General features: G+C 38.2%; 50 protein-coding genes (1 of these 50 running past the window's edge). 15 read left to right on the forward strand and 35 right to left on the reverse strand.

What is annotated here, in order from left to right:
- The first annotated feature begins 67 nt into the window (after positions 1-67).
- Both D7V20_RS10080 and D7V20_RS10085 read left to right on the forward strand, forming a co-directional pair.
- Complete coding sequence (locus D7V20_RS10080) at positions 68-1336, forward strand: MFS transporter (RefSeq protein WP_120384163.1); 1269 nt, start codon at positions 68-70, stop codon at positions 1334-1336.
- Positions 1337-1474: 138 nt separating this feature from the next.
- Positions 1475-2230 (forward strand): TonB family protein, encoded by a 756-nt coding sequence (locus tag D7V20_RS10085; protein WP_120384209.1) that lies wholly within the window; start codon positions 1475-1477, stop codon positions 2228-2230.
- Between the two features lie 52 nt (positions 2231-2282).
- Here D7V20_RS10085 and D7V20_RS10090 read toward each other — a convergent pair whose 3' ends face one another.
- The 3 genes from D7V20_RS10090 to D7V20_RS10100 all read right to left on the reverse strand — a co-directional run bounded on the left by D7V20_RS10090 (position 2283) and on the right by D7V20_RS10100 (position 3710).
- The gene (locus D7V20_RS10090; protein WP_120384164.1) at positions 2283-2708 is read right to left on the reverse strand and encodes a YqaA family protein; all 426 of its coding nucleotides are present in this window, start codon (positions 2706-2708) and stop codon (positions 2283-2285) included.
- 26 nt (positions 2709-2734) lie between these two features.
- Positions 2735-3022 (reverse strand): hypothetical protein, encoded by a 288-nt coding sequence (locus D7V20_RS10095; RefSeq protein WP_120384210.1) that lies wholly within the window; start codon positions 3020-3022, stop codon positions 2735-2737.
- Between the two features lie 70 nt (positions 3023-3092).
- Positions 3093-3710, reverse strand: a complete 618-nt coding sequence (locus D7V20_RS10100) for a glutathione S-transferase N-terminal domain-containing protein (protein WP_120384165.1) — start codon at positions 3708-3710, stop codon at positions 3093-3095.
- Between the two features lie 397 nt (positions 3711-4107).
- Between D7V20_RS10100 and D7V20_RS10105 the strand changes: the two genes are divergently transcribed.
- On the forward strand, positions 4108-4497 hold the full coding sequence (locus D7V20_RS10105) for a hypothetical protein (protein WP_407923942.1): 390 nt from the start codon (positions 4108-4110) through the stop codon (positions 4495-4497).
- An 86-nt stretch (positions 4498-4583) separates the two neighbouring features.
- On the opposite strand, the gene infC is transcribed toward D7V20_RS10105, so the two are convergent.
- From infC to D7V20_RS10135, 6 genes are all read right to left on the reverse strand, one after another.
- The gene (gene infC, locus D7V20_RS10110; protein ID WP_120384167.1) at positions 4584-5135 is read right to left on the reverse strand and encodes a translation initiation factor IF-3; all 552 of its coding nucleotides are present in this window, start codon (positions 5133-5135) and stop codon (positions 4584-4586) included.
- Positions 5136-5140: 5 nt separating this feature from the next.
- A complete protein-coding gene (gene thrS, locus D7V20_RS10115) occupies positions 5141-7063 on the reverse strand; it encodes a threonine--tRNA ligase (protein ID WP_120384168.1) in 1923 nt (640 codons plus the stop codon).
- A 170-nt stretch (positions 7064-7233) separates the two neighbouring features.
- The gene (locus D7V20_RS19995; protein WP_213072507.1) at positions 7234-8040 is read right to left on the reverse strand and encodes a YecA/YgfB family protein; all 807 of its coding nucleotides are present in this window, start codon (positions 8038-8040) and stop codon (positions 7234-7236) included.
- Between the two features lie 84 nt (positions 8041-8124).
- The gene (locus D7V20_RS10125) at positions 8125-9285 is read right to left on the reverse strand and encodes an alanine racemase (protein WP_120384169.1); all 1161 of its coding nucleotides are present in this window, start codon (positions 9283-9285) and stop codon (positions 8125-8127) included.
- 68 nt (positions 9286-9353) lie between these two features.
- Complete coding sequence (locus D7V20_RS10130) at positions 9354-10631, reverse strand: D-arabinono-1,4-lactone oxidase (protein ID WP_235831624.1); 1278 nt, start codon at positions 10629-10631, stop codon at positions 9354-9356.
- Positions 10632-10643: 12 nt separating this feature from the next.
- Positions 10644-12368 (reverse strand): neutral/alkaline non-lysosomal ceramidase N-terminal domain-containing protein, encoded by a 1725-nt coding sequence (locus tag D7V20_RS10135; RefSeq protein WP_120384170.1) that lies wholly within the window; start codon positions 12366-12368, stop codon positions 10644-10646.
- A 124-nt stretch (positions 12369-12492) separates the two neighbouring features.
- Between D7V20_RS10135 and D7V20_RS10140 the strand changes: the two genes are divergently transcribed.
- On the forward strand, positions 12493-13539 hold the full coding sequence (locus D7V20_RS10140) for an AraC family transcriptional regulator (protein WP_120384171.1): 1047 nt from the start codon (positions 12493-12495) through the stop codon (positions 13537-13539).
- A 191-nt stretch (positions 13540-13730) separates the two neighbouring features.
- A complete protein-coding gene (locus D7V20_RS10145) occupies positions 13731-15377 on the forward strand; it encodes an acyl-CoA synthetase (RefSeq protein ID WP_120384172.1) in 1647 nt (548 codons plus the stop codon).
- A 187-nt stretch (positions 15378-15564) separates the two neighbouring features.
- Here the strand turns inward: D7V20_RS10145 and yjgA are convergent, their stop codons facing one another.
- The 9 genes from yjgA to mazG all read right to left on the reverse strand — a co-directional run bounded on the left by yjgA (position 15565) and on the right by mazG (position 22299).
- The gene (gene yjgA / locus D7V20_RS10150) at positions 15565-16104 is read right to left on the reverse strand and encodes a ribosome biogenesis factor YjgA (RefSeq protein ID WP_120384173.1); all 540 of its coding nucleotides are present in this window, start codon (positions 16102-16104) and stop codon (positions 15565-15567) included.
- Between the two features lie 2 nt (positions 16105-16106).
- Positions 16107-16376, reverse strand: a complete 270-nt coding sequence (locus D7V20_RS10155) for an HPr family phosphocarrier protein (protein WP_120384174.1) — start codon at positions 16374-16376, stop codon at positions 16107-16109.
- On the reverse strand, positions 16373-17224 hold the full coding sequence (gene rapZ / locus D7V20_RS10160; protein WP_120384175.1) for an RNase adapter RapZ: 852 nt from the start codon (positions 17222-17224) through the stop codon (positions 16373-16375). The genes D7V20_RS10155 and rapZ overlap by 4 nt, the downstream gene beginning before the upstream one ends.
- A 27-nt stretch (positions 17225-17251) precedes the next feature.
- Positions 17252-18097, reverse strand: a complete 846-nt coding sequence (gene panC / locus D7V20_RS10165) for a pantoate--beta-alanine ligase (RefSeq protein WP_120384176.1) — start codon at positions 18095-18097, stop codon at positions 17252-17254.
- Positions 18098-18099: 2 nt separating this feature from the next.
- Positions 18100-18909 carry a 3-methyl-2-oxobutanoate hydroxymethyltransferase gene (gene panB / locus D7V20_RS10170; protein WP_120384177.1) on the reverse strand — a complete coding sequence of 270 codons (810 nt, stop codon included), beginning with the start codon at positions 18907-18909 and terminating at the stop codon, positions 18100-18102.
- Between the two features lie 44 nt (positions 18910-18953).
- Positions 18954-19439 carry a 2-amino-4-hydroxy-6-hydroxymethyldihydropteridine diphosphokinase gene (gene folK / locus D7V20_RS10175; RefSeq protein ID WP_120384178.1) on the reverse strand — a complete coding sequence of 162 codons (486 nt, stop codon included), beginning with the start codon at positions 19437-19439 and terminating at the stop codon, positions 18954-18956.
- Entirely contained in the window at positions 19436-20911 is a 1476-nt protein-coding gene (gene pcnB, locus D7V20_RS10180; RefSeq protein WP_120384179.1) for a polynucleotide adenylyltransferase PcnB, read from the reverse strand. Before pcnB ends, folK begins: the two co-directional genes overlap by 4 nt.
- A gap of 148 nt (positions 20912-21059) precedes the next feature.
- Complete coding sequence (locus D7V20_RS10185; protein WP_235831625.1) at positions 21060-21506, reverse strand: ComEA family DNA-binding protein; 447 nt, start codon at positions 21504-21506, stop codon at positions 21060-21062.
- A 28-nt stretch (positions 21507-21534) separates the two neighbouring features.
- Positions 21535-22299 carry a nucleoside triphosphate pyrophosphohydrolase gene (gene mazG, locus D7V20_RS10190; RefSeq protein ID WP_120384181.1) on the reverse strand — a complete coding sequence of 255 codons (765 nt, stop codon included), beginning with the start codon at positions 22297-22299 and terminating at the stop codon, positions 21535-21537.
- Between the two features lie 104 nt (positions 22300-22403).
- Between mazG and D7V20_RS10195 the strand changes: the two genes are divergently transcribed.
- Positions 22404-23180 carry an SDR family oxidoreductase gene (locus tag D7V20_RS10195; protein ID WP_120384182.1) on the forward strand — a complete coding sequence of 259 codons (777 nt, stop codon included), beginning with the start codon at positions 22404-22406 and terminating at the stop codon, positions 23178-23180.
- A gap of 120 nt (positions 23181-23300) precedes the next feature.
- Here the strand turns inward: D7V20_RS10195 and D7V20_RS10200 are convergent, their stop codons facing one another.
- The 4 genes from D7V20_RS10200 to cysM all read right to left on the reverse strand — a co-directional run bounded on the left by D7V20_RS10200 (position 23301) and on the right by cysM (position 28857).
- Entirely contained in the window at positions 23301-25607 is a 2307-nt protein-coding gene (locus tag D7V20_RS10200) for a RelA/SpoT family protein (protein ID WP_120384183.1), read from the reverse strand.
- A 27-nt stretch (positions 25608-25634) separates the two neighbouring features.
- Positions 25635-27029: a 23S rRNA (uracil(1939)-C(5))-methyltransferase RlmD gene (gene rlmD, locus D7V20_RS10205; RefSeq protein WP_120384184.1), complete on the reverse strand. Its 1395-nt coding sequence runs from the start codon at positions 27027-27029 to the stop codon at positions 25635-25637.
- Between the two features lie 8 nt (positions 27030-27037).
- Positions 27038-27859 carry a 3'-5' exonuclease gene (locus D7V20_RS10210; protein ID WP_120384185.1) on the reverse strand — a complete coding sequence of 274 codons (822 nt, stop codon included), beginning with the start codon at positions 27857-27859 and terminating at the stop codon, positions 27038-27040.
- A gap of 74 nt (positions 27860-27933) precedes the next feature.
- Entirely contained in the window at positions 27934-28857 is a 924-nt protein-coding gene (gene cysM / locus D7V20_RS10215) for a cysteine synthase CysM (RefSeq protein ID WP_120384186.1), read from the reverse strand.
- Between the two features lie 312 nt (positions 28858-29169).
- Here cysM and D7V20_RS10220 point away from each other — a divergent pair, with 312 nt between their 5' ends.
- From D7V20_RS10220 to rsfS, 5 genes are all read left to right on the forward strand, one after another.
- Positions 29170-31977: a GacS-like sensor histidine kinase gene (locus D7V20_RS10220; protein WP_120384187.1), complete on the forward strand. Its 2808-nt coding sequence runs from the start codon at positions 29170-29172 to the stop codon at positions 31975-31977.
- Between the two features lie 147 nt (positions 31978-32124).
- A complete protein-coding gene (locus D7V20_RS10225) occupies positions 32125-32913 on the forward strand; it encodes a crotonase/enoyl-CoA hydratase family protein (RefSeq protein WP_120384188.1) in 789 nt (262 codons plus the stop codon).
- Between the two features lie 47 nt (positions 32914-32960).
- Entirely contained in the window at positions 32961-33842 is an 882-nt protein-coding gene (locus D7V20_RS10230) for an NAD(P)-dependent oxidoreductase (RefSeq protein ID WP_120384189.1), read from the forward strand.
- Positions 33843-33895: 53 nt separating this feature from the next.
- Positions 33896-34690, forward strand: a complete 795-nt coding sequence (locus D7V20_RS10235; protein ID WP_120384190.1) for a hydroxypyruvate isomerase family protein — start codon at positions 33896-33898, stop codon at positions 34688-34690.
- A 101-nt stretch (positions 34691-34791) separates the two neighbouring features.
- The gene (gene rsfS / locus D7V20_RS10240; RefSeq protein WP_120384191.1) at positions 34792-35193 is read left to right on the forward strand and encodes a ribosome silencing factor; all 402 of its coding nucleotides are present in this window, start codon (positions 34792-34794) and stop codon (positions 35191-35193) included.
- A 96-nt stretch (positions 35194-35289) separates the two neighbouring features.
- On the opposite strand, the gene D7V20_RS10245 is transcribed toward rsfS, so the two are convergent.
- The 4 genes from D7V20_RS10245 to D7V20_RS10260 form a co-directional block, all read right to left on the reverse strand.
- Positions 35290-36534, reverse strand: a complete 1245-nt coding sequence (locus tag D7V20_RS10245; protein WP_235831626.1) for an ammonium transporter — start codon at positions 36532-36534, stop codon at positions 35290-35292.
- A gap of 599 nt (positions 36535-37133) precedes the next feature.
- The gene (locus D7V20_RS10250) at positions 37134-38588 is read right to left on the reverse strand and encodes an NAD(P)(+) transhydrogenase (Re/Si-specific) subunit beta (protein WP_120384192.1); all 1455 of its coding nucleotides are present in this window, start codon (positions 38586-38588) and stop codon (positions 37134-37136) included.
- Between the two features lie 3 nt (positions 38589-38591).
- The gene (locus D7V20_RS10255; RefSeq protein WP_004692331.1) at positions 38592-38915 is read right to left on the reverse strand and encodes a proton-translocating transhydrogenase family protein; all 324 of its coding nucleotides are present in this window, start codon (positions 38913-38915) and stop codon (positions 38592-38594) included.
- Between the two features lie 11 nt (positions 38916-38926).
- A complete protein-coding gene (locus tag D7V20_RS10260; protein WP_120384193.1) occupies positions 38927-40054 on the reverse strand; it encodes a Re/Si-specific NAD(P)(+) transhydrogenase subunit alpha in 1128 nt (375 codons plus the stop codon).
- Positions 40055-40964: 910 nt separating this feature from the next.
- Between D7V20_RS10260 and D7V20_RS10265 the strand changes: the two genes are divergently transcribed.
- Together D7V20_RS10265 and D7V20_RS10270 are read left to right on the forward strand one after the other, a co-directional pair.
- Complete coding sequence (locus D7V20_RS10265) at positions 40965-41891, forward strand: DMT family transporter (protein WP_120384194.1); 927 nt, start codon at positions 40965-40967, stop codon at positions 41889-41891.
- Positions 41892-41925: 34 nt separating this feature from the next.
- Positions 41926-42798 carry an LD-carboxypeptidase gene (locus D7V20_RS10270; RefSeq protein ID WP_120384195.1) on the forward strand — a complete coding sequence of 291 codons (873 nt, stop codon included), beginning with the start codon at positions 41926-41928 and terminating at the stop codon, positions 42796-42798.
- Positions 42799-42857: 59 nt separating this feature from the next.
- Here the strand turns inward: D7V20_RS10270 and D7V20_RS10275 are convergent, their stop codons facing one another.
- A complete protein-coding gene (locus D7V20_RS10275) occupies positions 42858-43442 on the reverse strand; it encodes a hypothetical protein (RefSeq protein ID WP_120384196.1) in 585 nt (194 codons plus the stop codon).
- Positions 43443-43557: 115 nt separating this feature from the next.
- Positions 43558-44076: a redox-sensitive transcriptional activator SoxR gene (gene soxR / locus D7V20_RS10280; protein ID WP_120384197.1), complete on the reverse strand. Its 519-nt coding sequence runs from the start codon at positions 44074-44076 to the stop codon at positions 43558-43560.
- A gap of 71 nt (positions 44077-44147) precedes the next feature.
- Here soxR and D7V20_RS10285 point away from each other — a divergent pair, with 71 nt between their 5' ends.
- Together D7V20_RS10285 and D7V20_RS10290 are read left to right on the forward strand one after the other, a co-directional pair.
- Positions 44148-44579: a RidA family protein gene (locus D7V20_RS10285; protein ID WP_120384198.1), complete on the forward strand. Its 432-nt coding sequence runs from the start codon at positions 44148-44150 to the stop codon at positions 44577-44579.
- 22 nt (positions 44580-44601) lie between these two features.
- Positions 44602-45792: an MFS transporter gene (locus tag D7V20_RS10290; protein ID WP_120384199.1), complete on the forward strand. Its 1191-nt coding sequence runs from the start codon at positions 44602-44604 to the stop codon at positions 45790-45792.
- Between the two features lie 87 nt (positions 45793-45879).
- Here the strand turns inward: D7V20_RS10290 and D7V20_RS10295 are convergent, their stop codons facing one another.
- The 7 genes from D7V20_RS10295 to D7V20_RS10325 form a co-directional block, all read right to left on the reverse strand.
- Positions 45880-46524 carry a HEPN domain-containing protein gene (locus D7V20_RS10295; RefSeq protein WP_120384200.1) on the reverse strand — a complete coding sequence of 215 codons (645 nt, stop codon included), beginning with the start codon at positions 46522-46524 and terminating at the stop codon, positions 45880-45882.
- Positions 46525-46970: 446 nt separating this feature from the next.
- Positions 46971-48809 (reverse strand): monovalent cation:proton antiporter-2 (CPA2) family protein, encoded by a 1839-nt coding sequence (locus D7V20_RS10300; RefSeq protein WP_120384201.1) that lies wholly within the window; start codon positions 48807-48809, stop codon positions 46971-46973.
- An 837-nt stretch (positions 48810-49646) separates the two neighbouring features.
- Complete coding sequence (locus D7V20_RS10305; RefSeq protein WP_120384202.1) at positions 49647-50654, reverse strand: Fic family protein; 1008 nt, start codon at positions 50652-50654, stop codon at positions 49647-49649.
- A gap of 50 nt (positions 50655-50704) precedes the next feature.
- A complete protein-coding gene (locus tag D7V20_RS10310; RefSeq protein WP_120384203.1) occupies positions 50705-52108 on the reverse strand; it encodes an AlbA family DNA-binding domain-containing protein in 1404 nt (467 codons plus the stop codon).
- A gap of 169 nt (positions 52109-52277) precedes the next feature.
- Complete coding sequence (gene radA, locus D7V20_RS10315) at positions 52278-53678, reverse strand: DNA repair protein RadA (RefSeq protein ID WP_120384204.1); 1401 nt, start codon at positions 53676-53678, stop codon at positions 52278-52280.
- A 487-nt stretch (positions 53679-54165) separates the two neighbouring features.
- The gene (locus D7V20_RS10320) at positions 54166-56874 is read right to left on the reverse strand and encodes a TnsA endonuclease N-terminal domain-containing protein (protein WP_120384205.1); all 2709 of its coding nucleotides are present in this window, start codon (positions 56872-56874) and stop codon (positions 54166-54168) included.
- Positions 56867-57671, reverse strand: partial view of a site-specific DNA-methyltransferase gene (locus D7V20_RS10325; RefSeq protein ID WP_120384206.1) — the 3' portion only. It continues 1022 nt past the right edge of the window; 805 of the gene's 1827 nt are visible here — the last part of the coding sequence; its start codon lies beyond the right edge, outside the window — the gene reads right to left on this strand; its stop codon occupies positions 56867-56869. Before D7V20_RS10325 ends, D7V20_RS10320 begins: the two co-directional genes overlap by 8 nt.

A 57671-nucleotide genomic window follows, 5' to 3' on the forward strand; every position in this document is an offset into this window, starting at 1 on the left:
ATAAAAATGATTCATGATGTTTATTATTCACACTATAATAATCACATTATGATAAAGCTGGATAATTATGAACCCTGCTCAGGATGCCTTTGCCGCCCTTCGATATCGCGATTTCTCAATCGTCACAATCAACCAATTCTGCTTAACACTGGCAATCCTTATTCAAGAAATTATTGTTGCCTATTCACTTTATCAAATTACCAAAGATCCACTGACTTTAGGATTAATCGGTTTAGCAGAAGCGATCCCTTTTATTGCACTCTCTCTTTGGGGTGGCTATTTTGCAGATAAGTTGAATAAACAAAGCATTATGAAAGTATGTTTATTTTTTTCTTTTCCTCTACCCTTAGTGTTGTGGTGGTTATTTCACAATTATGATCAAGGGCACATCAGTGTAAACCTACTGTCTTGGGGGATTTATGCTGTTATTTTTGCACTGGGTACCATTCGAGGATTTTACAATCCATCAGCGACATCATTAAAACCCTTTTTAATCCCACGTGAATTGTATGCCAACGGTGCGACATGGACGACGATCGGCTGGCAAAGTGGCGTCATCATTGGCCCGATGCTCGGTGGTTTTATGTTGGCTGGATTAGGGCGAGAAACCAGTTTACTCTCTGTTGCCGTACTTCTATTTATCTGCTTCTGTCTTATTTCTTTACTCAAGAAACGTAGCTTCCCTGCCATGGAGCACGATAATCTTTGGGACAGTTTAAGTGAAGGTTTCCGTTTTATTTGGAAAACCAAGATTGTCTTGTGGGCGATTTCATTGGATTTGGTTTCTGTGTTATTTGGTGGCGTGATTGCTCTACTCCCCATCTTTGCCGAAGATATATTGAAAGTCGGGCCTGAAGGTTTAGGCTATTTACGTGCTGCGCCTTCAATAGGCGCACTCATCACCATGATTGCATTAACAAAGTTCCCACCAACTCAACATGCATGGCGAAATATGTTATTGGCTGTTGCTGGTTTTGGTCTATTTACTTTGCTGTTTGCGTTTTCAAATCATCTTTGGCTTTCATTATTTGCGCTCGCAATGACAGGGGCTTGCGATAGTATTTCTGTGGTCGTGCGTCAAACCATTTTACAAGTCTATCCACCTGAAAATATGCGTGGTCGAGTTGCCGCAGTGAATGGCATGTTCGTGTCTTCCAGTAATGAATTAGGTGCTTTTGAATCAGGCTTAGCTGCAAAATATATGGGTACGATTGCTGCCACAGTTTTTGGCGGTTGTATGACCATGGCCGTTGTGGCGATCAGTTGGGTCAAAACAGCCGATTTATTTAATGTCGATATTACCCGTGGTCACTCAGAACCTTCTGATAAATCATAAATAGCTGATTCCATAATTTAGAAATGATAAAAAAATGCACCTTTGGGTGCATTTTCTATTGCTTGAACATCAAATTCGATAAATACTTCGTTCAATTTAACAACTCTCATGCAATATCAATGCATGATCGCCAATTCTATGAACAAAGTTCTTGTATTAAGTTGCCTTTTATATCTGCCAGTTTACTCACATGGCACAGAAAAACTTCCAACGATTAAAGTCGAAGGCACAACCACTGAGCAATCAGGTGCTCAGCATCTCACCACACGTATTCAATGGCTAAAATTTCCTCAAGTTAGCTACCAAACAGCTGATTTAAAGGATGAAGATCGTTCTGCAATTATTCGAGTGCAGACCGATAAGTCTGGGAAAGTAGTTGAAGCTGATGTACAAGAAAGTACAGGACTTCGTGCATTAGACCAAAAACTGATTCGTGCTGTTGAAGCGGCAAAAGTCAAATCTGTACAGAAGAATGGTAAAGCCATTCCTATCGTTGGCTATCAGACATTTACCTTAAGTTTAAACAATGCTGAAGATCGAGTATCTCAAACGAAACAATGTACTTATTCATTTAATTCTCAAAATTGGATTAAACAAGAAAAAGATAAATCAGTTGCATTCCGTTATCTGCAACAACCTTCACTCGCACTCGATCAATCACTACTGAAAAATAAGGATCGTGTGGTCAAATTCAAATTTAAGTTGAATAAACAAGGTGAAATTGCTCAGGTGAAACTCACTAAACTGTCTGGTGTAAATGCAATTGATCAACAGGTTATTGAAGCCGTTGAACATGCTCAAGTCAGTGTGAAGCGCTCATATCGCACCTTATGGATCTATAAAAAATCCAGTTTTACGGATCAAATTCAATTTAAGCAAAATGATTGTAAATAAGCTTTTACCGCAACATTAAAGACGCAAATAGCGTCTTTAATTTTAGAGCCTTTTAGAATAGGCCTAGATAAACCCAATAAATAAAAAGATAACGACTGGCTTTTGCAAAAGTCACGATTAAAAGAAAGCGCCAAAAATTTTCCCTCATCAAACCTGCAACCAAAGTGATCGGGTCACCAATGATCGGTGTCCAACTGAATAATAATGACCAAAAACCGTATTTTTGATAAATTTTCTCAGCTTTCAGCATGTTTCTCTCAGACACTGGAAACCATTTTTTATGTTTAAATTGTTCTATTTTTAAACCCAAATACCAATTGACACATGAGCCTAAAACATTTCCAATCGTCGCAACCAAAAGTAATAAATATGCGGAAAACTGAGCTTGTGTCAACACCCCCAACAATACAGCCTCAGACTGTAAAGGCAATAGCGTTGCTGCACCAAATGCCGAAATAAAGAGTAAGAAATAAGCCATCAAGTACTTAATCTTTGCTTAAAATCTTACTGCAAATTCAAACGCTTTTTTGCTTTGAAATATTCAAACACTGACCACAATATGGCAATACCGAATAAGACATAACGTGCGGTTCGGTAACGTTGAGCAATCGGATCAATCATTGCTCTGACAACAGAAGTATCTTGAGAATTGATTTGAGAAAATAGATTTTGAATATGAACAATTTCAGCAATGTATAAAATTAAACATCCCGCAATTCCAACAATCACACTCCAATAAATTTTTGAATTTGATTCGAGAATACCCGTTAAGTTTAAAAAGAATGCTTTCATGATTATGCCCAAATACAAAAACTCAAAAACCACCAAAATGGTGGTTTTTGAGTTTAGCATAAAAACATATTTATACTTTAATCGATAATGCTCTTTGCACTGCTGGACGAGCAGTCATACGCTCAACGTATTCTTTAACATAAGGATAATCTTCGAGCTGAATCTGTTGCCATTCATAGCGTAAAATCCATGGCAGAATCGCCATATCCGCGATTGAATACTCACCTGCTACAAATTTTTGACCGATTAGTTGTTGATTTAAAACACCGTATAAGCGTTTTGTTTCAGTCACATAGCGATCAATTGCATAAGGAATTTTTTCTTTGGCAAATTGACTAAAATGATGATTTTGCCCAAGCATTGGACCAAAACCACCCATTTGCCACATGAGCCACTGTTCTACCTCAACACGATCTTGTTCATTATTTGGATAATAGAGTCCCGTTTTCCGCCCTAAATACTGCAAAATAGCACCAGACTCAAATACGGAAATTGCCTCTCCATTCGGTCCATCTTGATCAACAATTGCTGGAATTTTATTGTTTGGTGAGATGCTTAGAAAATCAGGCTGAAATTGATCATTCTCTAAAATATTGATGGGGAAAATTTGATAATCCAAACCCATTTCTTCTAAAGCAATGGTAATTTTATGACCATTGGGTGTGCCCCAATAATATAAATCAATCATGTTTCATCCTTCTGCATTTTCATGTATTTCTAAATTTTATAGCTGGGGGAAATATTCATTGTATAACACGATTCAACACCCAACCAACATAAGTTTTTTGCAATTATTATCAGATAAATTGTGATCTCTACCTTTAGAATTTAGATAAATATCACCTTTTGATATTGTTTAACTTTTTTACATTTCAAATAAAGTTTATATTCAATACCTCAACTGATTTCAGATAAATATCAAGTAGATTTTCAAAGAGCATTTTTATTATATCTATAAGATGTTAAATTCTTTGAAGAAACATTATAAAGATTGAAGCAAAAAATTGAACGATCTGATTAAAGCATACATATATTGAAACCCAGTATGCTTATTTCAATTCAAACGTAGGTGAAAAATGAACTATATGCGACAAAAAAATTTAGACCTGTTTGTCGTACTGATTGGTGCGATCTTTCTTGTTGTACTCATTATTTTATTTTTATTTGGCTGGCCACATTACAAAGTTTGGAAACAAGGGATGGATGGCCAAGCCGCCTTAGCAGAGGCTGAACAATCAAAAATGATTCAAGTACAAGTCGCTAAAGCAGAATTAGAAAGTGCCAAATTACGTGCCGAAGCAATCAAACTGGTTGGACAGGCTGCAAAAGAATACCCTGAATATCGTAAACAAGAATTTATTGGTGCTTTTGGTGAAGCACTGCGTGATGGAAAAATCCAACAAATCATTTATGTTCCCACTGAAGCAAATATTCCTATTGTTGAAGCAGGAACTAAACCTCAACTTAATGAATAATCTAAGCATTCAAAACTGATTGAATCGCTGTCATAGCCAATAAAAAAGCACTGCTGATGCAGTGCTTTTTTAAACAAATGAACGGATTACTTTTTCTTTTTCGGTCCAAGTAACATACCCATTTGACGACCTTCCATTTTTGGTGCTTGTTCGATCACACCATGATCAACCACATCTGCTTCAATTTTTTGTAATTGAGCTAGACCAATCTGTTGGTGAGCCATTTCACGACCACGGAAACGCAAAGTAATTTTAACTTTGTTGCCTTCTTCAAGAAACTTCAGAATAGCACGCAGCTTGATGTTGTAATCACCAACGTCTGTAGCTGGACGCAATTTAATTTCTTTAACCTGAACTTGATGCTGTTTCTTTTTAGCATCTTTTTGCTTTTGCTTCAGATCAAATAAATGTTTGTTGAAGTCCATGATTTTACAAACAGGCGGCTCTGCATTTGCCACAATCTCAACAAGGTCAAGATCTGCATCTTCAGCAGCACGCAACGCTTCTGCAAGCGTTACGATACCTTTTTGCTCACCATCTGCAGCGACGAGACGGACTTCTTTTGCCTTAATCTCATCATTTAATGCAGGACGATTGCTTTTAGCACCTTGTTGTTGGTTACGGTCAGGCTGTTTAATCTTTCTTACTCCACAATATACCGGCCGCGTTCGGCAACGGCTGCTTTCACTAGGTCAACAAATGCATCAATTGACATAGTACCTAAATTTTTTCCAGAACGAGTACGCACATTGACAGTACCCTCTTCCACTTCACGATCACCAAGAACCAATAAATATGGAATACGTTCTAAAGTACGTTCACGAATCTTAAATCCGATTTTCTCATTTCTCAAGTCTGAAATTGCTCGAATTCCATTTTCTTTGAGTTTTGCGACGACTTGCTCACACGCAACCGCCTGAGAATCGGTAATATTCATTACACATGCTTGGATTGGAGCCAACCATGGTGGCATAAAGCCCGCGTAGTGTTCAATTAGTATACCAATAAATCGCTCAAAACTGCCAAGAATTGCACGATGTAACATCACTGGATGGTCACGATCGTTATCTTCAGTGACATAAGAAGCTTCTAAACGTAATGGTAAGTTAAAATCACACTGAATTGTACCGCACTGCCAGATACGTCCCAAACAGTCTTTCAATGAGAATTCAATCTTAGGACCATAGAACGCACCTTCACCTGGTTGTTCTTCCCATTCAAGACCTGCTTCATCCAAAGCATCTGCTAAAGATTTTTCAGCAACATCCCAAAGTTCATCTGCACCTACACGCTTTTCAGGACGAGTAGAAAGTTTCATTTGTACTTCTTCAAAGCCAAAGTCTTTATACACATCTAAAGTCAGCTTAATAAAGTCTGCAACTTCTTTACCAATTTGCTCAGTCGTACAGAAAATATGTGCATCATCTTGAGTAAAGCCACGTACACGCATGATCCCGTGTAAAGAACCCGACGGTTCATTACGGTGACACGAACCGAACTCTGCCAAACGGATTGGAAGATCACGGTATGACTTCAAACCTTGGTTAAACACTTGAACGTGACATGGGCAGTTCATCGGTTTAACCGCATAGTTACGGTTTTCAGAATGTGTGGTAAACATGTTATCTGCATAGTTTGCAGCATGCCCAGATTTTTCCCAAAGCGTAAAATCTACGATTTGCGGGGTTTTAATCTCTTGGTAACCATTGTCTTGCTGAATTTTACGCATGTACTGTTCAAGTACTTGGTAAATTGTCCAACCATTGGCATGCCAAAACACCATACCTGGTGCTTCTTCTTGCATATGGAACAAGTCTAAAGCTTTACCAATTTTACGATGGTCACGCTTTTCAGCTTCTTCAATACGTTTAATATATGCAGCTAATTCTTTTTTATCCGCCCAAGCTGTACCGTAAATACGTTGTAATTGTTCATTTTTCGCATCACCACGCCAGTAAGCACCCGAGATTTTAGTGAGCTTGAACGATTTTAAGAATTTAGTATTCGGAACGTGTGGCCCACGACACATATCTAAATAATCTTGATGATAATACAAGCCCATTTGAGTTTCTTCAGGCATGTCTGCAATCAAACGTAATTTATAATCTTCACCACGTGCAGTAAATTCTGCGATGACTTCATCACGAGGCGTCATTTTTTTAATAACGTCATAATCCTGATCGATGAGCTTTTTCATACGCTCTTCAATCGCAGCCATATCATCAAGTGTGAATGGACGAGGCATCCAGATGTCATAGTAGAAACCTTCTTCAATGACAGGCCCAATCACCATTTTTGCTTCTGGGAATAATTGTTTTACCGCATGCCCCACCAAATGTGCACATGAGTGACGAATAATTTCTACACCTTCTTGATTTTTAGGTGTAATAATTTCTAAGGTAGCGTCTTCGGTAATCAAATCACTTGCATCAACTAAACGACCGTTTACTTTTCCTGCAACTGTATTTTTAGCAAGTCCTGGCCCAATACTTTGAGCAACTTCCATAACAGACACAGCTTGATCAAAACTTTTTTGATCGCCATTTGGCAATGTGATAATCGGCATATTTAAAAATCCTTAAGGAGTGATGCCCCGTACAATGGAGCATATCACCGCGAGATTATGATCGAGGAAAATCCTCAAGATAAAATCGGTGGAACAAAATAAAAGTGTGTCGAATTTTACACCTTTGCTGAATATTTATAAACCTTTGTCTTCAATAAATCGCTATAAACTCATTTCAGGCAACATTTTTTATATTTTTTACTACTACCACATGGACAAGGATCATTTCGTCCAATTTTTTCTTCAGTTCTTTGAAAGGGTTGATTCATTCCATACATGTTTAGCAATGCCGAATGAGGTCTTGGTGGTGGGGTATCTCGTAATCCGAATTCATACTCAATCTCTTCTATTGAACCTGCATATTGTGGGTCAAAGCGTCCTTTTTGATTAAGCTCACGAATTAAGTCTATACGCTCAACAGCCTTCATATCCATCCATGCCATTAGAACAGCAGTTTCACCATAAAAAAGCGCATTGGGATTAAACATTGTCTTTTCAAAGCGTTCATGTAATTGATCTAAAGCACCTAAAATTTCTTGACGATATTGTGGAAATCGAAGAGCTAAGTCACCTAAACACTCTGTAAACACATAAACAATATCTAATTTAATTGTCTGTAAACCTTGAAGCAAATAAGGAATAACGGCTTCCCCCATGATTAAGAAAACATCTGAAAAGCTACATGTCCACTCATCATCAAGATCATCAAGTCGGTAAAATTGAGTAAAAATTTTAGGACATGCTTCTACATACTTTAAGCCACCAAGTGCAAATAATGCATAATGAACAGCAAAAAATTCAGAAGCTGTACCTGCTAATAAACTTTTATTGGTTGCAATTTCTGCAAGCTCTTCAGCATCTGCAAGTGTAATCCCAAGTTGCTCTAATTGTGTTGGAAACTTCTTGAGTCGTGGATAGTTCTCTTCAAGCGATGGTAATTGAAGCAACTTCTGCAATAGTGGTGAATCTTTTTTCATCATTAAAGTCGAATAACAAATATCTTTATTTCTGTGATTCTAGCAACAAACTCATCATTCACCTAAACACCTGTATGATTGTCTCTACTCCCTAAATGTTTTCCATGTTTCAAATGTTTGATCTTTATAACAATACAGTGTAGAAAATTGAGAAATAATCGCCTCACTCTGGGTTGGTCTTAAGAATACATAATCATCCACATCAATCTTTGTATTTTTAGGAACATTCACCATCTCTTGATTTGAACTACGTCCATACAACAGATGCGGACGAATGCCTTTAGGATAAATATAATCCGCCATCCAATAGCCTCCATAGATAAATAAAGCCTGATATCGATGGGGTAACTTATTCAATACCGATAATCCGGGAAGTTGTGTATAAGGCAAAACTTTGAGTACTGGTGTTGCAATCCATAATGCCGCTGTTAATTCAGTTAAATATTCACTGTCAAAATCACTCGGTTTAAGCAACATTGAACCAAATGACAGATCATTACAGACACTATGTTTCACGTGAAAATTAAAACTCAGACTCCCCCCACCATTCAAACAAAGATCATTTGACCAAAGGTCAGGAAAATGCTGCTGAATCAATGTAATGCACTGTTGATAAACCGCTTGAGATTCCTGATATGCATTTTTTGCATTTTTAATGATCGATGGCAATTTGGTGACATGCGCGTCATAACCCATCAAACCTGAGAACTGTAAATATTCAGGGTGAAGGCGTATTGTTTTGAGTATATCTGACAATGTTTGCAGTGAATTAATCCCGCCCCGATGTAAACCAACATCAATCTCAAGATTAATTTTCAGCTTTAAAGACCTTTGTTTAGCAACCTCAAGATATTGATGTAAGCGTTGAGGTGTATCGACTAACCATTGAATATTTGAATCTTGCCAATGCTGATGATGGCTATAAAAATATTCAAGTGAACCTACTGGCATGGGTTTTCCCAACAACACATCTGCCTCTGAGAAGTTTTCCAGTATCGGAAGCAATTGTGGTAAATGAAATACCATAAAGCGTTGTGTCGCCAACTTTTGACTGATCCGTTTTAATAGCTCAAGACTGGCTAAAGATTTCACTACAATTCGGGCTTGCACATGTGGCGCAGATTGGAATTGAGACACCACATATTGCAGATTTTGCTCAAACGCCTGATCATCAATAACCAAACGAGGGAAGGCACAGTCTTGCTGTTTTAAATCACGATTCAATTGTTCAAAGAAGTCATCCATACTGGTCTCATTTATTCACAATCTTATATTTCAGCATTTATATTTACGATGAGTTCTGCCAACATTTTTCATAAAAATAAGCTTTCTAAATAAGGATTTAAAAACTTATATGATGGATCAAGTCGATCTCGAATATCCATAAAATCATGCCACTTTGGATACAACAGTTTCAGTTGTGCACTACTCATACTATGCATTTTGCCCCAATGTGGGCGACCTTGATAATGTTGTAAAATCGGTTCAATCACATCAAAAAGTAATCGAGGATCTTGTTTGTAATATTGATGAATTGAAATAGAAACGGAATCTCGTTGATAGAAAGGACTCAACCAAATATCATCCCCTTTAACAAAGCGAAATTCGACTGGAAAAAAAGTCGAAAATGCTGCTGTTTTGAGTGTAGCTAAAACCTCTTTAAGACAATCTACACCCAGCTCAGCAGGAATTTGATATTCCATTTCATTAAATTTGGTTTCACGTACCGCTGGGAAAATTTGACTTGACCAATCAACACAACTTGTCGGTTTCACAAACACGGCCAACAGCTTTTGTAGTTGTGGATTCAAAGCAGGAAATTTCCGTACTAATTCACAACATACCGTCAATAAAGTATCTTCCGATGGCCACTGTGCTTTGTGTGGCTGAATCTCGCCCTCAGTAATATCCAATGTTTTCAACATCAATTGTTTGGCATGTGAAAATGCAAAACATTCAATATGTCGATGCTGTGTTTTCCAGTGTTCAATATTGTCCATAAAATCTTCGACAGGACACAACTCCAGCTGTTCTTTTAATTTATAACGTGGTCTATTTTGCATGGTGATTTTGGTCAGAACCCCTAAACTTCCCAAAGACACTCGCCCCGCATCAAAAATATCTTTATTTTCTTGCGCATTGCAACGTAGGATTTCTCCTGAAGCCGTTAACAATTCAAATTCTTTCACATAAGCGGAAATAGATTGCAAATCGATTCCCGTACCATGTGTCCCTGTCGATACTGCACCTGCCAAGCTTTGCTGATCAATATCACCTTGCTGCATTAAAGCTTGATGAATCGGTTGTAAATATTGATCCAGCTCGAATAAGCGTGTACCTGCGCCGATACGGGCTTGTGATAATTCAGCATTAACCCAATCCACACCTGTAATATGATCCAATGAAACCATTGCAGCATCTGTACACACCAACGGTGTAAAAGAATGCCCTGCGCCGACGACGCGAATCTTCTGTTGCACTTGAACCAATTGTTGTAATTGTTCAATGCTTTGTGGCTTAAGCAGTTGTTCAGGTTGCGCCGTTTGATAACCAGACCAATTCTTCCACTGATTCATTCTTTGTGAACTCATCTCACGATTCCCTTAACGTACTGCTGTTTTTGTATTGCCAAAATTGGTTCTTCGATCAATTTCATACTGAGGAATAACAGCTGGTCGTGTGGTTTGATCATATTTCCGTAAGGCTTTTGCTATATTGATTTGTACTGCTAAGCCTTGAAACTTATATTGCACAGCCGCCAAAGTCCATTGACCATATAAAGTATGCCCACCCTCATAAGCCTGTTGTTGATACTCCTCATTGGTGGTGATATAGCCCATATAATCATTACAATAAGAGGCCAACCACACATTGTGCATTGAGCTAGACATAGGTGAAGATTGGTATACTGTCTGAATCAATCGTTTTGCTGAGATCGTGGTAATTTCACCCGGACAACAAATCAAGGTTAATTGCCCCAGTTTTAAAATCTGTAATGGCACCACACTCGGAACCAATGGGCTGCATTGAATTGCACCTGCTTTGACTTGACGATTCATTTCTCGAATTAAAGGATCGAATAAGCTAGGCTGTGCATCTAATTCCTTTCCAAGCAGTTGGTTATCAGGGCTTTCCAAAATAATATCTTTCGGAAATTGAGAACTGTATAAGGCTTGATATTTGCAATAGTCCGCTGAATTCGGATCAGCTAGACGTTTTTTTCGAACTTGCTTAGACAACAAAGACATGGCCATAGTGATCGGTTTTGCTGCACCTTTGCCATCGACAGGAGTTCCGCCAAAGAAAGCCACGCCATGACAAGCTGTACTGGTCTTGGCATTATTCATTCCTCTAGAAAACTCAGTCGGAATCTCAACCTGACTTAAATCGACATAAGACAAAACTGCATCTAATGCTCCTTGTAATGTTTCACTTGAAGATGACAAAGCTTGAATGGCTAAATCACTTTGATAACGTCCATTTTGTTGTGCATATTGGTATTCAGCTTCGCCTTGGATTTTACGGCGAATCGCATCCTGATTTTTTCCATGAAAATGTGGTGACACATCGCCTGCGGAAGCTTGTGCAAAAATCGTCACAGGCTGGTCTATGCCTTGTGTGACAAGATATTGTTCAGTGAATGCCGCTGCATAGCCCTTATTATCGCCATCATAGGCATTCAGTTTGTTACCTAAGCAAGTAGCATGCACACCAAATAAAGAAATCAAGCCACAAAGCTGTTGGTGACGATAAAACCCAAGTAATTGCATTTCACGATTCAGTGCAAGATGTGCTTCATCTATGCTCCTCTGAACCACATCTGGATTTCGATTGTAAGAATTTAAAGCCCGATTCCATGCAACAGGAATATTTTCATCAAACTGGCACGTGTTATAGCGAATCTGTGTTTCTTGCTCGGTCTCTAAAGCCTCTAAAACACTCACCACAACTGCATCTACAACTGCAGTTAAATGTTCTGGAACAAAACCGGGCGTTGGCATGTTATACAAAGCTTCATGAGCACAACCACCGGGACCTGAATGGGTATGCGTTGCCATCAAAACAAATTGCTGCTCATCAAAGCGTTCTGCTAATTTTTGCTTGAGCACATTCACCACACCACTGCGCATCGCATGGGTAATACAACCGAAGTCTAGACAGCAAATTAAAATCGATTGTGTTGCTTTTACTTCACGAATTGAAAAGGTACGTGCGAATAATGCTGTACGCTTTTTTTCTGCGCGATGTGTCCACATCCCATAACCAAACATGGCATAGCCTCTGGGTTGAATCTGTATGTCTTGTTTACTCCAACCAACCATGTACATTTTTATTGTCCTTAATATCCGAATCCGACATCTCATCTTGAGGATTAGAATTGAAAGTTAATCAAAAATATGCGATACCCTCTAGGGTTAAAGCAACAAAAACATGGGGGGCTAAACGGACTTTATGCCTATTCAACAAACAGAATTCAATACTTCTCAATTTTTTATTCCCCCTATCCTGCTGAGTAGTTTGATTCATTATGCTCAACAACAAGACTGGTCTTATCATGCTTGGTTTGAAAATTTCAATCTCGATATTGATCAAGTCATTCAAAATCAAGGTTTTGTTCCTTTTTCAGCGCTGTGCAATGTGGTACAACATGCGCTTGAACGTACTCAACAACCCAATCTAGGACTTTTATTGGGAAGCAGCGAAGGACAAGTAGCGATGGGCATCCTTGGTTTTGCCATGCAAGCCTGCAAAGATGTCACTGAAGCCATGCAAACAGCACTGCATTATCATCCTATTTCTGGCAGTGTTTTAGACTTAAAACTTCATATTCAAAAAGATTATTGTGAAATTGAAATCTTAGAGCGTTGCCCATGTGGTGCTTTAAATGCTTTTTTTTGTGATGAAGTTCTTGCCAGTATTATGAGCTGTTTAAACATGATGTTAGGTGATCATCGAGAGCTGGTTGATTTAGAGTTGAGCTATGATGGTTCAAGCTATTTAGCAGACTATCAACGTATTTTTAATTGTCCAGTACACTTCAATAGTCCAAAAAATATCATACGTTTTCACAAAAATATATTGTCTAGAACGCTGAAAAACCATAGCCCTGCCAATTACCAGACTGCGATTAAAATGTGCGATTTGGCTTTGCAACAATTTAAACAAATCAATCAACCTAGCCTTGCTCAGGTGTTACAGTATTTGATTGAAAGTCATCTTCCTGAACGTTTTGACATGCAACAAGCCGCTCAGCATTTCCATTTCAGTGAACGGCATTTAAGACGTTTGTTAAAGAGTGAAGGGCTTAATTTTCAATTGATCAGACAGCACGTTTTAGAAAATAAAGCTAAAAAAATGCTTAGGAATGATGATTCCATCAATGAAATTAGCCACATTCTAGGATTTAGTGAATCCCGTGAATTTAGACGAGCTTTTAAAAAGTGGACTGGATTTTCACCAACAAACTTTAAAAAAGTTGAATTGAACCAGCTTATTTAACTACGATTTAAATTGGCTTTTGTTGTTAAATCATCTATTTATAAGATTACTCTTAAATACTTAATTTAAAAAATAAATTATCTATTCTAGCTATGATTAACGTGAATACTCGACTAAAGCATAACTGCATTTCAGCGTCGTTATGCATATCTTTGAATCGAGAAATTAGAATAATATACATGGAGTTTAAAATGGTAAGCGCATATGATGAATTACCTCGTACCCCTGCAAATTTTGTAGCTTTATCACCATTACGTTATCTTGAACGTGCTGCTTATATCTACCCAAACCAAGATGCAATAATACATGGCTCACGTCGTATTTCATGGCGTGAGACCTACATGCGTTGTCGCCAATTTGCACATCAATTACAAAATCTAGGCATCCAAAAGAACGATACCGTTTCTGTGCTATTACCCAATGTTCCTGCCATGATTGAAGCACATTTTGCAGTGCCAATGTCAGGTGCTGTTTTAAATACCCTGAATACTCGTTTAGACGCCAAAACCATTGCATTCATGCTTGAACATGCGGAAACTAAAGTGCTTTTAGTTGATCCTGAGTTTGCAGCATTGGCCGCAGAAGCAGTTGCACTTGTGCCACAACAGATTGATATCATTGATGTTGCAGATATTGAATACGAGAAAAATGATACAACCGCACGTATTGGTCAAATTGAATATGAAGACTGGCTCAAAGGTGGTGATGTCAATTTTGAATGGCATTTACCAAATGATGAATGGGATGCGATCAGCTTAAACTATACTTCTGGTACTACTGGTAACCCCAAAGGGGTGGTTTATCATCACCGTGGTGCATATCTCAATGCGGCCAGTAATATCCTTGCGTGTGGCATGACTCCACGTTGTAAATACCTTTGGACACTGCCTTTATTCCATTGTAATGGCTGGTGTTTTGCTTGGACAATAGCAGCCAATGGTGGTACCAATATTTGCTTGAGAAAAGTTGATCCTGAGTGGATCTTTAAACTGATAGATCAACACAAAATTGATTATCTATGTGGTGCGCCGATTGTCTTATCTATGTTGATCAATACACCTAAAACCAAACAGATCAAGTTTAGTCATCATGTCGAAGTGATGGTGGCTGGCGCTGCGCCTCCTGCTGCGATTATTGAAGGTATGCATCATATTGGTATTCAAGTCAATCATGTCTATGGTTTAACTGAGACTTATGGTCCTTCTGCATTATGTGCATCTCAAGCGGGTTGGAGTGACTTGTCCATTCAAGAACAAGCACAATTACATTCGCGACAAGGTGTGCCATATCCATTACAAGACAGTATGCGTGTTCTTGACCCTGAAACCATGCAACCTGTGCCGAACGATGGTACCACAATGGGTGAGATCATGTTCCGAGGCAATATTGTCATGAAGGGCTACTTAAAGAACATCAAAGCCACAGAAGAAGCCTTTAGAGGCGGCTGGTTTCATTCAGGTGATTTAGCTGTAAGTCAACCAGATGGTTATGCCAAAATTATGGATCGCTCCAAGGATATTATTATTTCAGGTGGTGAGAATATTTCATCATTAGAAGTTGAAGAAATACTCTATACCCATCCTGCGATTATGACTGCTGCTGTTGTTGCCAAACCTGATTCACATTGGCAAGAGGTGCCTTGTGCATTTATTGAATTAAAGCAAGATGCTGAAACTACAGCAGAAGAAGTTATTGAATTCTGCAAACAACGCTTAGCACGTTTCAAAGTCCCGAAAGATGTGGTGATTTGTGAAATCCCAAAAACATCGACAGGTAAATTACAAAAATTTATCTTACGGGATTGGGCAAAACAACGTGCCGAGAGTGAATTGGGTTAAGTCATTCTCAAAGTGAAACGCTCACCTTCTCAAGTGAAGAACTATTAAGAAGTTTAATTTCCTCTCCTTTAAAAGGAGAGGGTCAGGGAGAGGTTTTAAAATAATTCCCTCTCCTTTCCAAGGAGAGGGGCAGGGAGAGGTTAAAATAAAAAACGACCTTTTCAGGTCGTTTTTACAGCAAAATGAATTACTTTGAGTTGTCTGAAATCAATGCCACTTGTTGCGCATAATTTAACAACTTCAATTTAGAAGCTGCTAATTCTTCTGCGGATACTTCTTTGGCAATATCACGATGAATCCGTAAAACATGCTGACGTAAAGAGTGGCTTTCCGCTGCATTATAAGATTTACAAAATTCTTTAATCGCAGGATCGCGTTGCTCAATCATGCGATCAACCCAACGATCGAGTTGTGCTAACTTTTTAACCCCTTGCTTAGGTGTCAAATAAGATAAAATGACAGCCTCATCTTCATTACGCAATAACTTACCAATACGCTGAAACTGACGGCGACGTGCTTCAAAAGATGTAATTAATTGCACATCAAGTAATGCTTCAATTAAGCGCTCTTCAACAGGTAAAGCTTGAATTTGTTTCTTTGACAACTCTGCGAGCTGTTCACCTAAAGCAGCCATGCGTTGCACAGCTTTCTTTTGTTCGGTTTTACTTGCACGCCCTTCTAAAGAATCAAAATCATCTTCAGTAAAACGTTGCGGACGACGTGCCACGATTATTCTGCCTCGTAAAATTTATCTGCAAATAGTGCAAGGACTTCAGACAAAGCTTTTTCTTCATCTGCCCCATCAACCACTAAACGCAAGGTGGTTCCTTTACCAGCGCCAAGCATGAGTAAAGAAAGAATATTTTTTGCATCGACTAATTTATCGCCTTTACCAATTTGAATAGAACATTTAAATTTAGTCGTGACTTCGATTAGTTTTCCAGATGCACGCGCATGTAATCCTAATTTATTAATTACGTCAACAGTTGTGTCAATCATGACCAGTGCTTCATTTCTCTATGTAATACTTGAACAGGCCATTGAGACTCTAAAGCCTTCTTCAACCTATCCACAATATAAACCGAACGATGTTGACCACCCGTACAGCCGATAGACACCGTAATATAATGACGATGACCTTCTGCGAAAGCAGGCAACCACTTATTTAAAAACTGATAGATGTCTTGGTACATCTCATTTGCTTGGTCACTGGCTTCTAAAAACTGACGTACAGGTTCATCTAAACCTGAAAACTTACGCAACTCTAAGTCCCAATGCGGATTAGGCAAATGTCTCACATCAAAAACAAAATCTGCGTCTAATGGAATACCATGTTTATAACCAAAAGACTGTAAAATTAAAATGAGTTTATCGGACTGCCCTAGTTTGGACAATAAGGTATCCTTTAAATCATGTACACTTTTGTCTGTCGTATCAATATGCGCCGTTGCTCTTAGTTGAATTGGCAGTAATAAATGTTTTTCTTCTTGTATACATTCATTCAAACTTTGAAAACGATTGGATAATGGATGCGGACGTCTTGATGCACTAAAACGAGAAATTAACTCTTGATCACGTGTGGTTAAATAAATGACATCCACACTACCATGTCTTTGTAACTGCTGAAATACATCATCAAAACCATGTAAATCTTCTTTTGCACTTCGAACATCAATCCCCAGCGCAAGCAATTCCAAATTATTTTCTTTATCTAACTTTTCAACAATTTCAGGAAGCAATGCCAAAGGCAGATTATCAATACAGTAATAACCTAGATCTTCAAGCACCTGCAAAGCAGATGATTTACCTGAACCAGACTGTCCTGTTACGATAAGTATGCGCTTCATGGCACGGCAATCCTAAAAAGCAAAGTTTTAAGCAGAATGTTTAACCTGCAAATTATCAATCAGACGTGTTTTGCCCAATTTTGCTGCAACAAACAATACAACATCTTGGTCAAATTGATCAACCTTTTGTAACATTGGGCTACGTGCCTCAACATAATCTATAACTAAACCAGCATCAGTCAAACTTGCACGAATTTGAGCAAGTACCTCTGACAATGCTTGACCCGCTTGTAAATCATGTTCCGCTGTTTTTAAAGACTTATAGATCACGGGTGCTGTTTGACGATCTTGTTCAGATAAATAACCATTACGAGAACTTAAAGCCAAACCATCTTCTGCACGAGCAATTGGAACACCAATCACCTCAATTGCCATATTCAAATCACGAACCAACTGCTTAATCACAGCCAATTGCTGATAATCTTTTTGCCCAAAAAAAGCAAAATTAGGCTGCACAATATTAAACAATTTGGTTACAACAACTGCGACCCCATCAAAGTGCCCTGGACGCTGTAAACCACATAAATCATTGGTAATATCACTCACACTAATATTGGTTAAGCGTGGTTGCTTACCATACATTTGTTCTACAGAAGGCGCAAAAACAATATCGCAACCCACTTCTGCCAAAAGATGACGATCTTGCTCTAATGTACGAGGATAGTTATCAAAGTCTTCATTTGGTCCAAATTGAATTGGGTTCACGAAAATACTGACCACCACAACATCACATAACTTACGTGCCTCACGTACTAGATTTAAATGGCCTTGATGTAAATTACCCATCGTCGGAATAAATCCAATACTTTTACGTGATGATCGAGCAGGACTAAGCGATGCAGTTAATCCTTGAATGGTAGTTTCTGTTTTCATGTTTACAGCTCGACTTGGAAAGTATGTTCTTGTGCAGGAAAAGATTGGTCTTGCACAGCTACATGATATGCCTTAAATGCATCAATAATAGCAGTTTCACCTGCTTGATCTTTCATAAAATTACGTACAAAACGTGCAACTTTACCAAAAGTCAAACCCAGCATATCTTGCACCACTAGAACTTGACCATCTGTTTCCGCACCTGCGCCAATACCAATCACAGGGACATGCGGGAACAGTTCAGTAATTTCTTTACCTAATTGTGCGGGTACACACTCTAACAGTAATACTGCAGCACCTGCTTCGACAACCGCTTTACAATCTGCGATCAGCTGATCAGCTGCTTCACGTGTTTTCGCTTGTAGTTTATAACCACCAAATACATGAACAGATTGTGGCGTTAAGCCTAAGTGTACACAAACAGGAATACCATTTCGTGTTAACACTTGAACTGTTTCTGCCAACCAAGCTCCGCCCTCAATTTTAATCATTTGAGCGCCAGCTTGCATCACAGTTTTAGCGTTTATCAACGCATCATTTAGCGTTGCATAACTCATAAATGGTAAGTCACAAAAGATAAACGAGTGTTGATTTGCACGACGCACCGCAGCGGTATGATATGCCATATCAGCTACAGTCACAGGCAATGTGGAATCATGCCCTTGAATGGTCATCCCCAAAGAATCGCCAATTAAAATAGTATCAATTTCAGCAACTTCCATACCTTTTGCCATACTTGCATCATAGCAAGTTAGACATGAAAATTTACGGTTCTGAGCTTTAAACTGTCTTAAATCACTTAGACTAATCATGACGATATTCCTCTATCGATGAGAGTTCTTGCACATTCAAAAATTCAATCGGCCCAAGTGTGATCAGCAAGGGCATTGAGCGTTGAATGTTGCACGAGATCTAAATTTTGTAATGATTGCCCATTCACCTGAAGTGAAGGATCAAGATCTAATAAAGGAACCATTACAAAATCACGCTCTAAAATACCCATATGCGGTACTGTGAGTCGCTCATTTATAATGTTTTTTTCAGCATAAAGCAAAAGATCTAAATCTAAAGTTCTTTCACCCCAACGACGTAAACGTACACGACCTGCTTCATTTTCAATACGTTGCAACGCATCCAATAAAGCTAAAGGTTCTAAATGAGTGTTCAATTGTGCAACAGCATTATAATAATGTGGTTGATCTTGTGGTCCCATTGGTGGGCTCTGATACAGTTTTGAAACCGTAACCTCGCCTAAAGCTCTGAGCTTTAGGACAGCTTCACGTAAAATCTGTTCAGAATCACCTAAATTACTACCTAAACCAATATAGGTTTTTGTCATCATTGTATCGGCCCAAAAATCACTTGACTGAGATCACGCTGTACTCGTCTGCGCTTAGTAATTGGATGATCCGCATTGATTTCGCCAGTATTTACCGATGCTTTAAAGTCATTATTTCTACTGCGAGAGTCACTAGATGAAGTATGTGAGGTAGCTTTATTGCGCGTACGACGACTACGTGACTCTTGCTCTTTCACCAATGGCTCAATTTGTGTAGATATTGCTTTTTCATCTACAGCAGTTTCGGTAGCTTTACGACGACTCTTGGCACGTTGACGATTATAAAGACTGATTGCACGTTCTTTTTCATCCGCAGACATGTCTTGATAGGCTTCCCACCAAGCACCCATGCCATTGGTCGTAGTATCACCAGACTTTTCTCTGAGTAGTAAAAAGTCAAAACCTGCACGGAAACGTGCATGCCCTGAAAGCGCTTCAATTTGCTGAGGTTTTGGATTAAGCAAACGACTTTGCATTTCCCAAACTTCACGAATAAAGGTTTCCGCAAAACGAGGAATAATGGTACGTGTCGCTTGACGTTTTAAAACATCTAAACCGGCTTGAGCACGTGCTTCTGCCGCGACCATCCCTTTTGCATGATAAACATCACAACGTGCTAAGAAATTATTCCACAGCAATACCGCATAGAAAAATGCAGGGTTAATGGTTTTACCTATTTGAATCCGTTGATCGGTATTTTTCGCCGCACGTTCAATGAATGGTGTGATTTCAGTGTCAATGTCTGCAAATAACTGCTTCCATACACCAAACTCAATCAACATTGGCATCACACGATGCAAATGCCCCATGGTAAACAGCTTTTGCGACTCATCATAAAGACGATGCGGAGACACATCTCTTAATAACTGAGTCATATCTTCAGTAAAAATTTCTAAAATTTTAGGATCGATACTGAAGTTTAATTTTGCCGCAAAACGTAAAGTACGTAACATCCGTACAGGGTCTTCTTCAAAACGTAAGCTTGGATCACCCAATAAACGTAATGTTTTATTTTTTATGTCATCAATTGCATTACAAAAATCTAAAACTTCGCCTTTACGCGGTTGGTAATACATTGCATTAATCGAGAAATCACGACGGGAAAAGTCTTCTTCTATCGTGCCCCAATTATTATCACGTAAAATCATCCCTTGAGCAGAAGTAATTGCTTTCTTTGGGGGTGCACGGAAAGTTGCAACTTCAATTAACTCGCGCCCCGAATAAACATGAGCCAATTCAAAACGTCGCCCAATAATGCGACAACGGCGACCAAACACTTCCTTGATTTGTGAAGGTGTTGCATTGGTTACAGCATCGAAGTCTTTAGGATTTAGACCAAGCATCAAATCACGTACACCGCCACCGACTATATATGCTTGATAGCCAGCTTTGGTGAGTGAATCAATAACATCTAAAATGGAAGAAGGTAATTGGGCGGTAGATAAACCACTCTTTGACGCACGCAAAGTTTGCAAAAGACACTGTCTCCTACGTCAGGACGTAAAAATCATAATTGTGCTAATGATATCGCTTACACAGCTAAAGGGCAATTTGATTCTCACCAACTTATTTTGAAATTTAACATCTAACCTGAATTTTCTTTTAAATAACAAATAATAACAACTACAAAGTTAGAATTGAACGATTCTTCTCAATAAACTTCACGCCTATTCCTTTCACTTTTTGCAACTCATCAATCGACTTAAATTGACCATTTTGCTTTCGATAATCGAAAATGGCTTGAGCTTTCTTTGGACCTGCACCATTCAGTTGCTGCAATTGCTCTATAGTTGCAGTATTAATGCTCACTTTATTTGTAGAACTAAGATTTGCAATTTGATTGACAGAAGTTTTATTTTGCAATGCCACAGCAGGACGAGACAAATAATAATTTTCATCTTGTTTATTGGATTGTTTATTTAATTTGGCATCTTGCTCTTGTTGCTTGGCTTTCCATTTCAAATAATTTTGATCAAATTGTTGAGCTTGCACTGTACATAGCAAACTCAACAATGAGAATAAAACAATCCAATAAAAGCGCCAATTATTTAATTTTATTGCTTTAATCATTTTTAATTCTGAAAAAACCATGAATAACCTAGTGTTTTAATTTTTGCTTTGCTTGATCCCAAAGTTGATCCATTTCTTCTAAACTCACATCTTCTAATCGTTTATTTTTTAAATTTATTTGGTTTTCAATATAAGCAAAGCGTGATTTAAATTTATGAATAGTGCGAAGAAGCGCCATTTCACTTGAGATACCTAGTTTACGCCCAACATTGATTAATGAAAATAAACAATCACCAAATTCTTCAGTGATTTCATCGGATTTTTGCAACTGAATTGCTTCTTCAAATTCAGCCAACTCTTCTTTGACTTTATCATAGGCTTGCGCAACATCTGGGAAGTCGAAACCAACCTTCGCCACATTTTTTTGAATATCCTCTGCTTGAGTTAAAGCAGGACCATGTTTTACTTCATCTAAGCGAGATAGAGATTTACCCTGTTTTTCTTGTTGTTTAATCTCTTTCCACAATGAAGATACTTGTTCAGGACTTAAATTCTCAAATTGATCTTTTTGGAAAACATGCGGATGACGACGAATTAATTTCTGACAAATCGCTTCAACAACATCGGAAAAATCAAAAGTACCTTGTTCACTATACATTTGCGATTGAAACACCACCTGCAACAACAAATCCCCCAACTCATTTTTCACTTCATTCACATCGCCAGAACGAACAGCCTCTTCGACCTCATACGCTTCTTCAATCGCGTATTGCGTTAAACTTTCAGGTGTTTGCTCACGATCCCAAGGGCATTCTGCACGCAGTTGTTTCATGATCGCCAGTAGCTGTTCCATTTTTATATCCTTAAAGATCAATAACAAATGACTTATCGGCCCTTGTTCCCATGCATATTTTATGTTCAACTCGCTACATGCAAAAACAAGAAAAGGGAAATTCAATGCGTCAAAGTATCTTCATTAGTGGTGCTGCACAAGGGATAGGTGCCGCAATTGCACGCCTATTCTACCAACAAGGTTATAAAGTTGGTATTTATGATATTAATGTCGATCAAGCTCAAATTTTAGCAGACCAATTAGGTCCTCACGCTAAAGCTGGAAAGTTAGATGTCAGTCAATACGATCAATGGCAAGTGGCTTTAGGCGAATTTGTCGAATGGGCAGGAGAACTCAATATTTTGGTTAATAATGCAGGGATTCTCTATTCAGGTGATTTTGAGAAAACAGATATTGCCGCACACCACCGAACCATCAATATTAATGTCAATGGTGTTTTGAATGGTTGTCATGCAGCTCTTCCTTATCTGAAAAAAGCAGCGTTTGCACGTGTGATTAATCTATCTTCTGCCTCAGCTATTTATGGACAAGCAGATTTAGTCTCATATTCAGCCAGTAAATTTGCAGTCCGAGGTATTACCGAAGGCTTGGATACCGAATGGCAAAAATACGGGATCCGTGTATTGGATGTCATGCCACTGTTTGTACAAACCAGTATGGTCAAAGACATGGATGCGGGAAGTATAAAAAACATTGGTGTTGATTTAACTCCACAAGATGTGGCTCATCAAATTTTCGCTTTAGCTAAAGCCAAAGGGACGATTCTGACGGCAACACATACTCCTGTAGGCATAAAAACTAAAGTCATGTACCAACTTTCCAGTATAAGCCCTCAATTTCTCAATCGTTTGAGTAATTTGGTGCTGACCCGAAAGTCATAAGGCGATCTCAATTCAATATTCTAATGAATCCAAAAATATTCAAAACGAATACTTTACAAAAATAACGTAGCGCCATTTAGGCAATAAAAAACCTGCTTAGCAGGTTTTTTATTGCAACACTTAGTTCCCTTGCACTAAGCGTCGTGCACTAATAATGCCAGGTTGTTGTTCTAATCTTGCCAGTAAACGAGAAAGTTGAGCTAAACCTTTCACTTCAATCAACAATTTCATATTGGCAATACCATCTGCTTCAGAAATCGTATTTACTTGACGAATATTAATTTGATCAGAGAAAATCACTTGGGTTAAATCTTTTAACAGACCACGGCGATCATAAGCTTCAACAACAATTTGTACACTTTGACCACGGGTTGGCTGCATTTCCCAATCTGCTTCTACAGCACGATCGGGCTCCAATTTGATCATACGCAGATAATCAGGACATGCAACTTTATGAATACTCACACCACGATTGAGTGTGATATACCCTGCGATTGATTCACCGTGTACAGGCTGACAACACTGCGCAATATGTAACTCAACGTTATCTAAACCATCAATCAAAATACCATGCGCAGATAGCGTATGACTTGCACGAGGATTCAACGTCGGCTTTAACACCAACTCAGGTTCATCCTGATCCAAATGCATATGGCGATTGACTTGATTAATCAGGGCATGAAGACTGATATCACCGCTGACCAATGAAACAAGAATATCGTCGCCCGATTTAACATTGAAATGATTGCAATAATCACTCAAATCAATACTTTTTGGATGAATCGCTAAGCGAGAAAGTTCTTTGTTGAGAATTTCACGCCCAACTTCTAAATTCTTACTACGATCTTGCTGTCTAAACCAATGACGTAACTTGTCACGAGCACGAGAGGTTTTGATATACCCCAAAGAGTTCACTAACCAGTCACGGTTTGGTTCACGATCTTTTTTGGTTAAAATCTCAACTTGTTCACCTGTTTTCAAGGTGTAAGTTAATGGTACATAGCGTTGATTGACACGTGCTGCATAGCATTTATTGCCGACTTCAGTATGCACATGATAAGCAAAATCAAGCACTGTAGAGCCACGTGGTAATTCTTTAATATCACCATCACGACTAAATACATAAATTTTCTCAAACCCTTCAAAATCTTGAATCTGCTCAAAATTTTCAGGTTCATCGTCATTGGCATGTGCACTGGTTTCAGTCCGCTCTTGATAATGCTCAAGTACAGCACGTAAAGAGTGCAAACGATGGTTAAATGAGTAATCTGTGGTTTTAGAACCTTCTTTATAGTTGAAGTGTGAACACACGCCCAACTCTGCTTCATTGTGCATCTCTTTGGTACGAATTTGAATTTCCAAAGATTTGTTTTCAGCAATCACCGCAGTATGTAAAGAACGGTATCCATTGGCTTTCGGGTTGGTGATATAATCATCAAACTGATGCGGAATATGTCGCCAAATTTGATGTACGATCCCAAGAGCGTGATAACACTCAGAAACAGACTTCACCAATACACGCAGTGCGCGTATATCATAAAGCTGATCAAAACTCAGACTCTTACTCTTCATTTTGCGGTAGATCGAATAAATATGTTTTACCCGACCTGAAATTTCAGCTTCGATATCATGTTCAGCCAATTCATGCTTCAAACGATCCACAACGAATTGAATATATTGCTCACGCTCTAAACGCTTTTCATTCAGTAACGAGGCAATTTCTTTATAGCGTTCAGGTGCCAAGTAACGGAAAGCAAGATCTTCAAGCTCCCATTTTAATTGGGCAATCCCTAGACGATGTGCCAAAGGTGAATAAATAGTTAAAATTTCACGTGCCACACGCTCCTGACGCTCTCTTGGAGAATGCGCCAATTCACGTAACGCAAAGGTACGCTCAGCCAATTTAATCAGTACAACACGAACATCTTCTGTGACAGAAATCAGCATCTTATAGATACCTGTCAAATGTTCACGTTGATTATTATTAAAATGATCTTCTAAACGTTTATTTTTTTCAATCAATTCAGAAAGTTTACCCATCGCCAGAGTACCTTTGACGAGGTTATATACTTGCTCACCGAACCGTTGTTGAATTTCATCTAAAGTGGTTAAGCCTTCACGCACACTACGATAAAGCACTGCTGCTGCCAGCGTATCTTCATCGACATGCAAATGTGCCAAAATATCCGCCATACCAATACCTGTTGAAAAAGTATTGGTACGATGATTGACTGTGGTCGCTAATTCTTTTTGTAATACTAATTGAGCAACTTCTTCTAACTGTATTAATTTAGCACCGTCTAAAATTCCACGCACACGATCTAGCCATGTCGCCAAAGCTTGTTGCGCTTTATCGGCATGCTCTACAGTCGCTTCGTCAGATAACTCATTGAGTTGATCTGGAAGCTGTTCACGAACTGTGACCATACCCTTCTCCTCTAACTCTATACTTCATTATAAATCGTTTATCTCTAATTTCTTTTCAAACAGTGCGATGGATTCAACATGCCCCGTATGGGTAAACATATCCATGACACCTGCTTTTTTTAACTGATACCCATGTTGTACCAAAATTCCAGCATCTCTCGCTAGGGTTGCTGGATTACATGACACATAAACGATTCTTTTTGCACCAAACTTTGGAACATAATGCATAACTTGCTCAGCACCTGCTCTCGGAGGATCAATCAATAATGCATCAAATCCTTGATTTGCCCAAGAATAATGTGAAAAGTCTTTTGTTAAATCTTGTGAATAAAATTTAACATTGGTTAAACGATTGTTCAGTGCATTTTGTGTACCGCGCTTAACCATTTCTTCACTCCCTTCAACCGCAACCACCTTCCCTGTCGCGCCTACTTGTGTTGCAAGCGGAAGTGAAAAATTCCCCAATCCACAAAATAGATCCAAAACAGTTTCGCCTTGTTGCAATTCAAGCAAATCACATGCCAGTTTAACCATTTGCTGATTGACTGTTGGATTGACTTGGGTGAAATCTGTAGGATTAAACTCAAATTCAACATCAAAATCATTTAAACGATAATGTAAATGCATTGCTGCTTGAGCATCGTCTACTCGATGTAAACTGTCTACACCAAACGGCTGTAAATACAACTGCCACTGTTTCTGTAACGCATATTCGCGCAATAGGTTGACATCATGCGCTTTTAATTTTTCAGTATGACGAACTAAAAGAGAAATTTCTTGATCACCTTTGGCTAATTCTATATGACCAATCGCATGTTTGCCTTTTAGACTTTCGAGTAATACTTTTAACTCAGGTAAAGCCTGATTCAAGGCTTGAGCCAAAATATTGCAACTTTGGATTTCGGTTAAATGATTGCTCTGCGCTTCTCGAAAACCCATGAGCAACTTATTTTGCTTCGGCAAATAACGCACACCAATCCGTGCTTTGTGACGGTAATCCGTTTGCTGTGAACGAATTGGTTCAAGCCATTGTAGCGGCGCTAAACCCGCAAAATGACTCAAATGCGATTTTAAAACCTCTTGTTTTAAACGGATCTGCTCATCTGGGTGAATATGCTGCATATTGCAGCCACCACATATTCCAAAATGAGGACAGAATGGTTCTATTCGATTCGGATTTGGGTCGCTGATTAACGCAATACTGTCCGCTTCTTCAAGCTTTGAAACTTGACGAGTAATCTGTGCTTTAACAGTTTCACCCGGTAAAGCATAACGAATAAAAACTTTCTTTCCGTTTTTATCAGTCGGGTGATCTGTATCCGTTCCATAGTGTGCAATCCCTCGCCCTTCGTGTGACAATCTCTCAACTTTAAAAATATACTGTGGAAGCTGAGATGGACGAGTTTTAGCTCTATGTTTCAAAGGAATACCTAATTGGGAATAGAAGAAAAATCTGAAGCAGTAAAATCCGTTCGTTGTGAAGTTTCACGCCAAACATTCAAGAACTCTTGCTGCTGCGGTTGACCCTGTAAATAATGAATAGTCGCCTGAATCCAAAGACGGTGATCATTCAAAGAAATCTGCCCTTTGAGCAAAGACCATCTTAAATAAATCAACCAAGTATTCAAAACATCACCTTCGCAATAACTGGTCAATGCCAACCATTGCTGCGTTTTCACATATTCGGGAACAAAATAACCTGAAATACCACGCTTACCAGGATAACCCAGTAAATGAGCAGCATCATCCAACTTCTGAAAATGTCGTCCATTGAACATTGCCATCACATCCATCAAATCAACATGACGTGTGTGGTAACGATTCTGATAGTTATTATACCTTTTTTGCGAATCAATCTCACCCTGATCAAATAAACTTGGTGCAGAAAGTCCATGATACATCGCACGGAATAAAATCACAGGAATATCAAATTGTGAACCATTCCAACTCACTAAGGTTGGATGACGCTTATCAAAAATAGATAAAAACTTTTGTAGAATTTCAGCTTCTGAATAATGCTCACGACTAAATGAAAACAGTTTGATTGAACCATTTTCATCGAGCCATAAGCCTGAAATGCATACAATTTCATGCAAGGCCAAGCGTTGAAAATCCATACCTGACTCTTGACGACGCAATTTTGCTAAAGCTTGTGCTAAATCATCTTCAGGTAAATCTAAACCATATAAATGCGCCCCTGATTTAAGATCAGTCAGGGTTTCAATATCGAACACTAAAACAGGAAGGCGCATAAATAAATTTACTCTAAGGCTAAAAAAGAAGCCGATTATTCATCATCGTTATAGATGATTTATTATGAAATCAGTTATGAATCAGCATCATCTACAGAAAACAATCCTGTTGATAAATAACGATCACCACGGTCGCAGACAATGCAGACAATCACAGCATCTGGATTTTCCTCAGCCAGCTTAACCGATGCCCACACCGCACCACCTGAGGATGTTCCTGCACTAATGCCTTCTTGGCGTGCTAAACGGCGTGCCGTTTTTTCAGCTTCGATTTGAGGAATATCCATAATACGATCAACACGTTTAGGATCAAAAATGGTCGGTAAATATTCTTGAGGCCAACGACGGATTCCCGCAATATTTGAACCTTCAGAAGGTTGCAAACCTACAATCTGAATCTCAGAATTTTGTTCTTTTAAATATTTAGAAATCCCCATGATCGTGCCCGTTGTGCCCATAGAACTCACGAAATGGGTAATTTTCCCCGCTGTTTGCTGCCAAATTTCAGGGCCTGTAGTGAGATAATGCGCTTCAACATTGTCAGGATTACCAAACTGATTTAACACCAAACCTTGACCTTCAGCCTGCATTTGTAAAGCCATATCACGAGCAGCTTCCATATTGGGTGCTTCGATCAATTCAGCACCATAAGCACGCATTGCATCTTTACGTTCTTGACTGGAATTCCCCGGCATGATCAGCTTCATTTTATAGCCACGCATTGCAGCAACCATTGCCAGTGCAATTCCTGTATTTCCACTGGTCGCTTCAATCAAAGTATCGCCCGGTTTAATCTGACCACGCTGTTCAGCCTTCATAATCATATTATATGCAGGACGGTCTTTTACAGAACCCGCAGGGTTGTTCCCTTCTAGTTTTGCCAATACTGTTGCTTGAGTATGACTTGCCAAACGCTGTAGACGCACCAAAGGAGTTTTCCCGACATAGTGGTCTAATAAAAATTCATTGGCTAAGAAATCAGATTGTGTATTACTCATGAATTGCACCTATATTGAGGTGGACGTATTGTATGAAAAAAAGTGTATAACTGCACATCTTTCAAGGTCATTTTAAGAACAATGCTCAAAACAACTCGATCAAGGAAAGTTAAACCCAAATAACAAAATAACGTTTAATTCAATAAAATTAAATAGATAACACCAAGATCCCACAACTTAGCATTAGAAGTGATAACCTTATCTTTAAATAAGCATAACTATTCTCGATTCAAAAGCTTTTTAATCATATTGTCATGCAGGATGAATAAAGCATGTTAATATTCTTTACATGGGCAATAAGTAGCTGGATCCATGTCGAATTTCAATAAAAAACTGTTTAAACGCTTAAAGCTCAATCACGCTTATGGGCAACTTATTGCGATGATTTTTGTGCCTATTATGATTATGGCATGTGTAGGTACTGCACTGGTTCTGTCCGAAACATCTGCAGCGGCAAAATCCAAACAACGCTTTGCTGCGATTGCTATCTTAAGTCGTTATCAATATACCACTGAGCAACTCACCAGTATCATCAATCAAAGCCCTGCTCAAAAAGCAAAAGCTGAAAACATTTTGCAAAAAATGTTTAATGAAAAATATTTACTTAGTGCTGCAGTTTTAGATGAACATAACGTGAATCATTTGAGTATTGGTTATCAAAATAAGCGTGACTGGCCCAATATTCCTAAAACTGATACTTTTTTTGGTCCAATATCGAGTAAACATAACAATATTTATGGACTAAAACTTAATCCAACCGAATCGGCCAAAGATATGTGGTTGGTGATTGAGTTGGATAATCAACCTTTAGAAATTGCACACTATCGTGTCATGATTGTGCTCATCACCACTGCATTATTCACCTTACTTTTACTGTTACTGTGTTTAAATTTTTATTCTCGACGCTGGATTGCGCCGATGTATGAAATTCGCATGCAATTACAACGTTTGAATGCAGATACATTAGATCAGCATATGATCATCAATAGCACTGGTGAGCTGCGTTTATTGCAGCGCGATATTGCCAATGTGGTAAAACGTTTACATTTCAGTTTTCTAGAGCTTAAAGAACATACTGAACAAACTGAAGATGATTTACGTCGCACCTTAGACACACTAGAAGTCCAAAATATTACGTATAAACAAGCACGTGACCAAGCAATTTCATCCAATCAGGCTAAATCGGTCTTCCTTGCCAATATCAGCCATGAACTGCGTACACCGTTAAACAGTATTGATGGTTTTATTCACTTGATGTTACGTCAGGACAATCTGAGTAATGACCAAAGCTTATATTTACAAACCATTCGCAAATCTTCTGCACACTTATTGGCACTCATCAATGATGTTTTAGATTTCTCAAAAATTGATGCAGGTAAATTAGAACTTGAAACTGCTCCTTTTGATTTGGAAGAAGCTATTTTTGACGTTATGGATATGCTGTCACCTTTGGCTGCACAAAAGCATATCGAAATGGCATTTTATTTTGCCGACAACGTTGCCAAGTATGTGATTGGTGATGCTTTACGCTTTAAACAAGTTTTGACCAATTTAATTTCCAATGCCATCAAATTCACGCCTGATGGTGAAATTATTGTTCGTGTACGTATGGAACATGATGATATTGGACAATGTTTACTGCATTTTAGTGTACAAGATAGCGGTATTGGTTTAAGTGGCACTGACCGTAAAAAACTATTTGAATCATTCTCACAAGGTGATGCATCCGTCACTCGCCAATTTGGCGGTACAGGTTTAGGTCTTGCCATTTCTAAACAGCTGGTTCACTTAATGCAGGGTCAAATTGGCTTTGAAGACAACCAAGAACGTGCGCCAACAGAAAAAGGTTCGACCTTCTGGTTTACTGCAATGTTCGTGGTGAATGAAGATGAAGAAATTGTTCATCCTTCATTTAAAGAAATGAAAGTTGTATCGTTCTTGGCACATCCTGCGACAGCCAATGTACTACGTCATTATTTAGAAGATTATCAAGTTCAACATACCGAAGCTCAATCGATTTTGGATCTATTTAGTCGCTTAAACAGTCTCGATCAGCAGTCTGAAAATACATGGCTGATTGTGGATCATAGCGGCGATACTGAAGCCTTATTGAAAGAAATTCGTCATCGTTATCAAGGTCATTTAGCTGTTTATGGCTATCAAATGTCGCTTGATCCAAACATGTTGAATGAATATAAAGCACGCCCATTGTACCAACCACTGAGCCGTAGTTCAGTGATTCAATTATTGAGCAATCAACCTGTATTTGATCAAGAATATCATCAAGACTTCAAAGGTCGTGATTTACATATTTTGGCTGTAGATGATCACTTACCGAACCTTATTGTTTTAGAGGCGCTCCTCGGTGAATTGAATGTCAAAACCACCAAAGCACAAAGTGGACAAGAAGCATTAAATTTAATTCAACATCGCATTGATCATGATGAAAAAGCATTTGATTTAATTTTCATGGACATTCAAATGCCAGTGATGTCTGGCATTGACACCACTCGTGCCATTCGTTCACTTGAGTCAACCTTAGATGATCTACGTATGCCAATTATTGCTTTGACCGCTCATGCGTTGGCAGATGAAAAGCAAAAACTCCTCAAAGTCGGTATGGATGACTATGTCACCAAGCCAATTCAGATTGAACAAATTATTCAGATTCTCACGAATTGGACTTCAGATACTTTTATTCAAACACATCAACAAGTTGAAAATTCTGTTTATATTGAAGCCTTTGATTCTGATATTTTAGATTGGAAACAAAGTCTAGCTTTGGCTGCCAATAAGGAAGATCTTGCTCAAGATTTATTGAAAATGCTGGTTGATAGCTTCCCAACAGAATTGGATGAAATTCAACAATTGGTTGAGCTTGAGGATTTCCCACAACTTGAACATGTATTACATCGTCTATACGGTGCAACGCGTTATGTCGGGACACCTAAACTACAACGTGCAACAGGGGAATTTGAACAATTCGTATCAACACTCAGAAAAGAACGTCGTAAAGCCGATGAAGCTTTTATTCAAGAAGTCATACAACGTTTAGATCATTTACAACTGGTGATCCATGAAGTTGAAACAGCCGCACAACAAATTTTTCCGACAGCCTAAATTCGCCCTAAAGATTTGAATCTATGGCAGGACTTATACTTTTCAGTGGCTTTGAAATCATTTTCCGTGACTCTCGTGTCATGCAACTGTTTTAAAGTCCATGCTATGCTGATGATTAAGGAAAAATAAGAGTTCAGAGTTGAGTTCATGGCACTATTACGTATCGAAAAAAATAATGGCATCGCAACGGTTTATCTCAATCGTCCAGATAAGCGCAATGCAATGAGTTTTGCACTACTGCGTGAATTGGTCAGCACAGCAAAGAAAATCAAACAAGACCGTTCGATTCGTTGTGTAATTCTGACTGGTGAAGCCAATGTGTTTAGTGCTGGAATTGATTTAGCTGATTTAAATAACCCGAAAAACAAAGCCTATGCGGCTTGGGAGTTGATTAAACCGGGCCAAAGTTTATTTCAGAAAGCATTCCTGATTTGGCAAGAACTTCCAGTACCTGTCATTGCTGCACTTGAAGGTTTTTGTTTTGGTGCTGGCATGCAATTGGCACTTGCGGCGGATATTCGCATTGCTCACCCAGACACAAAAATGTCGATCATGGAAAGCCGTTGGGGACTGGTGCCAGACATGGGCTTAACCCGTTCAATCAAAGGTGTTATTGGCATCGATTTAGCCAAAGAACTCACACTCACTGCACGAATTTTTGATGGTCACTATGCCAAAGAAATTGGTTTGATTACCCATGTCGATAATGCACCTTTGGCGAAAGCTCAAAGCATTGCAGCAGAAATGCTACAACGCTCACCTGATGCGCTGATGGCAGCAAAACGTGTTTTAGATGCAATGGAACATGAGCCAAAGAAATCTCTTCGTTTAGAAAAAATTTGGCAATTAAAATTACTTATGGGTAAAAATAGTCAAATTGCACGTAAAAAGGATAAACATCCAGAAGTACAATTCTTACCTCGCCAATATAAATAGTCTTTTGATCGTCTTTTCAAAATGATTCGAAATCGTTGAGTTGCAAAATGAGTTTTGATCGTAATCGTAAAATTGCCTTTTTAGGGATGGGACTGATGGGAAGCCGTATGGTCACCCGTTTAGTCCAAGCAGGATTTGATGTTGCTGTTTGGAATAGAACAGCCAGTGCTTGTGAGCCACTTATTGATATGGGCGCACATGCACTTGAGTTGGAGAATATTGGAGAATATCCGATTATTCTCACCTGTCTTGCAGATGATCAAGCAGCACAAGCTGTTTTTGAGCGTATTCATAAACAATTGAAACCTGCGCAAGTTATTGTTGACTTCTCAAGTCTATCCGTAGACAAAACCAAACAGCTTGCAAGCCTTGCAGCACAACAGCAGGTGACTTGGATTGACTCCCCTGTCTCAGGTGGGACTGCGGGTGCTGAAAATGGCACTTTGGTTATCTTTGCAGGGGGTGATGCTGAAATCATTCAAGATCTCAGTTTAATTTATAATGTGCTTTCACAACGTGTAACACGCATGGGAGACACTGGCACTGGACAAGCTACCAAGATTTGCAACCAGTTAATCGTGGCAGCCAACAGTACTCTCATCGCAGAAGCTGTCGCATTAGCAAGACAAGCAGGTGTAGATACCACATTACTCGCTCCAGCACTTGCAGGTGGTTTCGCAGACTCTAAGCCTTTTCAAATTTTGACACCACGTATGGCAACATATAGCTTTGAGCCTGTACAGTGGAAAGTACAAACCTTGTCAAAAGATTTAAATAATGCGATCAAACTTGCTCAACAATTTAACTTAGACATTCCTGTGGCAAAAAAAGCATTCATCCAACTACAAGATCATCAACAACGTGGTTTTGCGGAATCGGACTTAGCAACAGTTATTCAACAGGTTGAACATAAAGCAGTTGAAAAATAATGGATTGCCAACTACATTGGGAATAGAGACAATCTAAAGCAAGGAGCACGACGATGACTAAACTCGCAGTAAACCTATCGATGATATTTACTGAAGTGCCACTCATTGAACGATTTGCATTGGCTCATTCACATGGCTTTCAGCACATTGAAATTCAGTTCCCTTATGAGCTGAGTATTGACGATATTCAATCTCAACTTAAATTATATGATTTAAATCTTTGCCTGATTAATGTTCCTGCTGGCGATTTAATGCATGGTGGCTATGGGCTTGCAGGAATTCCAGGACGAGAAATTGCATTTCATCAAGCATTAGAGCTTGCGATTGAATACGCCAATGCGCTGAATGTACCCAGTGTTAATATTTTAGCAGGTAAACAACCTGAGGATGCTGACCTACTTCCTTGCTTAAATACTTTAGCCAACAACCTGAAACTCGCATGTCATATGTTGACCGATCATGGCATTCAACCTCTTTTTGAAATGATCAATGGTACGGATATGCCACGCTTTTTGATCCAAAATATCGCCCAAGCTCAAGAGATGTTAGAGGCTGTTCACCATCCCGCATTAAAGATGCAGTTCGACTGTTACCACATGGCAATGATGGGTGAGGATATACTCTCAGCTTTGAAAGAAAATATGGATTGGATTGGACATATCCAGTTTGCTGATTGCCCAGGACGCCATGAACCAGATACAGCACAAATTGATTACTCATCGATTTTTACATGGTTAAAACAAAGTGCTTACACTGGTTATATTGCGGCTGAATACAGACCACAATCTCATTCAAATCAATCTTTTGCATGGAAAGATAAATATTTCTCCAACAACCATACATATTGAACTGATCAACTAAAAATAGACTTAAGCGTTCTAGAATTTGAATTTTTAGAACAAAAGCGCTATATTAGAAGGTGAGATATTGTTTGGAAAATACACACTATATGAATTTAGAACCATCGCCCAGCGCTTCTAATTCTCACGAACTTGCAATGAACACCCAAAAACAAGATGTACGTACTTGCTTAAAAGTCGTGCAAGAAGCCCTACTTGATGTTAAAGCCAAAGATATAATCGAGCTCAATGTAAGTGCAATCAGCAATGTTGCCGATGCAATTGTTATTGCGAGCGGAACATCTACTCGCCATGTTAAAGCACTAGCTGACAATGTTGCTGAGGAAGCTCGTAAAGCAGGATTTCGCCCAATTGGTGTCGAAGGTGAGAGAGATGCTGAATGGATTCTAATCGATTTAGGATTAGTCGTCGTACATGTAATGCTACCTACTGCTCGTAAGTTTTATGACTTAGAAAGCTTATGGCGCACCACACCTGAAAGTGTAGCCTGATTTGAAAAAAGCGACTTTAAAGTCGCTTTTTTAATGCTTAGTATTTAGCTATTTCCTCTATTAAGAGGTAGATTTTTTCTATTGGATACATTTTACTTATTTGATTAAACCTGCATCTAAATTTACCATTTGTTTTCTTGTGGTGATCCAACACATACATTTAAAAACCACATAGGCGATGGTAAAACTCCAAACAAAATTCACAAAAATACCAAAGCTCTGAGCGATTAGACTTCCCTTACCAGCCAATTCAACTGTGGCATTCTGGTTAAAAGCAACCGCCAATGTTCCCCACATCCCACAAACACCATGCATAACTAACACATCTCGCACATAACGAGAATCTATCCATCGTGCCAAAATTCGAGGGGCATATAACGTTAATAAACCTGACACTAAACCAATAATAAATGCCAAAGATGAGCTAACAAATGCACAACTTGCCGTGATCGCCACCAAGCTACCCAGAGTGGCTTTAATCAATTCAGAGCCTGAAATCATTTTATGATTTAAAAATAAAGAAAATAACAAAGGAGAAATGATTGATCCGAATAAAGCTAAAAATGCATTGTTCACCACCCTGCCAATATCGACATGAATCGCAGAGATATACGTTACATTTAAACCAGACCACGCCAACCAAAGTACAAATCCAGCCAAAGCTAGAGATAATATTTTATAATCTTCAAAGATAAGATCTTTTTTAATAATTTCTTGTTTATATTTAGATTTTAAGGAGATATAAGCAGCTAAAACAATCCATGCAGCCGTTGAATGAACGACTGTTGAACCTGCAAAATCAATAAATCCTAAAGATTTTAACCAACCACCACCTAAAACAAGATTACCCCACACCCAACCACTAAAAAACGGGAAAATTACAGCAGCAATCAGCAAACCTGTCGTCCAATTGACTAGAATTGATGATGTACTGGGAATAATCCTTCCGACAACCGTGGTAATTGTTGTAGCCATCAAAGTATAAAAAAACAATATATTCCAGTGCCAACCCTGCATATGCGTTAGGTTTCTAGGACTATCGATAAAACCCCAAACCATTAGTTTTGAAAGGACAATTTCAAAAAGTACAGTTCCAACAATAGCTGAAATATAATTTATTATCAGGCTATAAATGGATTTGAGATTATGCTCATACCCCCCTTCAGCAACAGCAAAACCTGTCTGCATCAGAATGACAAAGGCACTACCATAAAATAAGATTTTAAAGTCAGGCACTGAGTTAAATACAGCAATATCATTTTCTAGAGAGGAAGTGAATGCATAACTTGGAAAGGTCAATAGGATTAAAATTAAACCTATTAACCACTTTAATTTCATCATTGGTACATCCAAAGTTACTGTGAGTTTCTGATTTTTTAAAATTTCACAATAATCATTAATTTCGACACCTAGGTATCACTTAGCTTGCCAAGTATAAAGTTTCTCAAAAAATAAAAAACCTCATTACATCGGATTGCTTATTACTTATTGTTTTTGATAAATTTATTTTATCGATTTTATTCAATATACGCAAAAATGCATAAAATATAACTTAATAACTATTGTTATATAGGGGGCTTAGAAAATAATACACACCCAAAACAAAATACTGACAAGTAGTTGATTATACTTAAAATTACAACAAAACAACTTATTACTGATTCAATCAATATACTAGCAGTAAAAATTGATAAAAATGAGTTAAATCTTCTACGGTTAGACTTTCATATTGTTGAAAATACTAACTATATGTTTTCTACGCTATAAAACACAAGAAATGAATCTAGCGATGAAAAATACCATTTCTCCTGTTTATTTTTTTGTATACAAATAAATGCGTTAGACCAGTCCATTTTTACACTGACATGCCACATCAATCACCCTTAAATACTCAAATAAAAAAACCACCCGAAGGTGGTTTTTATTCAATCACGCGAGAATTAGTGGCCGCCACCATTAATTGCTTTGGTCATCTCTTCAACAACTTTCTTAGCATCACCAAAGATCATCATGGTCTTGTCATTATAGAACAAGTCATTGTCTAAGCCTGCGTAGCCTGTTGCCATAGAGCGCTTAATCACCATGATTGTACGTGCTTTATGTGCTTCAAGGATTGGCATACCATAAATTGGCGAACTTGGGTCATCTTTAGCAGCTGGGTTTACAACGTCATTCGCACCGATGACAAGAACTACATCTGTTGCAGGGAAATCTGAGTTGATCTCATCCATTTCCAAGATGTCCTCATAAGCAACATCCGCTTCTGCAAGAAGTACGTTCATATGACCAGGCATACGACCTGCAACTGGGTGAATGGCAAAACGAACAGTTACACCTTGCTCTTTCAGGATTTCACACAATTCTTTTACTGCATTTTGTGCACGACCTTGTGCCATACCATAACCTGGTACGATCACAACACTGTCCGCATTTGACATCAAGAAACCAGCATCATCCGCAGAACCTGAACGGTAGTTACGTTGAACTTGTTCACCTTTATCAGCCGATGCTACAGCTGCTCCGCCCATTGCACCACCAAACAATACGTTGATGATAGAACGGTTCATCGCTTTACACATGATGTAAGACAAAATCGCACCAGAAGAACCAACAAGTGAACCCGCAACGATCAACATGTTATTTTCAAGTGTAAAACCGATCCCAGCAGCAGCCCAACCAGAGAATGAGTTGAGTAACGATACCACGACAGGCATATCACCACCACCGACCGGTGCAATCCATACCCATCCGAATGCCAATGCCAATACTGTCATTGCCCAGAATGCATTCATGTTACCTGTCGTGAAGAAGTAGATACCACACGCCAACATCGCTAGGAAAATGGTTGCTTGGACAGGTTTAACCCATGCACCAGAAATTGTTTTTGCCCATTTTTTCGCAGCCAGCTTACCATAAGCGAATACAGATGCCGTAAAAGTAATTGCACCAACAAAACAGCCAACGAACAATTCAAATAAATGAACTTTGCTCATATGTGCATGTTGTACACCCGCAGCAGTTAATGCAGTTTCATTTTCTGCAAATAAAGCAGTCAGTTGGTTATTATGCAAAATTGCAGCAACTGCAATCAACACAGCAGCAAAACCAACAAGTGAGTGCATTAAAGCCACAGTTTCAGGCATTTGTGTCATTGGAACAGTACGTGCACGAGCAATACCTACGACTGCACCAAGTACCATTGCGCCCACAATCATCCAAATCACAGGATGATCTGCCACGAAGAAGGTCGTGATTACAGCAATCGCCATTGCGATCATACCGTAACGGTTACCTGCGATCGCAGTTTTAGGACCTGACAAACCACGTAAGGTTAAAATAAAGAGGACAGCACCGATTAGGTAGAACCAATCCGCATAGTCTCGAATAAATTCCATGTATTAGCCCTCTTTTTTCTTTTGCTTTGGCTTGAACATTTCAAGCATACGTGCTGTAACTGCAAAGCCACCGAAAATGTTGATACTTGCTAAGAACACTGCAATCGCACCTAAGATGCTCACCACATTGACACTTTGGAATGCAACATTTGCATCGACACCAATCGCTGGTATACCGACTGTTTGAATCATAGCACCGACTACAATGATCGATGACAAAGCATTGGTCACAGCCATAAGCGGTGTATGCAATGCAGGTGTAACACCCCAAACCACGTAGTAACCAACAAAGATGGCTAAGACGAAAATAGTAATAGTTTCAACCATGATGACTCTCCTTAACCACGCTTGAGCAGTACTTGACCGCCATGAGTTACTAGAAGTGCTTTTTGAATTTCATCTTCTTGATTGATCACAAAGTTTTTCTCTTGATCAAATAAAGTTTCAATGAAATTAAATACATTACGTGCATACAGTGACGATGCTTCAGTCGAAACTGTAGAAGGAATGTTTGGAATACCCAAAATAGTTACACCATTGTCAGTGACAACATTTTCACCATTCTTAGAGCCTTCAACGTTACCACCTGTTTCAACCGCCATATCAAGAATGATTGAACCCGGTTTCATTTTGGCAACAGTTTTAGCTTTGATTAAACGAGGTGCATCACGACCTGGTAGAAGTGCAGTTGTAATCACGATGTCCGCATTTGATACCGCTTTATCTACGATGATGGCTTGGTCTTTGATGTATTGCTCACCTGGCATCCATCCATAACCATTTTTAGCAGCATCAGCAGCTTTTTGCTTTTCTTCATCAGACATAGGCACGTCTAACCACTTACCACCCAGTGATTCCACTTGATCACGTGCAGTTGGACGTAAATCTGTTGCTTCTACGACCGCACCCAGACGTTTTGCAGTCGCAATCGCTTGCAAACCAGCAACACCAACACCCATGATCACAATACGGGCAGGCTTAACCGTACCAGCAGCCGTCATTAGCATTGGGAACATACGTTGATATTCCGCAGCAGCTAAAAGTACTGACTTATAACCCGCAAGGTTGGCTTGAGAAGACAATACGTCCATGTTTTGCGCACGAGATAAGGTACGTGGCAAAAGTTCTAACGCAAATGCAGACACTTGTTGTGACGCAAATTGATCGAGCTCTGTATTGCGGTAAGGATCAAACATTGCAACGACGGTTGTACCAGCAGCAAGTTTTTGAATTTCGTCACCATACGGTGCACGAACTTTCAAAATAATTTGACTGCCTGCATAAGCATCGTCTGTAATTTTTGCACCAACCTGTTCATAGGCACTGTCAATAAAAGCGGCTTTTTTACCAGCTCCACGTTCAATGACTACACTATGACCAGCGCTGATCAACTTTTTTACTGTTTCTGGTGTAGCAGCAACACGGTTTTCACCAGTAACAGTTTCTGTTGGGATACCAATCTGCATGAGCGTTCCTCAAGCTAATTTTTCTTCAAGTAAACATCGTGAAACACGATATTTTCCTCAGGATGCGTTCTTATGTACTTTTGGATTCTAATTGAACTTCAATAAAATGCCACCCAGTATTTATTTAATAAATACCCATATTTTGAACTGATGATTCACAAATATCATTCTACGACATACCAGGTATTCATTTTCATTGCACTTAATTTGAACAATTTTCTACTATTTTTGATAAATCTGTATTTTTACGCACTATATTGCTGTTTTTTTATGCTCAGTGCTGAACTGTAATTTTCTTAGGAAAGATCATAAATTGGCATTTTAGGCATACCACACTTTATTGGGCTTAATTTTTTAATCTTTAAATAACTAAGAAAACCAGCCTATTCGTGATGATACAATTTCAAATTGGCCTTTCTGACAAGATATAGCATGATTTTAAAGATCTAAATTGGCTATTTATGTCATTCTTCATGTCAAAAGTGTGAGTTTAATTGATTCCTTTTTTTAATTTAATTAATAAAAAAAAGTACTTAAAATATCCCGCTATGCAACACATTCCCACCATTAGATTAAATACATAAAAAACATATTTTAACGCCCTCATCATTTTATCAAGTAATACTACAATCGAATATTTTGGGTATATCTTAAAAATGCACCATTTTTGTGCTGTTTTTAGACCTATTCAGATGGCATTTTTCCTTCTTCTCAAATATTTTCCTGTATTTTTCATGTTTTTATTATTTTGATACATATTTATTGCATTTTAAATATTTCCTCTGCATTCCATATAGACCTATTACATTTTTTGATTGAATTGATTCTTTTTTTGCATTTTCCCTCTGCATCACCTACCACTATACTTCTTATCAGTTTTGATTTATCCCCTATCAACAAAGTAGCTCACATGAAATTCACACTCTCCAGCACTCAGGTTGGTTCGCTGTTCGCACTTGGTGCTGCATTTTTATTTAGCACCAAAGCGATTTTCATTAAACAAACCTATGCACTGTCTCCATTGGTGGATGGAACTGTATTAATGGCTTTGAGAATGGCAAGTGCGCTTCCTTTCTTTTTACTGCTTTGCTGGTTTAATCGCCATCATAATAAAAATATCAAAGCAAAAGATTGGGGCATGCTAATTTTAGCAGGTTTGATTGGTTACTATTTTTCGAGTTGGTTGGATTTCGCAGGCTTAATGTACATCAGTGCCTCATTAGAACGAATTATTCTATTTTTATACCCAACACTTACCGTTGTATTGACCAGTGTTATTTATAAGCAAAAACTAAGTTTAAAAACCATCATTGCTATTGCTTTAAGCTACGGTGGTACTGTAATTGTGATGCTACAGGAACAAAATACGGTATCGCATGAAGGCAGTTTTTGGTGGGGTGTCAGCCTAGTCTTTGCCAGTGCCGTGTGTTTTGCTAGCTATTTGTTAATGACGCCACGCTTAATTCAAAAGTTTGGCTCTTGGAACTATACAGGTTTAGCTCTCAGCATCGCATGCTTCGGGACATTGGTTCATTTTATGATCGCAACGCCAAATCCGCTTCAATTACTTACACAACTTCCTACACAAGTTTTGTGGTATGGCATAGCCTTGGGATTATTGGTGACTGTTTTACCTACCATATTTATTGCGCAAAGTATCTCACGCTTAGGTGCTGCTCAATCTGCCATGATCGGCTCAATTGGTCCTATTCTCACCATTATTTTAGCCGTTGCTTTGTTAGGCGAGCACATGAATGCGATACAATGGTTGGGTTGCTTGTTAAATATCATCGGTGTCATGATGATCACCTTGTCTAAAAAGAAACTTGCACATTAAAGCTTAAATACTCAATACATCAATCGGGACATATATGCACTTCAAAATTGTATCGCCAAGCGCATGCGTCGATATTGAAAATATTCAATTGGCTCAAACTCAGCTTGAAAGTTTGGGACATCAAGTCAGTTTGGGGCAGCATGTATTTTCACAATATCGTTATTTGGCAGGAACAATCGAACAGCGCATTGAAGATTTAAAACAAGCCTGTTTAGACCCAACAGTCGATGCGGTTTGGTGTGGTCGTGGTGGTACAGGGGCAGCAATGTTACTCCCTTACTTAGATAAATGGATTTTAAATAAACCGATTATTGGCTATTCAGATACAACCGTCTTATTAAATTATGTCGCAATGCATGGTGGTAAAGCACTGCATGCACCTGTTTTCCAAGAAATTGCTGTTAAAAATTTAGATGGTAGCCTATTGTCTTATAATGCGTTAAAAACCATCAGCTTATTCAATACTGATCAAGATAGAGTACAGCATTATGCATTAACCAGTTTGAATGGTTTTACTCAAGATCAAGTACTTGAAGATGTAAAAATCTTAGGTGGAAATTTAACTGTTCTATGTACGCTACAAGGTACGCCATACCATCTTCAACTTCGTCAACCTAGTGTATTGTTGATAGAAGATGTCGGCGAACCCTTTTATAGAATTGAGCGTTGTTTGACTCAGCTTTTACAAAGCATTGATATCTCGAATTTAAAAGCGGTAATTTTAGGTGACTTTTATCAATGCCCTCAAAAAAATGTTCCGCAAACGATTGCTGAAATTGCCAATGAACATTTAGAACCTTTAGGCATAGCTCTGTATCAATGTGAATGGTTTGGGCATGGGCAACATAATCGTCCGTTTTGGATTGGTAAAAATGGCAAGATTATTGACTCACAATTGATTTTATAAAGCTGAGGTTTTGCTGCTGATACAACACAAAAGTAAGCAGGGCATAATTCATGTAATGTTCATTCTACTGAGCAATGCCTTTTTAGCTTTTTTGTAAATTGATCAATATCTTTATAATAAGTTAGAGTGCTACTAATCGTGAAATACAGCGCAATCACCCAAAACCAGAAAGCAGTAAAATGCAGTGAGTTTTGCGTTGATACAACCATCGATATGGTGATTAACCACCAAATCCCCAAAAATAAAAAAGGGGCTTTGCTGTAATTTGCGTTGAACTGTAAATCTTCTTGGACCTTCCTACGCATTTTCAATTGATAGGTGATGTCTTGAACATCAATATCATTGCGATATTCATGTGCACTCTTAAATACTTTTAAAATTGGAAAACCTTCTTCTAAAGCGACCTCTTGCAAGGTACTGAGTGACATAGGCTGATGGTGATTTAGTCCATAAGCAATGCTAAATAGATACTTTAATCCTAGTTTCTTCAGATGCTTTAACCTTATTTCATTTAAAACTGTATTCAGTAATACAATATCCTGCTCCACTTTCTCTAAGATATTTCTTATTTCAGTAATTTTTTCTTTGCCTATGAAAAAAACAAAAAATACAGCAAGTGTTAAGATTGCACCAAAGACCAACATACCCAAAATCAACAATTTACGCCCCCATTTATTGATTATGTATTTCTATATTTTAGTCAAAAATTTGAAATGAAAGTTATGTATTTATATAAAATTCAAATATCTACCGATAATCTTAACGCTCATCCAACTGTTCGTCTATTGGCGAGTTTAATAAATTCATCAAAACATCTTGAAAATGAGCCCCCGCAGATTCCTGCCCCATTTGATCATCAGGATTACGCAAAGGACATTGTTGTAAAGACAAACAACCACAGCCAATACACTTATCCAATTGCTGTCGCAATTTTAATAAATTGATAATCTGCTGATCCAATTGAGCTTGCCAAGTTTGTGACATATTTTGCCAATCTGCTTTACTCGCCACTTGATGTTTAGGTAAGACCTGAAATGCATCTTTAACCTGTTGCAAGCTAATCCCCACCTGTTGCGCAATCTTGATAATGGCAACACGGCGTAACATCGCCCGTTGATAACGACGCTGATTGCCCTGAGTCCGTGTACTCCAAATCAACTCTTTTTCTTCATAAAAACGAATCGCAGGAACACTGACATCGCTACGTTGTGCCAATTCGCCAATCGTTAACCAATGGTGTAACCCCTTTTCATTTTCTTTTTCATTGTGTACTTCCAATTTACACTTGACCTCAAGTTAACTTGAGCTTTGATACTAGCAAATATTTTAAGCTATTGTGAGTACGCAACGTGAATTCAACACCTGAATTGTGGCAAATCAAATCATTCGAGATGTTTAACCCAAATACCCTTTATAATCCAAATGCATTTGCGTATAGTCATGTCGCTGAAGTGCGTCATTATTTGCGTATTCTTCACATATCTGGACAAGGTGGTGAAAACCAACAAGGACAACTATCCAAAGATTTTGCGCAACAAGTTCATCAAGCGTTTTCAAATGTTCAACATGTTTTAGATGAAGTCGATGCATCAATATTGGATATTGCTGTTTTAAGAATACTCGTGGTTGATCACAGCCCTAAAAAACATCAGTTTTTAATTCAGGAAATGCAACAGCGTTGGAAAGGTCACGCGTTTCCAGCCTGTACCCTCATTCCTGTCCCGTGTCTTGCTTTACAAGGGATGCTCATTGAAGTTGAAGCAACCGCTTATTGTATGTAACTCCAAGAACTAGGAAACCTTTATGAATGCTCAACTCGATATTAGCCAAGATAAAGCACTGCTTTGGTTAATGGCGATTGCCTGTGGTTTATGTGCAGGAGCAAACTATTATTGCCAACCGTTGATTCATTCAATTCAACAATATTTTCAAGTCCCTGAGTCACAAGTCGCTTTAACCGTAACTTTTGCTCAGGTGTCTTACGCCCTCGGATTATTATTTATTGTCCCCATGGGTGATATTGTTAATAAAACTAAATTCATTCCACTTCTCATGTTTTTTGCCGCAATCGGATTATTTATCTGTGCCTTTGCTGTCAATCTGCCGATGCTATGGGCGGGTACGATACTGGTCGGGCTATTTTCCGTTGCTGCACAAGTTTTGATCCCTCTAGCAACAATGGCGGTACAGCCTGAAAAAACAGGTGAAGTTGTTGGTTTTTTAATGAGTGGGCTTTTGGTTGGACTATTACTTTCCACCAGTTTGGCAGGTTTATTTTCAAATTTAGTCAATTGGAAATTGATCTACATCGTGAGTTCTATTTTGATGTTAATTTTAGCATTGATGCTCAAAAAACGTCTGCCTCATGTACCGACTGCTAAAATGAGTTATGGCAAAATTTTCCAGTCGATGGCAGTACTTTTATTGGAAGAAAAACGTCTAATTTACCGCTCATTGATTGGTGGTTTTGCCTTTGCAGCAATGAGTACCCTATTTTCAACGATTGCTGTTTTACTCACATCTGAACCGTTTAAACTGCCTGATGTTATGGTCGGTGTTACGACACTTATTGGTGTATTTGGTGCACTCAGTACGACTAAAATTGGAAAAATCGCAGATCAAGGCTATACCTCTTTACTGACTTGGGTTGGCGTTGCCATTTTAGCGACCAGTTGGATATTTTTATATTTTGGCGGAACCTCACTCATCAGTTATATCTTAGGTTATGGCATTATTAGTTTAGGTTTAGCGATTGTACATACCAGCAATCAAAACATTATCTTTAGACTACGTCCAAATGCCAAATCACGGATCAACTCTATTTACATGACTGTATATTTTACGGGTGGCGCATGTGGTTCTGCGCTCGGTGTTTACGCATGGCATCATGGTGGTTGGACAATGACCTGTATGGTCGGTTTATGCTTAGTGGCAGGCTCTGCACTGTTTGCATTATTAGACCGTTTGCTTTTACCAAAAACTCAAACTGCTTGAATACTTAAATATTGAATAGAAAAAATCCTTCGAATATCGAGGGATTTTTTTTAGCTCTCTTATTTTAAAATGTCCATGCGCAATACATTAAGACATTTGTTGCACAGGATAAAACGGTTTACCCAAGTCAAACTTGGCAGGATTTTCTAAAAGGATAAACAGCAATCTCGGTAAAATTGCGCTTAAAATCATGCAGCCCTCATAAAGTTGCTTACGATTTATCGCACTATTATATGTTGATCCACCTTGTTGGAGCTGATTTTTCAAGGTAATTAGTCGATTAAAAACAACGAAAAGCAAAGTAAGTGTATCTTTAGATTGCACAGCTTGATGAATTTGCTTTTTTTCCATTTCAAAAGCGTCTTTCCAAGCCATTTGGCTGATTGTTTTATTTTGCTGATCCCAAAATAGCTGAAAAGTGTATGGGCTTTCTATGATTCGACTCATCAATGGACTAAGCTTATCCCAAACTAAATGATAGATTTTATGTTCTTGGTCTGCTTTTAGAACGTCACTCAGGAATCGCGTGAAGCCTTGGTTATCCAGTGTTTTTCCAATTTCTTGTGCATAAGCTGCATTTAAACTCACCCATAGACTCATGAATTTAAGGTCAATATCCTCATCTAATTGGGTCGCTTTTTTAAACCAACTGAGACTGCGCTGAATACGCAAGTTAAAGTAATCTGAATTTTCTGGCTTTTTACTTTTATAAATTTCTTCTAAAACAAACATCTACTTTCTCAATATCATATTGTTATTTATTAAATTAATCCTATTGGATTTAAAAAAACTACTCAAGATATTTTTAAGTGTTTTGATTTGAGCACTCGACTTGATAAACCCGTATTGCACTCTGCCAATCTGTTTAATTGATGAGCTCAATTCAAAAAATGCAGTACAAGATGAATGATTATCCAACTGCTTTTTCTTTTGACATAGATTGGATACTTCTGAACACCACAAAGCTACTACAGTTAAATAACCAATTTTCAGCCTGATCCGCGAGTTTAAGATGTACAAAGACACTTTATTGAAACGTATTGATTGATAGACAAAATGTAATGGCCCACTAAAGTTCGTTCTATAGGGCCACTGAATCAGTATGTAGAAGCTTCAACCTACTCAAATATAATTTCAATTTCTTTTGAAGAAATTTATTCCAATGAGATCAGACTTGTTTAGGGCTTCTCAGCGACCTCTTTATTTTCTGCTTCAATATTATTTAATAATTGCCCACTGTGTTGCGGCTTAATCAAAGGTGCTGTTGGGCGAGGATTTCGCTGTGAATATTGCATACCTACACCTGCATACACATCATCAGCAGCGACTTCAGTTTCAAATCGTTGATTATCTAAAGATCGAATATCATCACCCAGTTGTTCAATTTCTTCTGGGCCCACGCCTAATTGCTGTAAGGCAATCTTTCCAAAAGCAATGGCAGATTCAAATGTTTCTCGCACCATAAAATCAACATTGTGTTTTGATAAGTATAAAGAATGCTCACGATCATAAGAACGTACAATCAACTTTGCTAAAGGAAACTCTACACTGACTAACTCGGCAATTTTATTGACTGTTTCCTTTTTATCCACACAAATTAAAATGGCTTCTGCTGTGGCCGCTCCTGATGTATGTAAAATATCTAAACGAGATCCATCACCATAATAAACGTCAAATCCAAATTTTTCAGCGTTTTGGATCATATTGACATCGGTATCAATAATTGTAACGTCTACATTTCTTGCCAACAATAATTGACTTGCAACCTGACCAAAACGACCAAAGCCGATCACAAGCACCTTCCCAGTTAGCCCATTTGCTACTTTCACTTGATCTAATAAATTTTCATCGCTTGGTTCAGTAAAACGTTTAAAAACAATACCAATAATTGGTGTTAGTACCATGGACAAAATAACGACTGCAGTTAAATTAGACTTGATTGTATTATCTATAATTTGTGCTGTGGTCGCTGCACTAAATAAAACAAATGCAAACTCTCCACCTTGTGCCATTAATAAGGCCCGATCCAATGCTTCAAAATGGTTACTTTTCGTGAGTCGGGCAACAACATAGATCATGAGAGCTTTAGTCAACATTAAAGCAACTACACCACTGAGAATTAACGGCCAGTTTTTAGCGACAACTGCTAAATCCAAAGACATACCTACGCCTAAGAAGAACAAGCCGAGTAATAAACTTCGAAAGGGTTCAATATCTGTTTCAATTTGATGGCGGAAGGTTGATTCTGAAAGTAAGACGCCTGCAAGAAAAGCTCCCAATGCCATAGAAAGACCACTCAACTGCATGAGCAAAGCTGCGCCTAATACAACCAATAAAGCCGCCGCAGTCATGACTTCTCTGGCTTTTGCTGCTGCCAAAATTCTAAATAAAGGATTTAATAACCAATGACCCGCGATAATTAACCCAGCAATCGCTAGAAGCCCTATTCCAACCCCTTGCATGCCCACAGATGTACTTTCAACTGCTTTATTGGGCGCCATGAAAGCAACCAATGCTAATAGTGGGACAATAAGCAGATCTTCAAATAATAATATCGCGACTATTTTTTGACCACGAGGCTGATGTAACTCACCACGATCACTCAATAATTGCATAACGATGGCTGTAGATGTGAGTACAAAGCCCGCAGCACCAATAAATGCGATTTGCCAACTAAAACCAAATAGCATCCCCGTTCCAGTTAAAGCAAAAATAGAAATAAGGATTTGCAAACTACCTAGTCCAAAGATGTCTTTCCTCAAACTCCATAAATGAGAGGGTTGCATCTCCAATCCGATAATAAAGAGATACATGACGATCCCCAATTCAGCGATATGCAAAATTGAAGTAGGATCATTAAAAAAAGCAAAACCAAATGGGCCAATCACCAGTCCTGCAATTAAATAACCCAAAATAGACCCTAAACCAATACGCTTAAAAATAGGTACAGCAATCACAGCTGCACTTAATAACACCACTGGTCCAATCAAACTTATTGAATCTGCTTCAGCACTCATCTGCTTTCCATCTTAATCTGTGGTCATTTGCATGAATTCCACAATTATCTTTAGTTTATTCGATACATTTCATTCAAAACATCATTGCTATTCGCTTCAATAACCACGTCTCCGTGCATAAGCAAGTGTCAAGAAGCTCCTTCTAATACACTCAATTTAAGTCACTTTTATTGCCATTATTTGATAACTTAGTCAAACTACTTAAAGGATTTGAATACTTTGAACTATATACAGCTTTGATATTCGACTTCAAGATACTTCGCATAAATAGAGTAATAGTCCAGTGAAAACCTTGAACCATCATTTTTCTGTCCTTCTTCATTTTAGTATGTACTCTGCTCAGAGGCTTCAATATAATTTAAACATCCTACGATACTCTAATATGGTTAAAAAGCTTTAGGATTTGACAAAAGCTCGAGATTCTTTTCTAATTCGCCTTCAATTTTTTAATCCAATATTTCACAGACATGTGAGCGCTGAATATTTTTAGTCTCTAAAGGTTCTATCTCTTTGTCCTGATTTTTATTTTACTCTAAAGCCAAGGCCTTTCTACTTAGCACAGTGCTTTGATCTATTCTGATGACTTTAAATAAAAAGTTTAGTTGTAATAGAATTGCAGTGATATAAAAATATTAAATGTGAATGTTGCAATCTTCCATAGGTGTCTGAATGACTGATTTAAAACAAAACGTAGATATACCAAGGCTTCCTCGTATATCCGTTGCACCTATGATGGATTGGACACTTAAAACAACTTTAGTAAATTAAATCAAAAACTTAACTAAATAATATTTTTGAAATGGCGTAAAAAAGGCGTAAATTTTCTGTTAAAAATACTTACATTCTTTTTAGCCTATATCTTTGTTTAGGACTTTTGTGCTTATCTGGGATAGTACGTTCAATCAGCCCTGCTTCTATCGCTGGGTTAAGATAATTCTGTTGGAATGTTGAACGGTGCGACAATCCCAATAAAGACATTAATTCTGTTAAATTATATTCCCTATGTTCCATAACTGAAATCAAACGCTGAACATGATCGTCGTCTTGTACGGTAGCTTGATCGGTATCATGTACGGTGACTTGATCGGTTGTAGATGAACTCTGGATTGCATCAAAAATCATCTGCAAAATAAACTCTATAAATGGTGCTGAATCAGTTTGGTTTGTTCTTGCCTGTAAAGCATCATAATAAGCTCTTTGATTCTGGTAAATTAAAATTTCTACAGGAATATTGGCAAAAATTGGTTTCCATTTTGTCAGGATTAATGTTTGCCAAAGTCGCCCCATACGCCCATTACCATCAGAAAATGGATGTATAAATTCAAGCTCATAATGAAATACAGAACTGGTAATTAAAGGATGTTCATCACTTTGCTCTAACCATTGCAATAAATCATTCATCAAGCGTACAACTTGGCTTGGTGGTGGAGCTAAATGTACAACTTGATCACCAGACATCACCCCCACACCACCTTGACGGTACTGTCCAACCTCATCAATTAATCCAGCCATTAAAACTTGGTGAGCCTTTAATAAGTCCTGTTCACTAGCTGGTTGCCATTGTTGAAACTGTTCATAGGCTTTAATTGCGTTACGGACTTCCTGAATTTCTTTAGGCGGTGCAATAACAGGTTTACCATTTAAAATTGCTGTGATCTGCTCTTCGCTGAGTGTATTTCCCTCAATGGCAAGTGAACCTTGAATGGTTCTAATTCGATTGGCTTTTCTAAGTTTTAGCTCATCCTGAATCTGAGCAAGTACCGTCAAAAGTCCTAAAGCTTCACTAATCTCGGCAATCAAGTGAATAATTTTAGAGTTAATCTTGTAAGGTGGTTGATATTTCATTTTAGCGAATACTCACCATCAAGAGATTCGTCATATATAACAAAATACGATTATACCTCCTTTTTAACCAACCAATATCCTCGTGTTCCACCAACACGCTCAAGCCAACCTGCATCTTTTAAATGATTTAGGTGTTTTTTTACTGCCGAATCATTGATACCCAACTGTACCGCCATATCACGATAAGAAATTTTGGGATTTTGTTGAATTAAAACTAAAATCTCATTTTGTCGGTCAGTCAATATTTCAGTGTCTACCATTGAGCCACCTGAATCTTCGATTGAGCCACCTATTGAGCCACCTAATGACTCAATCACAGGACGATATAACTTCACATCAAAAAAATCACCAGTTTCCAAAAATTCAGGTGTGGTTAAATGTTCTGCTTCACAGATTTGTTTTATCCGTTGCAGACCACTACCCCAATGCTCTATATAACCTAGCTCTCTAAACACACGAGCCAATACCCGATTACGAATTTCTGAACGTCCTTGCAACAAATCTGCTTCAGTTAAACCATTAGGTAATCCACCTGGAGATACAATATTGATCAAATCATCATAAACAGCAACTTTAATATTGCGTCCAAAATTACTATAGTCCCGATGAACATAAGCATTGACTAAGGCTTCACGGATGGCATTTTCTGGAATTTCCAAATAATCGTAACGCTTTAATCCACGAATCTCTGCACGCAAAGACAAATGATTTTTAATAAAAATTTCTGTTTGCTCAATTTGAGAAAACAAATCTCCTGTATATTCTTTACGGTCTAAAAACACGCTCATGTTCGTGCCTTTAAATCTGGCACACTGAGTCATGACATGCTCATATTTACCCAATAAAATCAATAAGCCATGACTAGCATAATGCTGCCCTTGTTCCTCAATAACCAACTTTAGGTTCAGCATTTTTTCTAAGGTAAGTGCCTTATCAGCAGCTTTAAAAGCCGTTTCCAGTAATGTTAAATCTAGTTTTTCTAAAGGGTATTGATAGTTTGCTAACGAATCAAAACTAATATTGAGCCGTTGTAATTCCAGTTGTTGAATATTTTCAGGTGATGCAACACGGTTACTTGCACCTAAACGAATATAAGTACCTTGCTCACGCCCCACAGATTTAAGGTGGTATGGAAATAAACTTCCACGAGCCACTTCCACAACCAATAATTCTACGCCTGCAATATTTTCAATATAGATTTGTGCTGCCAGTTGCGGACTGCACAACTCATAAATCATTGAGGTAATTTTATCTTGTAGGTCAAAGATATCTTCCCGAATCCCAACTAACTGCCGATCATCTGAAACCCCAACAATCAACTTACCGCCACTACTATTTGCAAAGGCGATTAAAGTCTTGGCGATTTGCTGCCCTTTGGGTAACTGCTGTTTAAATTCAAGCGTCTTGCTTTCGCCCTTTTGAATCTCTAGCAGTAGTGGATGTTCAACATTCATTAGCTATCTTTGAGTTCTCTTATGTATGGGTTTTCAATACGACATTACTGGCAATAAATTAAGTAGATACCACAACAAAATTTACCTGTACCATAATCGCTACTTTACTAGATGAAACTCATTATTCACAGCAAACACTCTAAATAATGTCAGGTAAAATTAATTTGGCTTATCCCACTTGCCTGAGTTCCTCACCATTCTGTTCAAAAACAATCTGTAAGACTTGATATAAATATTCCACAACAATCACTTTTATAGAATCTATAGGTTGTTTTGGCTGATTCACTTTGGGTATAACTACAGCTTTAAATCCGTTCTTTTGTGCTTCCTTTATACGTTCCTGTGCATTGGGTACAGACCGAATCTCGCCAGACAAACCTACTTCACCAAATACAGCCATATCGTGAGGTAAGGGGTGATTTTTCAAACTCGATACACAAGCTAATAGAACTGCTAAATCTGACGCTGTTTCTGTAATTTTTAATCCACCCACAATATTGACATAGACATTATGTTCAAGAATATCCACGTTGGCTTGTTCTTTCATAATGGTCAACAGCAAAGTCAGGCGATTATACTCCAGTCCTAAAATAAGTTGTCTAGGTGTAGTTTTTGTTTCACTCACTAAAGCCTGTACTTCGACTAAAAATGGTCGCACCCCATTTCGACTGACCATGACAACAGAACCAGCAACTGCCTCACCATAGCGATCCAAAAAAATCGTTGCTGGGTTGATGACTTCCTTTAACCCTTGATCTGTCATGTCAAATACACTTAGCTCATTCACCGCACCAAAACGGTTTTTAACCACCCTGAGCATTCGATACTGTAAGTCGCTTTGTCCCTCAAAATGCAAGACACAATCAACCATATGCTCAAGTACTTTTGGTCCTGCCAATTCTTTCTCTTTGGTGACGTGCCCAACAATCAGTAAAGATATTCCTGCATGCTTGGCAAATCGGGTTAAAATTGAGGCTGATTCTTTAATTTGTGATGTACTGCCTGATGCAGCAGGAATAGCCTCCGTATATAAGGTTTGAATGGAATCCAAAATCACCATAGATGTTTTTTGTTCCGTCAATATTTCGCAAATGCGTTCTACTTTCGTTTCTGCCATGACATCCAGTCTGTCCATTGGCAAACCTAATCGTTTAGCCCGCATAGCAACTTGTGCCAGTGATTCCTCCCCTGTGATATATAAAACCGATTGATTTTTTGCAATATGGGTTGCTGTTTGTAAAAGTAAAGTTGATTTGCCGATGCCAGGATCACCGCCAATTAATACCACTGATCCAGTGACCAGACCACCACCTAATACACGATCAAACTCATCAATACCTGTTGAACACCTAAGTTCCTGACTCATCTTCACCATATTTAATTTGGTAATATGATGTTGTTGTCCTGCATAGCCAGAATGACTTAAACCTGCTGTAGCTCGATGTTGAGCCTTTCGTTCAACTGTCATTTTTCTGAAACTATTGTGTGCCCCACATTGAACACATTTTCCTACCCATTTATCTTCCTCCTTGCCACATTCACAGCACATGTGGACTATAGTTTTAGCCATAGTAAAACCTCAATTTTTAATCACCAAAGTACCTTATCAAGTTGAGTTTTCAGTCTCAAGCAAGGTTATGAAATAAAGGGAATTGATTGAAAATAGAGGGGAAAAATGTTCTTTTAATAATGAGTTGATGGTTAAATGACTTATAAGGACATTCAAGATGCAGTAATTTGTTCTGTACAGATCGTATTTCTCAATTGCTAAAGAACCTCAAATCATGGGGGTACAGTTGGCTTTTCTAAGTTTTTATATGCCCTAAATTTACTCAAAATAGTCGACCGATATTTTCACTGGTATGAGCAATCAGATGAATAATTTTTGAAGTGATATTATAAATCTGTTGGTATTTTACAGAGGCTACTCCAAGGGGGTATTTTAGAATGAAATTCATACCTTTCACCCCAAGCAATCAGTACTGTATGGCAAATGATTCATATTCAAATACCTTGTAGAAAAAGTATCATGGAAAAACCATGATACTTTTTTCACTTCATTGAATTAAACTTACATGACTAGGTAATACTTTTCGACCAAGTAACTGTTGGTAAATATGCGCATTTGCATCAGTTCCCTTAATCATTTTATATTCAATTTGACTATGGCTTGCATATTCTTTAGCTGCCTTAGCTTTGGCTAAAACAATCGGATCATCGTATTGATGATCGCCTTTCACCTCTACAATAATGTACTGACCATTTTTCAACTGTACTAAGAAATCAGGGTAATAATTTCTCAATGCGTATGAATCTGGGTCAATATATTGGAAGTAAAATTCTGTTTTAGATTTATCTGTAAACATACCTGTAAAGTAGATTTTTTCAACATCATCGTCTTTCAATAAATCCCAAAACAAAGCATATTCTGGGTTTGAGTCAAAGGTATAAGTATCTAGATTAAAACTCTTATCTCTATATTTTTCTTGTGTATCAGCATAAGTCGAGGTTCCACCTTTACCTTCTGCAATTTCATAAAAAGATAATTCACCTATCGCTGGTGGAATGATAAGTTGTACTTCTTTCTCTGTCGTTTCCGACTCAATTTCTTGGTCGTACAATGCTGTAAACAGTCGAGGAATTACGACATCATACAAAAGCTCATTGAACTGATTAACACAGAATAAAATACTTTCTAAGCCTTCTTTGGTTTGATCAAGCATTCTCTCAATTTTGATCGGACTTAGATTTAAATATCGAGATATCTCAGCAACTAAACTTAAACTTGTATATTCAACTTTTTCTTTCTCATTCGTACGATCTTTGGACTTTGTATATTGCGCCGTGTTGAAGTCATTGGCCTGTAGATTTGTCGTCGTCGTTTGAATGATTAAATATTTACTCGTAAGCTCATGCCAAGCTTCTTCATTTTTCGGATCGAGGTCGAGCACTGTCCCTTTCACAAACTCTTTTTCTTTAAGCTTAATCGTTTGCTTAACATGTTTGAGTTTGATCTTTACATCTTCCCTCACTTGAACATTTAGCATTGTCTTCGGTTTAGGGCCTTGGTCTGAAAATTCAGAAGCCGTCATCCTGAAATTCGCTTGAAGCTCTGTATCAAGAATATCGTAGTTTTCTTTGCTTAAATAAATCGAACCCGTATATTGCTGTTTACCAATTGAACGTAAACAGCGCATAGTTGCCTGTAAAACAAAAACTTTGGATTTAGGTGAACGGTACATTGCAACGCCGAATAATGAACGACAGTTCCACCCTTCACGGCCTTTATTCACCAAAAGAATGAATTGCTTTTCAGAACCCTCTGTTCCAACCACATCCAAATTATTGAAGTTTCGAATATCATCAGAGCTTGTATGGGATGTATCACCAACGTTCACCAAGATTTTATCAGCCGAAATGCCATGTTCTGCTAGCTGGCGCTCTAGCTCAGGTTTTAACTCTTCGGTAAGCTCCTCAACAGTCGAAGCAAAAAAAGCCAGCTTAGGTAAAAGGCCTTCTGGTTTAAGACCTTGAGTAGCTTCCAAGAAATCTTTTACAGCAATTTTCACAAACTCTTCTGTACGAGTCGTTGTATAAGAGTTTACTTCTGGGCTTTTCAAATAGCGCTCTTGAATCGCATTCTTTAAATTAAACGCATAGACAACTTCAGGTAATACATCCTTTCCTACATAAGGTGTACCTGTATAGTTAAAACAAGCAACTACATGTGAGTTAGCGTCTTCTAAATTTTTAGCTAATTCATCAATGGTTCTGCGTAAACTGTTATCAGTTTTAGATGTACCACCTAACATATCTTTCTTTAGAGCTTGCCCAAAAGAATGATGCGCCTCGTCTACAAAAATACCAAGCTGAGGCAAACGTGATAACTTCTCAAAACGTTGGTTTGTTTTTAGATCATCTTCATTGGCAGGTAAGCCTAAATCACCCAACAACTCAGTTAGTTCACCAAAATCAGGCTGATCATTTTCAAATAGTTTTTGAGTTGCTGTCTTCTCAGCATGCTGACGCTTAAGAATAATCTTTTGAGTATTCGAAACGACCAAGTTAAATTTTGATCCATCTATTGTACTTAATGATGTTCCAGCTTCATCTAGGAAGTGAAACTTCAAGTTTGCATCAAAAATACCCACGTACTCTTTTGGAACGACCTTGGAAATATCAAATGTCTCAATCTCACGCAAAGACTGCAAAACAGTTTTATCGGGTGCAAAAATCAGTGCGTTTTGACAAAATCTTTTATCTTTAGGAAACTTATTTGCTAATAAAAACTCATAAAAAATACAGGTTGCCATGAGTAAGGTTTTACCCGTACCCATGGTTAAGGCAAAAATATAGTTCGGATAACTTCGGCTGTTATCCTTCATTTTTTTCAAAACGGTTTGATAGTTTTTTACTTCAAGAACATCATCAAATGATAAACTGCCTTGTAATGAATCATAATTAATGAAGCCTGTAGCCTTACGACCTTGAAATTGATTTTTTGATTCAAACCAATCTTCAAAAATCTGCTCTACTTTTGAATTTCCTAAAAACTCTTTCAAAAAGATATAGGTTTCTAGGGCTTCAAACTGTGGCCGACGTAAGAATGCATCAGGACGATTTTTAGGATCGTTATAATCTAAAAACTTTTTACTCAATTCTTTGTAGCTTTTACGAATAGTACCTTTATTAGTTTCGTAAAATGCCCACAAGTAATTAAAGAAGGCAAAGTCTAAAGCTGCCGAAGAGTTAGGTTTTTTAGCCATTCGCTAACTCCTCTTCTGTCAAATCACGCTCTAGTGACTCAGAAAGGAGATCTGTGATCTTTATACGGATCGTGCCCGCATCTTCAGGAATTGTATATTGGCCTTGTACAAGTTCATTTTTCGCAGGTATATCTGTTAGTGTAGGTTGGAAAACTGCACCATCATAATTCCAATCGATCATGATGCTTTCGACCATTTCACGCCAATCAGACACTGTATCTTTGGTTTGTGAAAGTTTTTGTAGTAAGTTCATCGGATAGAACTTATCTACCACCAATTGGCCATTTTCAACTTTAAAGAGAGCTTCTGAGTCACGTTTAAATTGTAGATCTGAACGATCACGCAGAATATCTACAACTTCGATATCTAGTTTATAGCCGATCGACTGTTGCACAAATGCAGCTAAGTCAGGCTCATGTCCCATACAGTAAATTGTAATTTTTTCAACAGGCTGATTTGGCTTTTCTTCTTTACGTTTTTCAAATGCTTTGTAATCTACGCCGTGAATCAAATCAGCTACGTCAGCTCTAGTGGCAATATGGTTGACTGGCATAAGTTTGACCATACGGCCATCTTTTTCACCATCATACACACTGTTCGGAATTGGCTGAATATCTAACGCTTGGATGAGCAATTCTTTTGCTTGAACAGGGTTACGGAACACATCGTAGTGATTAACATTATAGACTTCAAAACCAGTATAAAATTCTTTTTCTTCCTCTAAAAGCTGAATACCTTTAAGTTCTTCAGCAACTTTAATCAAACGCTTAGTCGTGGTTTGAATTGATCCTAAATTA

The sequence above is a fragment of the Acinetobacter rongchengensis genome, assembly GCF_003611475.1.
Classification (GTDB): Bacteria; Pseudomonadota; Gammaproteobacteria; order Pseudomonadales; family Moraxellaceae; genus Acinetobacter; species Acinetobacter rongchengensis.

Excerpts from the sequence above, each read along its gene's own strand:
- D7V20_RS10080 (WP_120384163.1), top strand. The coding sequence starts at position 68 with ATGAACCCTGCTCAGGATGCCTTTGCCGCCCTTCGATATCGCGATTTC.
- D7V20_RS10085 (WP_120384209.1), top strand. The coding sequence starts at position 1,475 with ATGAACAAAGTTCTTGTATTAAGTTGCCTTTTATATCTGCCAGTTTAC.
- D7V20_RS10090 (WP_120384164.1), bottom strand. The coding sequence starts at position 2,708 with ATGGCTTATTTCTTACTCTTTATTTCGGCATTTGGTGCAGCAACGCTA.
- D7V20_RS10095 (WP_120384210.1), bottom strand. The coding sequence starts at position 3,022 with ATGAAAGCATTCTTTTTAAACTTAACGGGTATTCTCGAATCAAATTCA.
- D7V20_RS10100 (WP_120384165.1), bottom strand. The coding sequence starts at position 3,710 with ATGATTGATTTATATTATTGGGGCACACCCAATGGTCATAAAATTACC.
- D7V20_RS10105 (WP_407923942.1), top strand. The coding sequence starts at position 4,108 with ATGCGACAAAAAAATTTAGACCTGTTTGTCGTACTGATTGGTGCGATC.
- thrS (WP_120384168.1), bottom strand. The coding sequence starts at position 7,063 with ATGCCGATTATCACATTGCCAAATGGCGATCAAAAAAGTTTTGATCAA.
- D7V20_RS19995 (WP_213072507.1), bottom strand. The coding sequence starts at position 8,040 with ATGAAAAAAGATTCACCACTATTGCAGAAGTTGCTTCAATTACCATCG.
- D7V20_RS10125 (WP_120384169.1), bottom strand. The coding sequence starts at position 9,285 with ATGGATGACTTCTTTGAACAATTGAATCGTGATTTAAAACAGCAAGAC.
- D7V20_RS10130 (WP_235831624.1), bottom strand. The coding sequence starts at position 10,631 with ATGAGTTCACAAAGAATGAATCAGTGGAAGAATTGGTCTGGTTATCAA.
- D7V20_RS10135 (WP_120384170.1), bottom strand. The coding sequence starts at position 12,368 with ATGTACATGGTTGGTTGGAGTAAACAAGACATACAGATTCAACCCAGA.
- D7V20_RS10140 (WP_120384171.1), top strand. The coding sequence starts at position 12,493 with ATGCCTATTCAACAAACAGAATTCAATACTTCTCAATTTTTTATTCCC.
- D7V20_RS10145 (WP_120384172.1), top strand. The coding sequence starts at position 13,731 with ATGGTAAGCGCATATGATGAATTACCTCGTACCCCTGCAAATTTTGTA.
- D7V20_RS10155 (WP_120384174.1), bottom strand. The coding sequence starts at position 16,376 with ATGATTGACACAACTGTTGACGTAATTAATAAATTAGGATTACATGCG.
- rapZ (WP_120384175.1), bottom strand. The coding sequence starts at position 17,224 with ATGAAGCGCATACTTATCGTAACAGGACAGTCTGGTTCAGGTAAATCA.
- panC (WP_120384176.1), bottom strand. The coding sequence starts at position 18,097 with ATGAAAACAGAAACTACCATTCAAGGATTAACTGCATCGCTTAGTCCT.
- panB (WP_120384177.1), bottom strand. The coding sequence starts at position 18,909 with ATGATTAGTCTAAGTGATTTAAGACAGTTTAAAGCTCAGAACCGTAAA.
- folK (WP_120384178.1), bottom strand. The coding sequence starts at position 19,439 with ATGATGACAAAAACCTATATTGGTTTAGGTAGTAATTTAGGTGATTCT.
- D7V20_RS10185 (WP_235831625.1), bottom strand. The coding sequence starts at position 21,506 with ATGATTAAAGCAATAAAATTAAATAATTGGCGCTTTTATTGGATTGTT.
- mazG (WP_120384181.1), bottom strand. The coding sequence starts at position 22,299 with ATGGAACAGCTACTGGCGATCATGAAACAACTGCGTGCAGAATGCCCT.
- D7V20_RS10195 (WP_120384182.1), top strand. The coding sequence starts at position 22,404 with ATGCGTCAAAGTATCTTCATTAGTGGTGCTGCACAAGGGATAGGTGCC.
- D7V20_RS10200 (WP_120384183.1), bottom strand. The coding sequence starts at position 25,607 with ATGGTCACAGTTCGTGAACAGCTTCCAGATCAACTCAATGAGTTATCT.
- D7V20_RS10210 (WP_120384185.1), bottom strand. The coding sequence starts at position 27,859 with ATGCGCCTTCCTGTTTTAGTGTTCGATATTGAAACCCTGACTGATCTT.
- cysM (WP_120384186.1), bottom strand. The coding sequence starts at position 28,857 with ATGAGTAATACACAATCTGATTTCTTAGCCAATGAATTTTTATTAGAC.
- D7V20_RS10220 (WP_120384187.1), top strand. The coding sequence starts at position 29,170 with ATGTCGAATTTCAATAAAAAACTGTTTAAACGCTTAAAGCTCAATCAC.
- D7V20_RS10225 (WP_120384188.1), top strand. The coding sequence starts at position 32,125 with ATGGCACTATTACGTATCGAAAAAAATAATGGCATCGCAACGGTTTAT.
- D7V20_RS10230 (WP_120384189.1), top strand. The coding sequence starts at position 32,961 with ATGAGTTTTGATCGTAATCGTAAAATTGCCTTTTTAGGGATGGGACTG.
- D7V20_RS10235 (WP_120384190.1), top strand. The coding sequence starts at position 33,896 with ATGACTAAACTCGCAGTAAACCTATCGATGATATTTACTGAAGTGCCA.
- rsfS (WP_120384191.1), top strand. The coding sequence starts at position 34,792 with ATGAATTTAGAACCATCGCCCAGCGCTTCTAATTCTCACGAACTTGCA.
- D7V20_RS10245 (WP_235831626.1), bottom strand. The coding sequence starts at position 36,534 with ATGATGAAATTAAAGTGGTTAATAGGTTTAATTTTAATCCTATTGACC.
- D7V20_RS10250 (WP_120384192.1), bottom strand. The coding sequence starts at position 38,588 with ATGGAATTTATTCGAGACTATGCGGATTGGTTCTACCTAATCGGTGCT.
- D7V20_RS10255 (WP_004692331.1), bottom strand. The coding sequence starts at position 38,915 with ATGGTTGAAACTATTACTATTTTCGTCTTAGCCATCTTTGTTGGTTAC.
- D7V20_RS10260 (WP_120384193.1), bottom strand. The coding sequence starts at position 40,054 with ATGCAGATTGGTATCCCAACAGAAACTGTTACTGGTGAAAACCGTGTT.
- D7V20_RS10265 (WP_120384194.1), top strand. The coding sequence starts at position 40,965 with ATGAAATTCACACTCTCCAGCACTCAGGTTGGTTCGCTGTTCGCACTT.
- D7V20_RS10270 (WP_120384195.1), top strand. The coding sequence starts at position 41,926 with ATGCACTTCAAAATTGTATCGCCAAGCGCATGCGTCGATATTGAAAAT.
- D7V20_RS10275 (WP_120384196.1), bottom strand. The coding sequence starts at position 43,442 with ATGTTGGTCTTTGGTGCAATCTTAACACTTGCTGTATTTTTTGTTTTT.
- D7V20_RS10290 (WP_120384199.1), top strand. The coding sequence starts at position 44,602 with ATGAATGCTCAACTCGATATTAGCCAAGATAAAGCACTGCTTTGGTTA.
- D7V20_RS10295 (WP_120384200.1), bottom strand. The coding sequence starts at position 46,524 with ATGTTTGTTTTAGAAGAAATTTATAAAAGTAAAAAGCCAGAAAATTCA.
- D7V20_RS10300 (WP_120384201.1), bottom strand. The coding sequence starts at position 48,809 with ATGAGTGCTGAAGCAGATTCAATAAGTTTGATTGGACCAGTGGTGTTA.
- D7V20_RS10305 (WP_120384202.1), bottom strand. The coding sequence starts at position 50,654 with ATGAAATATCAACCACCTTACAAGATTAACTCTAAAATTATTCACTTG.
- D7V20_RS10310 (WP_120384203.1), bottom strand. The coding sequence starts at position 52,108 with ATGAATGTTGAACATCCACTACTGCTAGAGATTCAAAAGGGCGAAAGC.
- radA (WP_120384204.1), bottom strand. The coding sequence starts at position 53,678 with ATGGCTAAAACTATAGTCCACATGTGCTGTGAATGTGGCAAGGAGGAA.
- D7V20_RS10320 (WP_120384205.1), bottom strand. The coding sequence starts at position 56,874 with ATGGCTAAAAAACCTAACTCTTCGGCAGCTTTAGACTTTGCCTTCTTT.